General features: G+C 66.4%; 52 protein-coding genes and 2 pseudogenes (3 of these 54 cut by a window edge). 15 read left to right on the top strand and 39 right to left on the bottom strand.

Features of this window, described 5'->3' with window-relative positions; all coding sequences use genetic code 11:
* Positions 1 to 39: the start of a DUF222 domain-containing protein gene (locus E3O65_RS17060; RefSeq protein ID WP_241985825.1), read on the bottom strand. The gene continues 378 nt to the left of window position 1, outside the view; the window shows 39 of its 417 coding nt (coding positions 1-39); its start codon is at positions 37 to 39; its stop codon lies off the left edge, out of view.
* On the bottom strand, positions 1 to 1,012 hold the 5' portion of the coding sequence (locus E3O65_RS02205) for an aggregation-promoting factor C-terminal-like domain-containing protein (protein ID WP_241985826.1). It extends 14 nt beyond the left edge of the window; the window shows 1,012 of its 1,026 coding nt (coding positions 1-1,012); its start codon is at positions 1,010 to 1,012; its stop codon lies beyond the left edge, outside the window. Before E3O65_RS02205 ends, E3O65_RS17060 begins: the two co-directional genes overlap by 53 nt.
* A 234-nt stretch (positions 1,013 to 1,246) precedes the next feature.
* Between E3O65_RS02205 and E3O65_RS16950 the strand changes: the two genes are divergently transcribed.
* Positions 1,247 to 2,110, top strand: a complete 864-nt coding sequence (locus tag E3O65_RS16950) for an alpha/beta fold hydrolase (RefSeq protein ID WP_134362122.1) — start codon at positions 1,247 to 1,249, stop codon at positions 2,108 to 2,110.
* Positions 2,111 to 2,122: 12 nt separating this feature from the next.
* Here the strand turns inward: E3O65_RS16950 and ctlX are convergent.
* The 4 genes and pseudogenes from ctlX to E3O65_RS02180 form a co-directional block, all read right to left on the bottom strand.
* Positions 2,123 to 3,013 (bottom strand): annotated as a pseudogene (gene ctlX, locus E3O65_RS02195) (citrulline utilization hydrolase CtlX); the annotation flags it as partial.
* A gap of 5 nt (positions 3,014 to 3,018) precedes the next feature.
* On the bottom strand, positions 3,019 to 4,050 hold the full coding sequence (locus E3O65_RS02190; RefSeq protein WP_134362120.1) for an ornithine cyclodeaminase: 1,032 nt from the start codon (positions 4,048 to 4,050) through the stop codon (positions 3,019 to 3,021).
* A gap of 260 nt (positions 4,051 to 4,310) precedes the next feature.
* Entirely contained in the window at positions 4,311 to 4,637 is a 327-nt protein-coding gene (locus E3O65_RS02185; protein ID WP_134362119.1) for an antibiotic biosynthesis monooxygenase family protein, read from the bottom strand.
* A gap of 223 nt (positions 4,638 to 4,860) precedes the next feature.
* Positions 4,861 to 5,211: an MmcQ/YjbR family DNA-binding protein gene (locus tag E3O65_RS02180; RefSeq protein WP_134362118.1), complete on the bottom strand. Its 351-nt coding sequence runs from the start codon at positions 5,209 to 5,211 to the stop codon at positions 4,861 to 4,863.
* A 155-nt stretch (positions 5,212 to 5,366) separates the two neighbouring features.
* Here E3O65_RS02180 and E3O65_RS02175 point away from each other — a divergent pair, with 155 nt between their 5' ends.
* Positions 5,367 to 6,863: a cellulose binding domain-containing protein gene (locus E3O65_RS02175; protein WP_166785621.1), complete on the top strand. Its 1,497-nt coding sequence runs from the start codon at positions 5,367 to 5,369 to the stop codon at positions 6,861 to 6,863.
* A gap of 138 nt (positions 6,864 to 7,001) precedes the next feature.
* Here the strand turns inward: E3O65_RS02175 and E3O65_RS02170 are convergent, their stop codons facing one another.
* From E3O65_RS02170 to heR, 4 genes are all read right to left on the bottom strand, one after another.
* Positions 7,002 to 7,352, bottom strand: coding sequence for a hypothetical protein (locus E3O65_RS02170; protein ID WP_134362116.1), 351 nt, complete (start codon positions 7,350 to 7,352; stop codon positions 7,002 to 7,004).
* The gene (locus E3O65_RS02165; protein WP_134362115.1) at positions 7,349 to 7,726 is read right to left on the bottom strand and encodes a hypothetical protein; all 378 of its coding nucleotides are present in this window, start codon (positions 7,724 to 7,726) and stop codon (positions 7,349 to 7,351) included. The genes E3O65_RS02170 and E3O65_RS02165 overlap by 4 nt, the downstream gene beginning before the upstream one ends.
* 39 nt (positions 7,727 to 7,765) lie before the next feature.
* Positions 7,766 to 8,611 (bottom strand): NAD-dependent epimerase/dehydratase family protein, encoded by an 846-nt coding sequence (locus E3O65_RS02160; RefSeq protein WP_134362114.1) that lies wholly within the window; start codon positions 8,609 to 8,611, stop codon positions 7,766 to 7,768.
* A 563-nt stretch (positions 8,612 to 9,174) separates the two neighbouring features.
* Complete coding sequence (gene heR, locus E3O65_RS02155; protein WP_134362113.1) at positions 9,175 to 9,963, bottom strand: heliorhodopsin HeR; 789 nt, start codon at positions 9,961 to 9,963, stop codon at positions 9,175 to 9,177.
* A 56-nt stretch (positions 9,964 to 10,019) separates the two neighbouring features.
* Here heR and E3O65_RS02150 point away from each other — a divergent pair, with 56 nt between their 5' ends.
* Positions 10,020 to 10,517 (top strand): DNA alkylation repair protein, encoded by a 498-nt coding sequence (locus E3O65_RS02150; RefSeq protein WP_134362112.1) that lies wholly within the window; start codon positions 10,020 to 10,022, stop codon positions 10,515 to 10,517.
* Positions 10,518 to 10,557: 40 nt separating this feature from the next.
* On the opposite strand, the gene E3O65_RS02145 is transcribed toward E3O65_RS02150, so the two are convergent.
* Positions 10,558 to 12,246 (bottom strand): long-chain-fatty-acid--CoA ligase, encoded by a 1,689-nt coding sequence (locus E3O65_RS02145; protein WP_134362111.1) that lies wholly within the window; start codon positions 12,244 to 12,246, stop codon positions 10,558 to 10,560.
* A gap of 142 nt (positions 12,247 to 12,388) precedes the next feature.
* Between E3O65_RS02145 and E3O65_RS02140 the strand changes: the two genes are divergently transcribed.
* Both E3O65_RS02140 and E3O65_RS02135 read left to right on the top strand, forming a co-directional pair.
* On the top strand, positions 12,389 to 14,197 hold the full coding sequence (locus E3O65_RS02140; protein WP_134362110.1) for a DEAD/DEAH box helicase: 1,809 nt from the start codon (positions 12,389 to 12,391) through the stop codon (positions 14,195 to 14,197).
* A 118-nt stretch (positions 14,198 to 14,315) separates the two neighbouring features.
* A complete protein-coding gene (locus E3O65_RS02135) occupies positions 14,316 to 14,717 on the top strand; it encodes a VOC family protein (protein ID WP_134362109.1) in 402 nt (133 codons plus the stop codon).
* A gap of 87 nt (positions 14,718 to 14,804) precedes the next feature.
* On the opposite strand, the gene E3O65_RS02130 is transcribed toward E3O65_RS02135, so the two are convergent.
* The 4 genes from E3O65_RS02130 to E3O65_RS02120 all read right to left on the bottom strand — a co-directional run bounded on the left by E3O65_RS02130 (position 14,805) and on the right by E3O65_RS02120 (position 17,824).
* Positions 14,805 to 15,293, bottom strand: coding sequence for a hypothetical protein (locus tag E3O65_RS02130; protein ID WP_134362108.1), 489 nt, complete (start codon positions 15,291 to 15,293; stop codon positions 14,805 to 14,807).
* A gap of 95 nt (positions 15,294 to 15,388) precedes the next feature.
* Positions 15,389 to 16,162 carry a sulfite exporter TauE/SafE family protein gene (locus E3O65_RS02125; RefSeq protein WP_134362107.1) on the bottom strand — a complete coding sequence of 258 codons (774 nt, stop codon included), beginning with the start codon at positions 16,160 to 16,162 and terminating at the stop codon, positions 15,389 to 15,391.
* Complete coding sequence (locus E3O65_RS16555; protein WP_166785620.1) at positions 16,159 to 16,323, bottom strand: hypothetical protein; 165 nt, start codon at positions 16,321 to 16,323, stop codon at positions 16,159 to 16,161. The genes E3O65_RS02125 and E3O65_RS16555 overlap by 4 nt, the downstream gene beginning before the upstream one ends.
* A gap of 139 nt (positions 16,324 to 16,462) precedes the next feature.
* Positions 16,463 to 17,824, bottom strand: coding sequence for an MBL fold metallo-hydrolase (locus E3O65_RS02120; RefSeq protein ID WP_134362106.1), 1,362 nt, complete (start codon positions 17,822 to 17,824; stop codon positions 16,463 to 16,465).
* Positions 17,825 to 17,948: 124 nt separating this feature from the next.
* Here E3O65_RS02120 and trxA point away from each other — a divergent pair, with 124 nt between their 5' ends.
* Positions 17,949 to 18,329 (top strand): thioredoxin, encoded by a 381-nt coding sequence (gene trxA, locus E3O65_RS02115; protein ID WP_134362105.1) that lies wholly within the window; start codon positions 17,949 to 17,951, stop codon positions 18,327 to 18,329.
* Between the two features lie 30 nt (positions 18,330 to 18,359).
* Here trxA and E3O65_RS02110 read toward each other — a convergent pair whose 3' ends face one another.
* From E3O65_RS02110 to E3O65_RS02095, 4 genes are all read right to left on the bottom strand, one after another.
* Positions 18,360 to 18,968 (bottom strand): sensor histidine kinase, encoded by a 609-nt coding sequence (locus E3O65_RS02110; RefSeq protein ID WP_166785619.1) that lies wholly within the window; start codon positions 18,966 to 18,968, stop codon positions 18,360 to 18,362.
* Positions 18,935 to 19,204, bottom strand: a complete 270-nt coding sequence (locus E3O65_RS17540) for a HAMP domain-containing protein (protein ID WP_134362103.1) — start codon at positions 19,202 to 19,204, stop codon at positions 18,935 to 18,937. Before E3O65_RS17540 ends, E3O65_RS02110 begins: the two co-directional genes overlap by 34 nt.
* Positions 19,205 to 19,276: 72 nt before the next feature.
* Positions 19,277 to 19,654, bottom strand: a complete 378-nt coding sequence (locus tag E3O65_RS02100) for a rhodanese-like domain-containing protein (protein ID WP_134362102.1) — start codon at positions 19,652 to 19,654, stop codon at positions 19,277 to 19,279.
* Positions 19,655 to 19,987: 333 nt separating this feature from the next.
* The gene (locus E3O65_RS02095) at positions 19,988 to 20,698 is read right to left on the bottom strand and encodes a haloacid dehalogenase type II (protein ID WP_134362101.1); all 711 of its coding nucleotides are present in this window, start codon (positions 20,696 to 20,698) and stop codon (positions 19,988 to 19,990) included.
* 537 nt (positions 20,699 to 21,235) lie between these two features.
* Between E3O65_RS02095 and E3O65_RS02090 the strand changes: the two genes are divergently transcribed.
* Both E3O65_RS02090 and E3O65_RS02085 read left to right on the top strand, forming a co-directional pair.
* A complete protein-coding gene (locus tag E3O65_RS02090) occupies positions 21,236 to 22,849 on the top strand; it encodes an isocitrate lyase (RefSeq protein WP_134362100.1) in 1,614 nt (537 codons plus the stop codon).
* A 563-nt stretch (positions 22,850 to 23,412) separates the two neighbouring features.
* The gene (locus E3O65_RS02085) at positions 23,413 to 24,942 is read left to right on the top strand and encodes a SulP family inorganic anion transporter (RefSeq protein ID WP_134362099.1); all 1,530 of its coding nucleotides are present in this window, start codon (positions 23,413 to 23,415) and stop codon (positions 24,940 to 24,942) included.
* A 78-nt stretch (positions 24,943 to 25,020) separates the two neighbouring features.
* Here the strand turns inward: E3O65_RS02085 and E3O65_RS16550 are convergent, their stop codons facing one another.
* The 6 genes from E3O65_RS16550 to E3O65_RS02060 all read right to left on the bottom strand — a co-directional run bounded on the left by E3O65_RS16550 (position 25,021) and on the right by E3O65_RS02060 (position 29,734).
* Positions 25,021 to 25,179, bottom strand: coding sequence for a hypothetical protein (locus E3O65_RS16550; RefSeq protein ID WP_166785618.1), 159 nt, complete (start codon positions 25,177 to 25,179; stop codon positions 25,021 to 25,023).
* A 194-nt stretch (positions 25,180 to 25,373) separates the two neighbouring features.
* Positions 25,374 to 25,547, bottom strand: coding sequence for a CsbD family protein (locus tag E3O65_RS02080; protein WP_134362098.1), 174 nt, complete (start codon positions 25,545 to 25,547; stop codon positions 25,374 to 25,376).
* A gap of 236 nt (positions 25,548 to 25,783) precedes the next feature.
* A complete protein-coding gene (locus tag E3O65_RS02075; RefSeq protein WP_134362097.1) occupies positions 25,784 to 26,281 on the bottom strand; it encodes an SRPBCC family protein in 498 nt (165 codons plus the stop codon).
* Positions 26,278 to 26,640, bottom strand: a complete 363-nt coding sequence (locus E3O65_RS02070; protein WP_134362096.1) for an ArsR/SmtB family transcription factor — start codon at positions 26,638 to 26,640, stop codon at positions 26,278 to 26,280. Before E3O65_RS02070 ends, E3O65_RS02075 begins: the two co-directional genes overlap by 4 nt.
* Before the next feature lie 328 nt (positions 26,641 to 26,968).
* Complete coding sequence (locus E3O65_RS02065; protein ID WP_134362095.1) at positions 26,969 to 27,994, bottom strand: aldo/keto reductase; 1,026 nt, start codon at positions 27,992 to 27,994, stop codon at positions 26,969 to 26,971.
* A gap of 366 nt (positions 27,995 to 28,360) precedes the next feature.
* Positions 28,361 to 29,734: an NAD-dependent succinate-semialdehyde dehydrogenase gene (locus E3O65_RS02060; protein WP_134362094.1), complete on the bottom strand. Its 1,374-nt coding sequence runs from the start codon at positions 29,732 to 29,734 to the stop codon at positions 28,361 to 28,363.
* A 221-nt stretch (positions 29,735 to 29,955) separates the two neighbouring features.
* Here E3O65_RS02060 and E3O65_RS02055 point away from each other — a divergent pair, with 221 nt between their 5' ends.
* Complete coding sequence (locus E3O65_RS02055; protein ID WP_134362093.1) at positions 29,956 to 32,343, top strand: ATP-binding cassette domain-containing protein; 2,388 nt, start codon at positions 29,956 to 29,958, stop codon at positions 32,341 to 32,343.
* A 20-nt stretch (positions 32,344 to 32,363) separates the two neighbouring features.
* Here the strand turns inward: E3O65_RS02055 and E3O65_RS02050 are convergent, their stop codons facing one another.
* Positions 32,364 to 35,381, bottom strand: coding sequence for an aminotransferase (locus E3O65_RS02050; protein WP_134362092.1), 3,018 nt, complete (start codon positions 35,379 to 35,381; stop codon positions 32,364 to 32,366).
* Positions 35,382 to 35,590: 209 nt separating this feature from the next.
* Between E3O65_RS02050 and E3O65_RS02045 the strand changes: the two genes are divergently transcribed.
* Together E3O65_RS02045 and E3O65_RS02040 are read left to right on the top strand one after the other, a co-directional pair.
* Positions 35,591 to 36,451, top strand: coding sequence for a Cof-type HAD-IIB family hydrolase (locus E3O65_RS02045; RefSeq protein ID WP_134362091.1), 861 nt, complete (start codon positions 35,591 to 35,593; stop codon positions 36,449 to 36,451).
* 345 nt (positions 36,452 to 36,796) lie between these two features.
* On the top strand, positions 36,797 to 38,680 hold the full coding sequence (locus E3O65_RS02040; RefSeq protein ID WP_134362090.1) for an FAD-binding monooxygenase: 1,884 nt from the start codon (positions 36,797 to 36,799) through the stop codon (positions 38,678 to 38,680).
* A gap of 34 nt (positions 38,681 to 38,714) precedes the next feature.
* On the opposite strand, the gene arfB is transcribed toward E3O65_RS02040, so the two are convergent.
* The 3 genes from arfB to E3O65_RS02025 form a co-directional block, all read right to left on the bottom strand.
* Entirely contained in the window at positions 38,715 to 39,137 is a 423-nt protein-coding gene (gene arfB, locus E3O65_RS02035; protein ID WP_134362089.1) for an alternative ribosome rescue aminoacyl-tRNA hydrolase ArfB, read from the bottom strand.
* 62 nt (positions 39,138 to 39,199) lie between these two features.
* The gene (locus E3O65_RS02030) at positions 39,200 to 40,702 is read right to left on the bottom strand and encodes an HNH endonuclease signature motif containing protein (protein WP_134362088.1); all 1,503 of its coding nucleotides are present in this window, start codon (positions 40,700 to 40,702) and stop codon (positions 39,200 to 39,202) included.
* Positions 40,703 to 40,938: 236 nt separating this feature from the next.
* Complete coding sequence (locus tag E3O65_RS02025) at positions 40,939 to 41,871, bottom strand: pseudouridine synthase (protein ID WP_134362087.1); 933 nt, start codon at positions 41,869 to 41,871, stop codon at positions 40,939 to 40,941.
* 197 nt (positions 41,872 to 42,068) lie between these two features.
* Between E3O65_RS02025 and nrdD the strand changes: the two genes are divergently transcribed.
* Positions 42,069 to 44,306 carry an anaerobic ribonucleoside-triphosphate reductase gene (nrdD, locus tag E3O65_RS02020; RefSeq protein ID WP_134362086.1) on the top strand — a complete coding sequence of 746 codons (2,238 nt, stop codon included), beginning with the start codon at positions 42,069 to 42,071 and terminating at the stop codon, positions 44,304 to 44,306.
* The gene (gene nrdG / locus E3O65_RS02015) at positions 44,299 to 44,901 is read left to right on the top strand and encodes an anaerobic ribonucleoside-triphosphate reductase activating protein (protein ID WP_134362085.1); all 603 of its coding nucleotides are present in this window, start codon (positions 44,299 to 44,301) and stop codon (positions 44,899 to 44,901) included. Before nrdD ends, nrdG begins: the two co-directional genes overlap by 8 nt.
* 3 nt (positions 44,902 to 44,904) lie before the next feature.
* On the opposite strand, the gene E3O65_RS02010 is transcribed toward nrdG, so the two are convergent.
* The 10 genes and pseudogenes from E3O65_RS02010 to E3O65_RS01965 form a co-directional block, all read right to left on the bottom strand.
* The gene (locus E3O65_RS02010; protein ID WP_134362084.1) at positions 44,905 to 45,702 is read right to left on the bottom strand and encodes an SCO1664 family protein; all 798 of its coding nucleotides are present in this window, start codon (positions 45,700 to 45,702) and stop codon (positions 44,905 to 44,907) included.
* Positions 45,702 to 46,274: a DUF3090 domain-containing protein gene (locus E3O65_RS02005; RefSeq protein ID WP_134362083.1), complete on the bottom strand. Its 573-nt coding sequence runs from the start codon at positions 46,272 to 46,274 to the stop codon at positions 45,702 to 45,704. Before E3O65_RS02005 ends, E3O65_RS02010 begins: the two co-directional genes overlap by 1 nt.
* Positions 46,275 to 46,283: 9 nt before the next feature.
* Entirely contained in the window at positions 46,284 to 46,988 is a 705-nt protein-coding gene (locus tag E3O65_RS02000; protein ID WP_134362082.1) for a histidine phosphatase family protein, read from the bottom strand.
* 176 nt (positions 46,989 to 47,164) lie between these two features.
* Positions 47,165 to 48,190, bottom strand: a complete 1,026-nt coding sequence (locus E3O65_RS01995; protein WP_134362081.1) for a glycine betaine ABC transporter substrate-binding protein — start codon at positions 48,188 to 48,190, stop codon at positions 47,165 to 47,167.
* Entirely contained in the window at positions 48,191 to 48,967 is a 777-nt protein-coding gene (locus E3O65_RS01990; RefSeq protein WP_134362160.1) for an ABC transporter permease, read from the bottom strand. It lies immediately after the preceding gene.
* 56 nt (positions 48,968 to 49,023) lie between these two features.
* Complete coding sequence (locus E3O65_RS01985) at positions 49,024 to 50,361, bottom strand: ATP-binding cassette domain-containing protein (protein WP_241985827.1); 1,338 nt, start codon at positions 50,359 to 50,361, stop codon at positions 49,024 to 49,026.
* Complete coding sequence (locus tag E3O65_RS01980; RefSeq protein WP_134362080.1) at positions 50,354 to 50,995, bottom strand: ABC transporter permease; 642 nt, start codon at positions 50,993 to 50,995, stop codon at positions 50,354 to 50,356. The genes E3O65_RS01985 and E3O65_RS01980 overlap by 8 nt, the downstream gene beginning before the upstream one ends.
* Positions 50,996 to 51,566: 571 nt before the next feature.
* Positions 51,567 to 51,911 carry a low affinity iron permease family protein gene (locus tag E3O65_RS01975; RefSeq protein WP_166785617.1) on the bottom strand — a complete coding sequence of 115 codons (345 nt, stop codon included), beginning with the start codon at positions 51,909 to 51,911 and terminating at the stop codon, positions 51,567 to 51,569.
* 926 nt (positions 51,912 to 52,837) lie between these two features.
* A pseudogene (locus E3O65_RS01970) lies at positions 52,838 to 54,525 on the bottom strand (ABC1 kinase family protein).
* Positions 54,526 to 54,562: 37 nt separating this feature from the next.
* Positions 54,563 to 55,129, bottom strand: coding sequence for a PadR family transcriptional regulator (locus tag E3O65_RS01965; protein WP_134362078.1), 567 nt, complete (start codon positions 55,127 to 55,129; stop codon positions 54,563 to 54,565).
* A gap of 197 nt (positions 55,130 to 55,326) precedes the next feature.
* Between E3O65_RS01965 and E3O65_RS01960 the strand changes: the two genes are divergently transcribed.
* Positions 55,327 to 56,220 carry a DUF808 domain-containing protein gene (locus tag E3O65_RS01960; RefSeq protein WP_134362077.1) on the top strand — a complete coding sequence of 298 codons (894 nt, stop codon included), beginning with the start codon at positions 55,327 to 55,329 and terminating at the stop codon, positions 56,218 to 56,220.
* Between the two features lie 51 nt (positions 56,221 to 56,271).
* Positions 56,272 to 56,319: the 5' portion of a LysE family transporter gene (locus E3O65_RS01955; protein ID WP_134362076.1), read on the top strand. 576 nt of this gene lie beyond the right edge of the window; 48 of the gene's 624 nt are visible here — the first part of the coding sequence; the start codon lies at positions 56,272 to 56,274; the stop codon falls past the right edge of the window.

The raw sequence follows: 56,319 nt of genomic DNA, 5'->3' as shown, positions 1-56,319 counted from the left end.
CGGAGACGGAGTGGTCCCAGGCTCCGCAGGGGGTTCCATAGCGACCGGCGATGTAGCCCAGACCCCAGGTGATTTGAGTCGCCGGGTTGGTGGCCCAGTCGGCGCCGGCCGACGCCATCTTGCTGCCGGGGAGGGCCTGCGGGATTCCCGTGGCACCACTTGAGGCGTTGTAGGCATTCACATTCCAGCCTGACTCCTTGTTCCAGAGGCTCACCAGGCATCCGAACTGGTCACCTCCCCACCCGTACTGGGCCGCCATGATGTCCCGGGCGATCGCCTGGGCCCCACTCGGGCTGGCCGGGGCGGCCGGGCGCGCGGGAGCTGCAGGGGCCGGTGCCTCGGCCGAGGGAACGGCTGCTCTGGCTTTCGCCGCAGCGGCGGCCTGAGCCTCGGCGGCAGCGGCGGCCTCGGCAGCGGCCTTGGCAGCGGCGGCAGCCTGCTCCGCGGCCACGCGGTCAGCCTCGGTCGTTGAAGCCTGCACGACTGCGCTTTCGGCCTTGACCTGGTCGACCAGGTCGAAGACCCGTTCAGGGGCAAGGAGCGTGTACTCGCTGAGGGAAGCGACAGAGCTCGAGAGCGCTGACGCATCCGCCTTGCCCTGGGCCGCCGCGATCACGCTGGTGGCGCCCGCCAGGGTAGTGCGCGCACTCGCGGACGCATGGGCCGGGACGACCCCGTCGAGACTGCCTGCCTGCTCGGGGTGAGGGCCGGTGGCTGTGGCCATCACAGCGGTATCGGCGATGCGCTCCTTTTCGTCTGCTGCGGCGGCCTGTGCCGCGGATTGGGCAGAGAATCCGCTCACCACGACGGCGCTGACGGCAATGAGGGAACCGACCATCAGAAGACGGCTGCGCAACCGCCTGCTGCGCGCTTCCCGGTGGCGGGAGAACCCGATATCGGCGCCCAAAGTGGCGGTCGCGTCGGTGAAGGTGGTGCCGGAATCAAGGTTTGAACTGGGGATCAGGTCGTTGAGAGGGTCGGGCTTACGAGAAGACGAATATGAGTTGGGCATGACTTTCACAGGGCGAATCGCTCGTGCGGCTGCGCTCACGGTTCTTGTTCGACGTTCCACGGACGGGGTCCCGACCGGGCGAAGCTGCAAGACTGCACGGGATTACTGGATAAATCCTCAGTTAAAGCTGGCAAAGTGCCGATAGGAGAGGTGGAGGGCTTGCCCTTTCACCAAATCGGTGGACAAAAAAAGGATGGGCACGTGGGGTCCGGCTTCGTGGTCTGATAGTGGGTGATGTCAACACGCACCGCTCCTCCGCACCGCTTCGTCTACTCGACCGACGGCGTCAATCTTGCCACCTACGAATTCGGTGATCCGAGCACCCCCACCGTGCTCGCCGTACACGGCTTCGCCTCCAGCGCGCTCACCAATTGGCACGTGACCGGCTGGACCCGGGATCTCGTCCGCGCCGGCTTCCACGTGATCGCGATCGACCAGCGCGGGCACGGACTGAGTGACAAGCCCCGCTCCCCCGCCGAATACACGATGGAGGCGCTGGTCGATGATGTGCTCCAGGTTCTCGACGCCTACCTGCTCGACGAGGTCTGCTACGCGGGATACTCTCTCGGCGCCCGGGTGGGCTGGCAGGCCGCCCGCGAATTGGAAGGCCGCATCACGATGGCCGTACTCGGCGGTATCCCCGATGGTGACCCCCTCAAACGCTTCAAGGTAACGGATGCCCGCGCTCACATCGAGCACGGCACCGAGGTCGACGACCGCCTCACCGGCGCCTACCTGACCATGGCCCGCGCACTACCCGGAAACGACCTCAAGGCCCTCGTGGCCCTGGTCGAGGGCATGCGCGGCGGCCCCCAGCCCGGGCCCGAGAATTCGCCGGCCCAGCCCGTGCTCTTCGCCACCGGGAGCAAGGACAGCATCCTCCCGGCTTCCAAAGCGCTGGCCGCGGCCACGCCGAACGGCGAGTTCTTCGAAATCCCCGGGCGCAACCACTTCAACGCCCCGACGTCACGCGCTTTTCGGGAGACGGCGATCAAGTTCTTCCGCCAGAACGGCAGCGTCAGCACCGACATCAGCAGCACGGGCACCAGTACCGACGTCAGCACCGACATCAGCAGCACGGGCACCGCGCCGGTCTAGGTGGATCCCGGCGAGCATGCACCGCACTGAGCCACCGGCAAGCTCGATCGTGGGCACGTCGAGAGGCAGAATCATGCAGCTCCGCTCGATCACCCGCCGCTGCTCTGCGGACAGGCTGGCGAGGGCGCGGCGTGAGAGCGCCAGCATCCGTCCGTTCCGACCGTGGAGTTCGATGGCGTTGCCAGCGTAGTTGCGGATCTGATTCCGGTCGAGAGCGAGCACGTGCCGGTCCTGCGCGGCCAGTCGCTCGACGACATGGCTGCGCCGGGCGGGCGATTCGATCAGATCGAGCCCGACCAGGGCGAAGTCCGTGGCGATGCACATCATCACATTGGTGTGATAGATCGGCGTTCCGTTCTCATCGGACGCATCGAAGGCAATGGGCTCGTAGCCGAAATTGGTGCAGAACCGCTCGAGTGCGATCGGGTCGGCCCGCCGCGACCGGGAAACGTAGGCGATTCGCGCCGCATGGTCGAGCACCATCGCCCCGGTCCCCTCGAGGAAGACATCGTCGGGTTCGAGCCCCGAGTAGTCGACGACGTCCTGCACGCGGTAGCGCTGCTTGAGCATCTCGACGATGTCGCCCCGGCGTTCCGTGCGCCGGCTCGGCGCGTGCATCGGGTAGAGAGCCACGTGTCCCCCGGCGTGAGTCGAGATCCAGTTGTTGGGGAACACGCTGTCGGGGCGACCAGGGCCGTCGTCGTCGAACAGATGCACCGCGACACCGTGGGCCTCCAGCGTCTCGGCCACCACGGTCACCTCGGCGAAGGCAGCCTCGGCGATCAGCGCCGCATCGTGCCCGGCGTCCCTCGACTGGAAGGTGTTGTCGTGCGCCGTCTCCGGGTTCGGCGTGAAGAAGTGTGGCCTGATCAAGAGAACGGCCGAGGGAGCCTGAACGGACACCAGGGTCAGACGAGAACGGGCGCGCCGGCGGTGACCAGACCGAAGAGGTCTTTCGGGTCATCGGGGTCGGCGACGAGGTCGATGTCGATGTAGAACGGGGTCTGGTCGACGGCGTCCTGCAGGAAGCGGAGCGCCGAGAAGTCCTCAATGGCGAAGCCGACGGAGTCGAAGACCGTGATCTGCCGGGCCGAGGTGCGCCCGGTCGCCTCGCCGAGGAGCACCTGCCAGATCTCGGTGACCGGGAAGTCGGGCTGCATCTGCTGGATCTCGCCTTCGATGCGGGTTTGCGCGGTGAATTCCACGAAGACATCGGCGCGGTGCAGGATGCCCGGGTCGAGCTCGGTCTTGCCGGGGCAGTCGCCCCCGATGGCATTGATGTGCACGCCGGGGGCGACCATGGCGTCGGTGAGCACTGTGGCGTTGGCCTTGTCCGCGGTGCAGGTGGTGATGATATCGGCGCCGGTGACGGCATCCGTCGCCCCCGTGGCCACGACGATCTCGAAACCGAGCGGGGCCAGGTTGCGCACGAATTTGGCGATGGCCTCGGGGTCGGTGTCCCAGACCCGCAACCGATTGATGCCAAGGAGCCCGCGGAAGGCGAGCGCCTGGAACTCCGACTGGGTGCCTGTGCCGATCATTGCCATGGTGTGCGCGTCGGGGCGGGCCAACGCCCGGGCGACCATGGCCGACGTCGCGGCGGTGCGGAAGGCCGTGAGCACGGTCATCTCAGACCAGAAGGTGGGGTAGCCGCTCTGCACATCGGCGAGCACGCCGAATGCGGTCACGGTCTGCAGGCCCCGCGACGGGTTCGACGGATGTCCGTTGACGTACTTGAAGCCGTACGTGACGCCGTCGCTCGTGGGCATGAGTTCGATCACGCCGAGCGGAGAGTGGCTGGCTACGCGCGGAACCTTGTCGAATGAGGGCCAGCGCCGGAAGTCACGCTCCAAGTATTCGACCATATCGGTGAGGATGCGTTCCACACCGGTCTTGGCGGCCCAGCGGTTGATGTTTCCTACGTCTACAAAGCGCACCACGTGCCACTCCCCTCGGTCAGAAATCAACCCTATGCATGGGCGATGTGCGTCGGCAATTTCATTTTTGCAACAATCTGTGCAGAAGATCACGCACTCTGCATAGACCCTATGTGCACAACGAGCAATATATTCCTTCGACGATCTCGACCGACGCCTGCTGTCCGCCCTCCGGGTGAACGACCCGGCACGTCGCCTCCCCACCCGCTTCACATTCATGCCGGCGTTCTGCCGGCCCGGCGGCGACCGGTTATGGGTGCGGGTCAGGCCTGCGACCCACCCGCGATCTCATAGGACCACAGTTCGCTGCTGATGCCCACGGGTCGGGCCGGTGCCTCGCCTTCCTTCAAGCTGTTGCCGTGGTGGCCCTGGGTGAAGGACGGCGAGGTCAGCCAGTTCTGGAAGGACTCCTCGTCGGCCCACCGGGTGACGACCAACCAGGTGGTGCGGTCATCCGTGGGCTTGAGGAGTTCGAAACCCTCGAATCCCGGTCGGCCGTCGACGGCGCCGGCACGGGCGGCGAACCGGCGGGCCAGCTCGTCGCCGTTGTCACCGGGCACGGTGATGGCGTTGATTTTGATGATCGTCATGGGGGGTGTCCCTCTCGTGGATGCGGTGCCTATTCCCCCATGCTGTCACTTTCGGCGGTCGCTCTGGCCCACCAACTCGTTCATCTCCTCGCGGTGCTGCACCCAGAGGGCGACCGGCTGAGCGCGGAACGTTCGTGGTTGAGGGCGAGGCGGGCGGCTGGACCCTCGGGTCCTGGGTCAGCCTCAGCGCAGGCTCGCCGAACGGACAGCAACTTGTGGCGGGTCAGTACTCTGGAGCCCGCGGCACCTTGGGACGGACCAGAGAATGGCTGTCCCGAAGCAGTTGGCGCACCAGCTCGTCGTCGACCGGCCCGCCCGGCACGACCGTGATCCAGTGCTTCTTGTTGAGGTGGTAGCCCGGAGTGATCCGATCCGGAAACTCCTCACGGAGTGCCCGGCCCTCCTCAGGGTCGCATTTGAGCGAGACAGTGAGAGGTTCCGCGGCGAGGGCACTGAGGGCGAAGATCTTGCCGTTGCCGCTGGTCTTGAACACGCTCGTCTCCTCGCCGAACGGGAACGTCTCAATCGCCAGCGGGAGGCTCAGACAGTAGTCGGCGAGTTCATCCGTGGTCATGCCAACGACACTACTTCGACGGAGTCGAATTTCCGGCCGGAACTCTAACGTGAGAACTCTTCCGGACGATAGTCATCACTGGAGTTCAGCTCCCGCTGATGTCTGACGGCCCCGGCCGCTCCACCGCATTCAGGACAAGGATACGAGGACACCGAGTGAAAGATTCCACTTCCCGGCGGCTGCGACCACTGGCGATCGCGATCAGCTCTTCCGTTCTGCTCATACTCGGTCTCGGCGCCACCGGGCTGCCGGCGGCGGCGGCCACGTCCGGCGTGGAGGTGACGTGGAAGAACACGAACGTGTGGACGACCGGGTTCCAGTCGGAGGCAGGGGTTCACAACGCGTCGACGACCACGCTGCAGCCGTGGCAGATCTCCTTCACCTACGGCAACAAGGTGAACACCCTGTGGAACGGGACGCTTCAGACCGCGACCGGCGGATTCGCCGTGAAGGCGCCGACCTGGGCATCGAAGCTCGCGCCCGGCTCGACCGCGTCATTCGGCCTCACGTCGTACAAGGTGGGAACCGCTCCGCTGTACCCCACCGCCTGCACGGTGATCGGCCTTCCGGCCGGTGCCGCGTCGATCCCGTGCTCCGTGAACGGCTCCGGCTCGACAGTTCCGACTCCGGTTCCGACGGCCACCCCGACTCCGACCCCGACTCCGACTCCGACTCCGACTCCGACGGCCACCCCGACTCCGACCCCGGTTCCGACGGCCACCCCAACTCCGGCGGGCAGCCTTCTCGTCGCCCCCTACGTGGACATGGGCCTCTGGCCGAGCGCTGACCTCTCCGCATTCGCTGCGGCGACCGGGGTCAAGGCCGTCACCGGGGCGTTCATCGTCGCCGACCGCTCCAGCAACTGCAGCCCGACCTGGGCCGGCTACACCGACTACACCGTGGGCGGAACCCAGGACTTCGTGGGAGCGATTTCCAAGTTCCAGACCGGCGGCGGGCAGTTCGTGGTGTCGTTCGGCGGGGCCGTGAACAACGAGCTCGCCCGGGTCTGCACCGACCCGGCCGCTCTGCTCGCCGCGTACACAAAGGTGGTCAACCGGTTCAACGTGGACCGGATCGACTTCGACATCGAGGGTTCCGACGTCTCCGACCCTTCCGCCAACGCACGCCGCGTGGTCGCGATCGTCGCTCTCCAGAAGCAGCAGTCCGCAGCAGGCCGGCCCTTGCAGGTATCCCTGACCCTCCCGGTGATGCCCTACGGCCTCGTCGCAAGCGGTCAACGCACACTCAAGGAATTCGCCGCCGGAGGAGTGAAACTCTCCGCCGTCAACATCATGGCCATGGACTACGGCGACGGCACGGTCGACATGGGCACGGCCGCCATCAGCGCGGCGAACTCCACAGCGAAGCAGCTGGCCGCGTTCCCTGCGTACGCTGGCCTGACCGACGCCCAGCGCCTGTCCATGATCGGCATCACGCCGATGATCGGTTTGAACGACACAGGTGAGATTTTCACCCTCGCCGACACGAATAAGGTCAGCGCCTTCGCCAAGGCGAACGCGCTGAACTACGTCGGCTGGTGGGAAATGACCAGGGACCAGCCCTGCACGGGCGGCATTCCCGCCTACATGTGCTCCGGGGTGAGCAGCCCGCAGTGGTCGTACTCCACGGCGTTCGTGGCAGCGACCTCCTAGCCCGGTCACCACAGAACGAAGACAACGGATGCACCCGCCCGACTGGGCGGGTGCATCCGTTGTTTCGGGTGCTGAGCGACGGCTCAACGCCGTGTCACTCCTCCGGGGCCAAGGCGTCGATCAGCTTGCCCTCGTCGCTCAGCCGTGCGGCGTTGTCGACGGCGATCGCAGTGGCATCGAACAGGGTCTCGAGAGGACTGACGAACCAGTCACCGTCTTCCTCAACGGCCACAATGCTCGGCTCGCGGCCTCGGTGAGCTGGGCCGTCAGCCGGGGGCGAATCAGGTCGACGTAGAGCCCAGCCATGGTCTCGGAGAGCAGCTGCTTCACGGCGGCCTCCGGCCTCACGGCGCCGCCCAATTCGGAGAAGAGGGCCCCGAAGACCCAGATGCCGGCACCGCCGACGAGGACCGCCTCAAGGGCGATCGAGCCGCCGGCGATCAGGTCCCGCTGACGACGCACGGTGACGGCCGCCGGGATGTCGCTCACGATGTGCGCTCTTCTCGAAGAGTCGTGGTGCTCGGTTTCAGGCAGGTCATGATGATCACGACCCGATGATCAGAGAGGCGGCGAAAGCCGCCAGGGCAGGATCCGCTGCTGGTGGCCCGGATCGCAGCCCCTGGCGCGAGCGAGGAATACCTCGAGGGCCGGCTCCCGACCAGAAGAGAGGCGAACGTGGCGCCGAACGAGCAGACCTCGGCACGGTGCTGCCGAACGTCTGCTCGTTCGGCGACCTCGGGGCGCTCCACGGCACCGACATGGCCCAGCACCTCGGGTGCGGATGCCCGCACGCTGTGGTGGGTCTGGGCTATCGATCCGCGGTCGTGCCGGCGGAGCGCCGTGCACCCCACGGTGAGGCACATCCGGTCGGGCTCCTTCGGGCAGTTCGAGGAGCGTGGCTGCTACGCCACGTGGTCGCGCCAGCTGTGCTCGGGGGCGTAGCCCAGCATCCGTCGGGCCTTGTCGATGGAGAGCAGCGTGTCGTTCTCGCCGACCGGCCGTAGTTCGACGCCGGGGAAGACCTCGGCCGCCAAAGCGGCGTTGGGCCGACTCATCACCGTATCGGCGGCGGCGATGATGAATGCCTCGAAGCCCGGCTTCGCATTCTCCAGGGCACGCAGCACGGCCTGGGCGCCGTCGCGGCCGTCGATGTAGCCCCACAGGTTCCACTTGCGCAGGGTGGCGTCGGCGTTGAAGGCGGGGAAGGCCGCGTAGTCCTCCGGGTCCTTGACGTTGGAGAAGCGCAGGGCCGTGATGCTGAGTTCGGGATCCCACCGGGTGAGTTGGATCGCCATCTGCTCCTCGAGGTGCTTCACCAGCGAGTAGGTACTTTCGGGACGGGCCGGGTACTCCTCGTCCACGGGAAGGTAGGGCGGGTCGATGTCGAACGGCAGGCCGAGCACGGTCTCACTGGAGGCGTAGACCAGTTTCGTGATGCCCGCACGCCGGGCCGCCTGGAACACGTTGTAGGTGGAGAGGATGTTGTTGTGGAAAGTGGCCACGTCGGGAACCAGGCCGGGAGCCGGGATCGCGCCCAGGTGAACGATTGCGTCGAAGCCCGAGTGCCGGTCATCGACACCGAGGATCGCGTCGATGACCTGGCCGTAGTCCGTGAGGTCCACGACCACCAGATCGTGGCTGCGGGCACCGTCACGGTCGAGGTTCAACACCTCGTGGCCCTCGGCCACTAGGTACTTCACGACGGTCCGGCCGAGCTTTCCGCTTCCACCTGTGACGACGATCTTCATGCGGGACTCCTCTGGGTGGGTGGTGTGTGTGACAACAGGACAAGCGTACGACTGGTGCGCCCGTGCATCCGTGCATCCGTTGCAGCCGCCGCCACCGCCGCCGCTTCGTGAGGAGATTTTCGCAACACGCCGCCCAGGCGGCCACGAACTCCGGCGTTTCGCGAAAATCTCCTCCGTAGCGTGACGACGGATGCCTGTGGCGGACCGGGAAACGAATTCGCCATGCCCGGCAAAGCTCCGCGCAACTGCCCGACAGCACACCGAGATGAACCTCCCCGATCGGGCGCACGCGCGTCAGCGAGCCGACCACGATCATCCGTTGGCCGGGAACAACGCCGCTCGGAGAAACGAACGCTGAGAAATCCACGGCGAAGGAGATGGCGCTGCAGGACTCGGAGCAGCCAGCACCCCCTCTGAGCCGCACCGCCAGGCTCACCCACCGAGGCGGCAGTTAACAGGTGACAGGCAGCCGGCGACCGGCGACCGGCGACTTGCAACAGTGGCAATGGCAATGGCAATGGCAGTGGCAGTGGCAGTGGCAGTGGCAGTGGCAGGCGAGAGTACTAGAGCAGCACCCCCGTCAGCACCTGTCCGGCCAGAAGCGTGGTTCCGAAGGTGACCAGGATGATCTGGGCCATCTCCACCCGATGCGGATGGGCCCAACCCCGACGGGCCTTCCGGCCGAGCCAGGCGTTGGTCCAGACCAGGGTGGCCACAGCGAGCAGCGACAGCGTGACGGTGCGTACGAAGAGTTCGGGGACGTCGCCGAGAGTTCCGGCACCAATTTGATAGAAGGCGATGATGCCCCACGGCACGATGCCGACCATGGTCCCGAAGACGAACGGCCGGAGCGACCCGGCCCCGCGCGGCTCGCTCTCCTGAAGGGCCAGGAAGAGCGTCGCACTCGCTGTGATCGCATAGAGCGCCACGAGCGTGCCGACTTCCGTGACGCCGTTGAGCTGGGCGATCAGGAACACCGTGATTGCGGAGACTTGCGAATACTCGACCCAGCGGGTCGTGTTGCGTGCCGCGTCCAGGCCGCTCCGGTACCGGCCGGCGACCGCCGGCAGGAGCTGCGCGAACCGCAGGACCGCGGAAAGGGTGAGCAGGATGACGACGGCCACTCCGAGGTTGACGTCGGCCAGGTGCGCGGTCTGCGGAATGACCGCGGAACCCACCGGTCCGCCGGGGAACCTGGCCGTGACCGGCAACAGTACGGGGGTTTTCTCGGCCAGGGCGGCTGCCGAGATCAGCACGGCCTGTGCGAAAAGGATGATTCCGGCGATGAGGTTCATGGCGCGCAGTCGGGTGAATTGCGCATCCGTCACGGTGTAGCCGGGCGCCGTCATCATGTTTTCAGCGTAACGGCCCAGATGTCGTCGACCTCCGGAACCGAGAGAATGGACAGGTGAGTGACGCCGGCAGCTTTGTGGACGCGACCCTGCAGGCCGAAGGGGACGATTACCGGGCCGCAGCGGAAAAAGAGCGGCTGGGCAGTGATCTGCGGTTCTACGGCGCCTCGGTCGGCGCGGTGCGCGGCACGATCCGAGACGCTGCCCGCCGATACCCCGGTCTGACGCACGACGACGTGACCGCGCTGAGCACGGAGCTCTGGGCGGTGCCGGTGTTCGAGCGCCGACTCGCGGCGGTGGTGCTGCTGCAGTCGAACGTGTGGCGGCTGGACAACTCCGACCTGACCCGGATTGAGGGTTTCCTGCGCAGTGCGGGGCTACGGGAACTGGTCGACCCGATCGCCGTCGACGTGGTGGGTCCGCTGCTGGAGCGCTTGGCTGCGCCGGACCGCGCCCGGGCATCGAGCGTGCTCGATCGCTGGGCCGGCGACAGCGACCGGTGGTTGCGCCGGGCAGCCTTGCTTGCGGCGGGGCGATCCGAGCCGCGCCCCTAACCCGATAACCCGACGTCTCGAACCCGCGCCCCTAACCCGCTCAGAGCAGCGGCAGAACCTGCTCCCGCACCTGTTTGCGCAGAATTTTGCCCAGCATTGAGCGGGGCATCTCCTCGACTTTAACGATTCGACGCGGGATCTTGTATGCCGCGAGCTGGTCGCGGCAGTGGAATCTCAGCGCTTCCTCATCAAGAGCCGCCCCTGGCTTGAGCTCGACCGCTGCGACGACCATCTCCCCACCCCGTTCGAGAGTCTTGCCGAAGACGGCCGCGTCGACGACATCCGCGTGCAGTCGCAGCACCGCCTCCACCTCCGAGGGAGAGACGTTGAAGCCGCCGCTGATCACGAGTTCCTTGGCCCGGTCCACGATCGTGGTGAAGCCGTCGGCGTCGACGGTCACGATGTCGCCGGTGCGCAGCCAGCCGCCGGGTAGGAGGGTCTTCGCGGTCTCCTCGGGGTTGTTCCAATAGCCCTGGAAGACCTGCGGCCCCTTCAGTAGCAGTTCGCCGGGCTCGCCCAGCGCCACGAGGGTGGTGGGGTCGTCCAGATCGACGACCTTCATCTGGGTGGAGGGGAACGGCACACCCACCGTGCCGGGCCGGCGAGTGGGGTGGAACGGGTTGCCGAGTGCCACCGGCGATGACTCCGTCATGCCGTAGCCCTCCACTAGGAGCCCTCCCGAGACCGATTCCCACAGTTCCACGACGTGGTCCGGCAGGTTCATGGCGCCCGAGATGCAGTACTTGCAGGAGCGCAGCGAGATTCCGCGCTCCTTTGCGACCACGGCCGTGCGCTCGTAGATCGGCGGCACCGCGCAGTAGACCGTGGCGGGCGACTTCTTCATGGCGTCGAGAATCAGGTTGGGGTCGAATTTGGGGAACAGAACGAGCAGGGCCTGTTTGCGGATGCCGTAGGTCAGGTAGAGGGTCATTCCGAACGCGTGGAACATGGGCAGGATCGCGTAGAAGATCTCCTTGCGGTACTCGGCCCCGTGCATCCACGCCTCGCCTTGCAGGGCGTTGGAGTAGAGGTTGAAGTGGGTGAGCATGGCACCCTTGGGCTGCCCCGTCGTGCCCGAGGTGTACTGCAGGGCCGCGAGGTCGTCAACCGCCGGGCGCGGATGCTCGGGGTCGATCGCGCCGTGGCTGAGCACGTCTTTCCAGGAGATGGTGCCCGGCGCGGACCCCGAGAGTGCGTCGCGGGACTCGCGCAGTTTCTTCACCGGCAGGTGCAGGGCAAGGCGCTTGATGGCCGGGAACGCGGCCAGCAGGTTGACGGAAACGATGTGGTCGATCTCGACGTCCTCGGGGAAGGCGCGCACGGAGGCCACGGACTTGTCCCAGGCGATCACGATGCGGGCCTGGTGGTCTTCGAATTGGTGGCGGAGTTCGCGGGAGGTGTAGAGCGGGTTGTGCTCCACAACCACACCGCCCAGGCGCAGCACGGCGTAGAAGGCGACGACGTGCTGGGGGCAGTTCGGCAGGATGAGGGCCACCCGGTCCCCCGCGCGAACGCCCAATTGACGCAAACCCTCCGCCGCCCGGTCTACCTGGTCGCCGAGCTCGGCGTAGCTCGTGCGGCGCCCGAAGAACTCCAGAGCCGGGTGGTCGCCGGCCTCGGCCACCGAGCGCTCCAGCATCGCGACGAGGGACTCCGTGGGCAGATCGATTTCGGCCGGGACACCCGGTTGGTAGTTCTTCACCCAGGGCTGCTGCTCAGTAGTCGACATGCTCATATCCTGCCGCGAAGTGCAGACCCGGGCGGACGACGAGCGGGGCCGCACCCGAAATCCGACCTGGATTCGGGCCGTGACAGGCCACGAATCGCCCCGCACGAACGGGGGGCACCCCCGGATGGATTACCGTTGTAGTATGCACACCCCTGACACCATCACGCAGACCGAGGCAGATACTGCCCGCGATACGAAAACCTTTGCCGACCTTGGGCTCAGCGACTCCATGCTCAAGGCCCTCAAGGACGTCGGGTACGAAACTCCTTCGGCCATCCAGGCCGCCACCATTCCTCCTCTTCTGGCCGGGCGGGACGTCGTCGGCCTCGCTCAGACCGGAACCGGCAAGACGGCCGCCTTCGCACTCCCGATCTTGTCGCGCCTCGACATGGCTCAGAAGACCCCGCAGGCACTCGTGCTCTCCCCGACCCGTGAGCTCGCCCTGCAGGTCTGCGAGGCATTCGAGAAGTATGCCGCCCACATGCGCGGCGTGCACGTACTCCCCGTCTACGGCGGGCAGGGATACGGCGTTCAGCTTTCCGCGCTGCGCCGCGGAGTGCACATCGTCGTCGGTACGCCCGGCCGCATCATGGACCACCTCGAAAAGGGCACGCTCGACCTGTCGGAGCTGAAGTACCTGGTGCTCGACGAGGCCGACGAGATGCTCAAGATGGGCTTCGCCGAAGACGTCGAGACGATTCTCGCCGACACCCCGGACGACAAGCAGGTCGCCCTGTTCTCGGCGACCATGCCGGCGCAGATCCGGCGGATCTCGAAAAAGTATCTGAACGACCCCGAAGAGATCACGATCAAGAACAAGACGACGACTTCCGCGAATACCACCCAGCGCTACCTGATGGTGTCGTACCCGCAGAAGGTCGACGCGCTCACCCGAATCCTCGAGGTCGAGAACTTCGAGGGCATGATCGTGTTCACGCGCACCAAGAACGAGACCGAGCTACTGGCCGAGAAGCTGCGCGCACGTGGCTACTCCGCAGCGGCCATCAACGGCGACGTTGCCCAAGTGCAGCGTGAGCGCACCGTCAACCAGCTCAAGTCCGGCAAGCTGGACATCCTGGTCGCAACGGATGTCGCCGCGCGCGGCCTCGACGTGGACCGCATCAGCCACGTCGTGAACTACGACATCCCGATCGACACTGAGTCCTATGTGCACCGCATCGGCCGCACCGGCCGCGCCGGCCGCAGCGGCGCCGCGATCAGCTTCGTCACGCCCCGTGAGCGCCACCTGCTCAACGCCATCGAGCGGGCGACCCGCCAGCCGCTGACGCAGATGCAGCTGCCGAGCTTCGAAGACGTCAACGTCACGCGCCTGGCGCGCTTCGACGACGCCATCTCCGAGGCCCTCGGCCAGTCCGAACGGATCAGCGCCTTCCGCGACATCATCGGTCACTACGTCTCGCACCACGACGTTCCCGAAGCGGATGTCGCGGCGGCCCTCGCGGTCGTCGCCCAGGGTGAGACCCCCCTGCTGCTCACCCAAGCGGATGCCCGCGCGCAGCGCGTCGAGCGTGCCGACCGCGGCGACCGTGCCGAGCGCGCCCGAGCCGACGCTGGTCGCGGCGACCGCCGTGACGATCATGGCGAACGCGGCGAACGCGTGGAGCGGGTGGAACGACGTCCCCGCGACAACAACCGGGCGATGGCCTCGTACCGCATCGAGGTCGGCAAGCGCCACAAGGTGGAGCCACGCCAGATCGTCGGCGCTCTCGCCAACGAGGGTGGCCTGAGCCGTGAAGACTTCGGTCACATCCAGATCAACCCGGAGTACTCGCTCGTGGAGCTGCCGGCCGATATGCCCGGCGACGTTCTTGGGCGCCTGGAAAACACCCGCATCAGCGGCAAGCTCATCGAGATCCGCGCCGACGGCGGCGGACCCGTGCGCCGCGAGAGCCGCACCGAGCGTCCTCCGCGCCAGCCGCGCAGCTACTAGGCATACGCACACGGCACACCGGGGCCATCCGCACTCGGTGTGCCGAGGGCTATCCGGCTCCGGTGTAGCGTGCAATCGTCGGAGGCCAACCGAATGGTTCCTGACAAGGGAGACTGCCATGTTCACCAGTTCCGAGGCCTTCAGTTCGTTCTCCGTGGACGACATCGACAAGGCGAGGCTCTTCTACGAGGAGACCCTCGGCCTCGATGTGCAGGAGGGCATGATGGGCAACCTCGAAATTCGGCTCGGCAACGGCGCGCAGCTGTTCATCTACGCCAAGCCCGATCACGTGCCGGCCACCTTCACCGTGCTCAACTTCGTGGCCGACGACGTCGAGAAGGCGGTCGACGAGCTCAACGCCCGCGGCGTGACCACGAAGATCTTCGGCGACGAGGATCTGGCCGACATGCCGCCCAACGACGAGAAGGGCATCATGCGCGATGAGGAGAACAGGGCAGCGATCGCCTGGTTCACGGACCCGGCCGCCAACGTGCTCGCCGTGGTTGCGGCGTCCATGTAACGACAGGGCTATGGCGGAAGATCGTCCTGCAATCCGCGGCAGGGGCCCACACCTCCCGCTGGCGGGTAGCGGGTTGTCGGGGAGCAGCTAGGCGCGATTGCGCGGCTCCGGAAACAACGGCTTGCACGTCGTGCAGACCTCACCGTCCCCACCGATCTCACTCCGGCCGGCGACGGCTCGGTGCTCTCTGCCCAGTCGCTCGAGCAGCGCCCACATCAGCAGCGCGAGCGCGGCGACGGCGACGACCGGGCGGACGGCGTCGGAGATGAGCGGCACGGCCTCCCGCAGTTCGGTGGTGAGGTAGACCGCGATCAGGCCGAGCACCGGCCAGCGCACGTCACACCTCGTGGCCTCTCCGCCGATCGGGGCATCGAAGTAGCTGCCGGCGACCAGGCCGATCAGCCCCACCCCCACGACCGTGACCGCAGAGGCCCACGCGGCTCCGGGGAACACCAGCGATCCGCCGGCCACGGCGACGGATCCCGTGGCGAGGGTCAGAACGACCAGCGCCGCCGCGGCGACACCGGCGGCGATCATCCATCGCCGGCCGTGCCAGGTGCGGAGTCCGGTCAGCATTCCCGAAATTCTCATGGCGTGACCGTTTCCTCGATTGCGATTGGGAGTTTATACCCCACGGGGTATTTTATGCAGAAGCTGTTCCTGGCGCTGCCCTAGCCGAACAACGCGATCACGGCCTGCACGGCCACGTAGCCTGCGACGATCAGAACGAGAACCGCGAATCCGCGTTTCAGCAACGTGTCCGACAGGCCACGGGCCAACCGGCCGGCGATCAGCGACGCCGCCATGGCCGTCGCGGCGAACGCGCCGGTCACGGCCCAGTCGATCTCCACACCACCGACGTGTGCCGTGAACCCGGCGATCGAATTGATCACGATGATGACGAGCGAGGTCCCCACGGTCACGCTCATGGGCAACCCGAGCGCCAGGGTGAGCGCGGGAACGATGAGAAAGCCGCCGCCAACGCCGAGCAGCCCGGTGAGAAAACCGACCACCGCACCCGTGGCGAGTGCCCGGGGCAGGCAGCCGCGCCAGTCGGTGCCGCCGCCGGGGAGGGAACACGGGCCGCCTCCGGCCCGGATGGGCACGAACATGCGGATGCCGGCGATCACCATGATCACGGCAAAGGCCAGGAGTAGGACGCCCTGGTCGAGCAGCCGGTTGACCATCGTGCCCAGCGCGGCGGTCCCCACTCCGGCGGAGCCGACGATCAGGGCCAGGCGCCAGTTGACACCGCGTCGCAGCCGGGGCAAGACGGCGACGGCGGAAGCCGCTCCGACCACGATCAGGGAGGTAGGTATCGCCTCCTCCAGCGGCAGTCCGACCCCATAGACGAGGGCCGGCACGGCGATGATCGCCCCGCCGCCTCCGACCAGACCCAACAGCGCCCCCACGACGAGCCCGAGAACGAGGGCCACGGCGATCATGGACGCTGAGGAAGGACAAGGGGCAGCCGCCCGGGAATGGTGCAGTGCGGAATGTTGCGGCGTCCGAAAGTCATGCCGACGATCCGTTCGGAGGCCTCCCCCACTTCGACGATCTGAGCCTCATCCAGTCGGGTGAAGACCTGCTGCGGGGGGCCCTTCATTGTGAGCACCTTTCCTGGGACAGGTAGGGGCGGAATCGTCCCCCCAGAATCAGAAGGAGTGCACCCAGTGCGACAACGCCGAACAGAGCGGTTCCCAGGCAGGTGAGGCGAGATCGCAATTCGCATTCCCGTCATGGGGTTAGACGGCCAGCTCGGCCAGGGTGAGTCCGGCGGCCGCGGCCTGGTCGAAGTTCGCGTCCACGTGCACGACCTCGCGTCCGGCGCGCTGCAGCAGGCTGGCGGCGACCCCGGCCCGGTAGCCGGAACCGCAGTGCACCCAGATCTTCCCGGCCGGGATCTCCCCCATCCGGGAGAGCATCTCGTGCAACGGAACGTTCACCGCACCCAGCAGGTGGGATGCGGCGAACTCGTCGGTGCGCCGCGTGTCCAGCAGAACGTCCGTCTCAGCCAGGTCCAGCAGTAGTCCATCCCAGCCCACGCGCGGGTAGGAGGCGACCGGTGCGTCCGGCGACAGGGTGTGCGGATCGGTGCCGATGGCGGCAAGTGGGGAGTCGATGCCGATACGCGACAGGTCACGGATGGCGTCCTCGACGTCTGCCCGGTCGCCCACCAGGGTGAGCTGCTCGTTCCAGGGCAGAACCCAGCCCAGATAGGTGGTGAAGTTGGAGCCGTTGCCGTATTCGAAGCTCACGGCACCCTGCAGGTGGTTGCTCGAGAAGGCGACGCGGTTGCGCAAGTCGACGACCCACTCCCCCTCGGCCAGGCGGCGGGTGAGCTCGGCGGCGTCGAGGGAGTCCGGCACCTGCAGGTTTGCGGCGCTGGGACCCTGCATGTTTGCGGGGGCCATGTGCGCGTAGTATGAGGGGTACGCGGTGAGGTTGGCGATCAGGTCGCGCACGAAGTGCTCCTCATCGGCGTCGGTCAGGGCATGGTTCGCCGTGAGCTGCTCGCCGATGGTGGACGCTCCCGCGCCGGTGGCTGGGCCGCTGGAGCAGAAGGAACCGAACCCGTGGGTTGGGAAGAGGGCGGCGTCATGCTCGGCTTCGTGCACGAGGCGACGCGCCGAGGCGTATTGGTCGTGGGTGAGTCCGACGGTGTCGCCCGCGGCCACCAGGTCGGTACGTCCGACCGAGCCGAACAGCAGGCTGCCGCCGGAGAAGACCGCCTCGGTGCTGCCGTCGCTGACGATGTACGACACGTGCGTGTGAGTGTGACCCGGCGTGGCCACGACGGCCACGGTCAGGCCGCCGACGGGGAGGATCTGGCCGTCGGTGACGGGCTCCCGCTCGAACGTGACGGCGTCGACGGCGTTGACCAGGTACTTCGCGCCGTGCGCCCGGGCGAGTTCAAATCCGCCGGTCACATAGTCGTTGTGCAGGTGGGTCTCGGCGACGTGGGTGATGATGACCCCGGCCTCGCGTGCCGCGTTCTCCACGCGGTCGGTGTCCCGCTGTGGGTCGATGACGAGCGCGACGGCGCCGTCATGCACCAGGTAGCTGCGGTCTCCCAGTTGCGGGGTTTCGATAACGATAACGTCCATGGTTCGAAGTCCTCCAGGTCATGCATGCGGATCGGATTGCACGATGGACACGATACCCCCCAGGGTATTTTTGCGCAACCGTGATCGCTTGACCTACATACCCCATGGGGTATATTGTGAGACGATGGCAACCATCGACACCACCGAGAAAACCTTCGACCAGACCATCACCGACAATCCCATCGTGCTGGTTGACTTCTGGGCCGCCTGGTGCGGCCCCTGCCGCATGTTCGCGCCCACCTTCACCGCTGCCTCCGAGAAGCACCCCGACATCGTATTCGCCAAGGTCGACACCGAGGCCGAGCAGAGCCTGGCCGCAGCTGCGGGCATCCGTTCGATCCCGACGCTGATGGCGTTCCGCGACACGGTGCTCGTGTTCTCCCAGCCCGGAGCCCTGAATGCCACCTCCTTGGACGAGGTCATCACGGCCGTGCGGAACCTCGACATGGACGAGGTGCACGCCAGCATCGCGGCCCGCCAGGCCTCAGACCAGGCCTCCGCCTAACCGGTCCCCGGCGCCACTGCCTTCCGGGCCCTACCCTTTGTGGGCTTCACGCGGCAGGCTGATCGTCATCACGGTGCCCTGGCCCGGAGCGGATGCCGCCTCGATCGTTCCACCCTGGCTGACGACGAATTTGCGCACGAACGCCAGGCCGATCCCCGACCCCGCGACCTGCTCGGCCGCCCGGCCTTGCCACAGCCGATCGAAGATGTGCGGCAGTTCGTCGGCCGAGAAGCCGGGTCCGTGGTCGGCGACCCGGAGCACAGCCTGACGCTCGTCCGCGGTGACGCTCAGGTTCACCGTTTCTCCCGGGCGGCAGTATCGGGCCGCGTTGGCCAGCAGGTTGCCGACGGCCTGGTGCAGACGGTCGGCATCAGCTCGCACGGGCACGGGCACGGGCACGGGCACGGGCACGGGCACGGGGCCGTGCCCGTCGAGCTCCAGGTTCACCTCCGCCGCCCGAAGCTCCGATTCCCGCACGGTCGACTCCTCCCGCACGATCTGGGCCAGGTCGACGGAGGCGAGGCGCAACGACGGCCCCGCTGTCTCGACCGCGGTCAGTTCGGCCAGGTCGGCCACCACTCGTCCCAGCCGGAGAGACTGGTCATTCAGGCCGGCGAGGCCCTCGCGTGTGAGCCGCACCAGTCCGTCGCGCAGTTCCTCCAGCCCGGCCTGCAGCGCGGCCAGCAGCGCGGCCAGCGGCGTGCGCAGTTCCGGGCCACGTCGGCCGTCATGGTGCGGCGATCCCGCTCCGACCGCACCACCGCGTCGGCCATGTCATCGAACGCGACCGCCAGGTCGCCCAGCTCCCCCGGTGCCCGGCCGGTGGTGCGCGAATGCCGGTCTCCGGCCGTGAACGACTGCGCGGCATCCGTCATCGCCCTGATCAGCGAAGGGCACCGATCGTGGGTGACGTTCGCTGGTTGCGGGCGGTACGGGTGCCACGGGTGCTACGGGGTGGTGACGATCGGGAGCCCGGTGGAGACGGCGGCGGCGGACATGGCGCCGGCATCCGTCACCGAGGTGAATCCGAGATCGGCCAGACGGGCCGTGGCGGCTGCCGAACGACTGCCCGACCGGCAGTACACCACGTAGTCGCCGTCGGTCGGCAATGCCGAGGCCTGGCTGTCGAAGTCGGATGCCTGCACGTCGATGTTCATCGCGCCCTTGAGGTGACCGGCAGCGTACTCCCCCGGAGTGCGCACATCGATCACGACGGCGTCGGCTGCGATGGTCGACGAGGCGGCCGGGGCCGCGGGGGTGGAGCAGGCGGTGAGGCCGAACAGGGCGGCACCGGCCAGGACGACTGCTGCGACGAGGTTTTTCATGCCTGGTTGCAGGTGCAACGCTGAGCAAGCGGAACATCGGCCATGACGCTGTCGACGTGCTCGCCACAGCCGGTCCAGGTGATCTTGCCGCAGCGGTTACAACGAATAGGACTGCACATGGGTAACTCCTTCTCGATTCAATGAGGGTTCCAATATACCCCCTAGGGTATCAAAGAACCACCACCGACCTCATCCTTGCCCTTGCCCGTGTCCTTGTCCGTGTCCGTGCCCGTGCCCGTGCCCGTGTCCTAACGAATTCGGCGGAAATTTTCCGATTTTCGGCCCGTTTTGGCCCACAACCGGGCTCCAGGGCCAAAATCTCCGTCGAATTCGTTAGGGGCGGGGGGCTGGACGGGACGCGGGGTGAGGGTCGGGCGCGAGCCGGAGGGCGAGCTCCGTGAGGGCGGTGATGGTGTGTTCCGGTGCCGTGAAGTAGCTGGGGTAAATCTCGTCGGTGCGGTTCAGCCACGCGGTACGGAGGCCTGCCTGAGCGGCCCCGTGGATGTCCCAAGGGTGCACGGCTACCAAGAGCAGATCGGACGGCTGGACGCCGCAGGCATCCGCGGCGTAGGAGTAGGCAGAGCGAACCGGTTTCCAGGCCGGGGCGTCTTCCACTGTGAGCACGGCCTCGAACTCGCCGCGGAGACCCGCCCGGGTCAGGAGAGACTCGGCCACCTGCGCGGATCCATTGGATAGGGTCACCAGGCGCAGCCCAGCCTGCTTCAGACCACGGATGCCGTCGGCGATGTCCGGGTGCAGGCTCAACGTTTCAAAGCCGTCCATCACGTGGCGAACGGCGTCGTCAAGACTGCGGGTCAGGGCGACGTCGCGGAGGACCCCGCGTAGGATCTCGGATCCGATCAAGGAGAATTTCGCCGTTCCGCCCGCGGCGGCGAGGGCGAAGCCGTCCCGCAGCAGTGTGGCGAACCAGACCCGCGCCAGGGAGGCAGGGGCGCCGATCTCCGCGAACCGGGCACTCAGCGGGGTCATGTCGGAGAGAGTCTCGTTGACGTCGAAAACGATCGCCGAGGGCGTGCTGGTCATAGCGGGTTCCTTTCGTTGGTGAGGGCGACGCGGATGGAGCGGATGTCCGCTCCGGTCGTGCCGAGCGCCTGGCGCCAGGTGGTGGCAGGCATCCGCTTCGCCCTCGGGCACCTTATCCGAATCGGTCGGCGGAACATCGTCGGCCGGCGGTCTGGTCTGCCGCCGTGCCCGGTCGGCGAGCAACACCCCGATCACGGTCAGACCCCCGAAATGCCGACCGCGAGCCAGCACTACCGGGATCCTCCCTGTGTCTCATCACCTGGTCCTCCTGCCCGATGAGCTGCCATCCGCGCGATTCCCCGGTCGCGCCCGGCGGGCGCTCCTACCCGGCCACGGCCCGGCTCACTCCGGAATTTCTTCTCAAACGAAGAAGAATCGCGAAAGTTCTGCTGGGAATCCCGAAGAAGACTGTTGGTTGTTGCAGCAGTCTTCATTTAGCAGCCGATATCGGGGCCGCCGGAACAGCCGTCCAAGCTCTGCACGATTCAAGCTCTGCACGACTCAAGCTCTGCACAATTCAACGTCGAAGGAATGCACATGACCCTCTATCAAGACGACACCCAGGCTGTCGAAGCCCTCAAGAACGCGGCCGGTAGCAGCTGGGACGCGATCAACCCTGAGTCGGTCGCCCGGATGCGGGCACAGAACCGCTTCAAAACCGGCCTCGAAATCGCCCAATACACCGCCGATATCATGCGCACGGACATGGCGGAGTACGACGCCGACTCCTCCGTTTACACGCAGTCCCTCGGGGTCTGGCACGGATTCATCGGCCAGCAGAAGATGATCTCGATCAAGAAGCACCTGAAGACCACGAACAAGCGTTACCTGTACCTGTCCGGCTGGATGGTCGCCGCACTGCGGAGCGACTTCGGCCCGCTGCCCGACCAGTCCATGCACGAGAAGACAGCCGTTCCCGCGCTGGTCGAGGAGCTCTACACCTTTCTCCGCCAGGCCGACGCCCGCGAGCTGGACCTGCTGTTCACCGCCCTGGACGGGGCCCGCACCGCCGGAAACGACGCCAAGGCCGCGGACATCCAGAACCAGATCGACAACTACGAGACTCACGTCGTGCCGATCATCGCGGACATCGACGCCGGTTTCGGCAACCCGGAGGCGACGTACCTCCTGGCCAAGAAGATGATCGAGGCAGGCGCCTGCGCCATCCAGATCGAGAACCAGGTCTCGGACGAGAAGCAGTGCGGCCACCAGGACGGCAAGGTCACCGTTCCTCACGAGGATTTCATCGCCAAGATCAACGCCGTGCGGTACGCGTTCCTCGAGCTTGGGATCGACAACGGCATCATCGTCTCCCGCACCGACTCGCTCGGTGCGGGCCTGACGCAGAAGCTCGCCGTGACCTACCAGCCCGGGGACCTGGGCGACCAGTACAACTCCTTCCTCGACGTCGACGAGATCACCGAGGCCGAGCTGGGCAACGGAGACGTTGTCATCAAGCGCGACGGCAGGCTGCTGCGCCCCAAGCGCCTGGCCAGCAACCTGTTCCAATTCCGTCAGGGAACCGGTGAGGCCCGCTGCGTGCTCGACAGCATCACCTCGCTGCAGAACGGCGCTGACCTGCTCTGGATCGAGACGGAGAAGCCGCACGTCGCCCAAATCGCAGGAATGATGAACGAGGTGCGCAAGGTCATCCCGAACGCCAAGCTGGTCTACAACAACAGCCCGTCGTTCAACTGGACGCTCAACTTCCGCCAGCAGGCGTACGACAACCTGCTCGCCGAGGGCAAGGATGTGTCGGCCTACGACCGCGCCAAGCTGATGAGCGTCTCCTACGACGAGACCGAGCTCGCTCGGATCGCCGACGAGAGCATCCGCACCTTCCAGCGCGATGGCTCGGCCGAGGCCGGTATCTTCCACCACCTCATCACCCTGCCGACCTACCACACGGCTGCTTTGTCCACCGATGACCTGGCCAAGGGCTACTTCGCCGACCAGGGCATGCTCGCCTACGTCAAGGGCGTGCAGCGTCGGGAGATCCGCGAGGGGATCGCCACGGTCAAGCACCAGAACATGTCCGGATCCGACATCGGTGACAACCACAAGGAGTACTTCGCCGGCGAGGCCGCGCTGAAGGCCGGGGGCAGCAACAACACGATGAACCAGTTCGAGGAACCGGCACTGAGCCACTAATCCGAGCAGCTGTCGCTACGAGTAAGCCCCGGTCGCAGGATCGGGGCTTATTCGTTTTCCGGTGCTCGGTTGCCGCCGACCGCCTGGGCTCGTTCATCGCCATCAACGCGAGAATCGCCCAGGTGCGGCTGCAACGTATGCGGAAGCTCGCCGACCTGCTTCACGCATCCGTCACACGGGCCTGCCACGCGCATCCGTCGTCACGTAACTGAGGAGATTTTCACGGAGCGCCGGTTTGGGCGCCTGGCTGCGCGGCGTGTTGCGAAATACTCCGCAGTTAGCGCGGGTGGCGTCAGCGGGTGGCGTCAGCGGATGCCGAGGCGGGAGCCTCCGCGGGTCGGTGCCGCGTACTATTGGGGGCCTGCTGCACAATGCGGACCAGCGCTTCGCTGACCCTTATCGCCTCCCGGCGCGTCGCAGCGTTCACTCGTGACCGCCGCCTCCGCCGCCTCCACCGACATCACCGACATCACCGACGTCACACACTCCACACACTCCACACACTCCACCGACTCCACAGACTCCACCGACTCCGCCTCGAGCGCCGCATCCCGGAAGGCCTCATGGCTACCCTCACCAAATCTCCCTCGCCCAGCCGCTACCGGACCGACCCGTCGGTGCTCGACGCGCTTCGTTCTCCGCGTCTGCTCACCCGCGAGGTGCTCGCCGGCCTCGTCGTGGCGATGGCGCTCATCCCGGAAGCGATCTCGTTCTCCATCATCGCGGGTGTCGATCCCCAGGTCGGCCTGTTCTCGTCGTTCGTCATGGCGGTGTCGATTGCTTTCCTCGGCGGACGCCCGGCGATGATCACCGCCGCGACCGGCGCCGTCGCCCTCGTGATCGCCCCCGTCGCCCGCGATTTCGGCATGGACTACTTCATCGCCACGGTCATCCTGGCTGGGATCTTCCAAGTGGTGCTCGGCGTGCTCGGCGTCGCTAAACTCATGAGGTTCATCCCTCGCAGCGTGATGGTCGGGTTCGTCAATTCCCTGGCGATCCTGATTTTCGTCGCCCAGCTCCCCCACCTGCTCGGTGTGCCGTTCATGGTCTACCCGCTCGTTGCGGTGGGGCTGCTGATCATGGTCGTGATGCCCCGCCTCACCAAGGTCGTTCCCGCTCCGCTCGTCGCTATCGTGCTGCTCACCGTGGCCGTCGTCGTCACGGCGATCAACGTGCCCACGGTCGGCGACCAGGGCGAACTGCCGAGGAGCCTGCCCGAGCTGTTCATCCCCAACGTGCCGCTCACCGGGGCCACCTTTGCGATCATCGCCCCGTACGCCATCGCGATGGCACTCGTGGGCCTGCTCGAGTCGCTGATGACCGCGAAATTGGTCGACGACATCACCGACACCCACTCACGCAAGACCCGCGAGGCCTGGGGACAGGGCATCTCGAACATGCTCTCCGGGCTCTTCGGCGGCATGGGCGGCATGGGCGGCTGCGCCATGATCGGTCAGACCATGATCAATGTGCAGGCCTCCGGCGCCCGCACTCGCATTTCCACGTTCCTCGCGGGCGTGTTCCTGTTGATTCTCGTCGTGGGCCTCGGCGACCTGGTCGCCATCATCCCGATGGCAGCCCTGGTCGCGGTGATGATCATGGTGTCGGTGCTGACCTTCGACTGGCACAGCATCCGTCTCTCCACCCTGAAACGGATGCCCAGAAGCGAGACGATCGTCATGCTCGCCACCGTCGTGGTCGTCGTGCTCACCCACAACCTGGCCATCGGCGTCATCGTGGGGGTGCTCGTTGCCATGGTCGCCTTCGCCCGCCGGGTCGCGCACTTCGTGAGCGTCGAACGAACCCTGCCCGAAGGCGAACCGGTCGCCACCGCGTACTACACGGTCACCGGCGAACTGTTCTTCGCCTCCAGCAACGACCTCACCACCCAGTTCGAGTACGCGGACGACCCCGACCGCATCGTGATCGACATGACCCGATCGCACATCTGGGACGCCTCGACCGTCGCCGCGCTGGACGCGATCAGCAATAAGTACGAACGTCACGGCAAACGGGTCGTGATCGAGGGTCTCAACGACGCCAGTTCAACAATGCACAGCCGCCTGGCGGGAAACCTCGGCGGCGGTCACTAGCATCCGGCCCCCTGCCTCCCGGTTCTCCGCGCACGTCAGACTGGCGCCTACGGGCCGCCTCCTCTGCAGGCAGATTTCTTACAGAGGGGCGGCGAGGCCCGCTGCGAGCGGCGGTGTGGGTTCGCCGTGAGGAGGGAGGCCGGCGGCGGCCCCACCGAGCAGACCGTCACGGGCGTCGGCGTCGAGCCCCGCGACGAAGCCCACCTGACCTGCGTCGAGTCCGCCTTCCGTCAGCATCTTCGCGTGCGCGCCGGACGAGAGGCTGCGGACGGTGACGTCACCGCGGATGCGTGCGCCGATGTCACCGTGCGTTCGTCGCAGTCCCGAGCGTGGTCGCCGGTGAGCTCGCGGGTCAGCTCGAACGCAAACGGATGGCGCGGACGCCCGCTGGGGCGCCGCGCCATCCGTTGCGGTGACCTTGAGGTACTGAATCAGCGCTTGAAAACGTCCTTGACGTTCTCGCCGGCCTTCTTCGCGCTGGCAGCCCTCTGATCGGCCTGGCCTTCGGCGACCTTGGAGTCGTCGTTGGTTGCCTTGCCCACTGCCTCAGTGGCCTTGCCCTTGAGGTCTTCAGCGGCGTTCTGGATCTTGTCGGATGCACTCATTGGACTCTCGTTTCGCGTCGGTGTTTCGTAGGCGGCAATCACACGCAAATTCGCGGGTCGCCGTGAGACGTACATCTGTGAGACGTATCCCAGATCGAATTCGTCACGCGTGCCCCCGAGATCGCGGCACCTCACCGCCTTCGCCGCGGTCGTCTCCGCGGTCGCCAGGCTCCCGGCGAACGGGGAATCCGTCATCGGACCCGCAACGGGCATCCATCGCCACGGCCGCGCGCCCCTCAGGCGCTGTCGTCTTCGGCGAGGAGGCGGTCGATCTGCCCCATGGCCTCACGCATGCCCTCTTCCATCCCCATCTCGGACATCTGCTGCATCTGTTCCACATTCGCGAACGTCGACACCGTGGTCATACGAGTGCGACCGTCGATCTCCTCGAGGGTCACGACCACCCGCACCGACCCCATCTCGACGACCGGGTCGCCGTTCTCGTCGGCGAAGCCGTCCTCGAATTCCAGCCGGTAGGGTCGCTGGATGACCGTGGTCACCCACCAGCCGGGACCGTTCTCGCCCTCGGGTCCGGTCATGACGTAGTTCGAACGCCCGCCGGGCACGAAGTCGTGCCGATCGAAGGTGGCCGGCCATGTGGGCGGACCCCACCAGCGCTCGAGCTGGCGCGGGTCCTCCCAGAGCTGCCACACCCGCTCTGCACTCGCGTCAAAATCGGCCACGAACGTGAGGGTGAGCGCCTCGGTGTCCTTGTTCGAACTGATCACGGTCATGATTTCTCTCCTTCTCGGTCTTCTTCTCGGTCTTCAGACAGGACCTTGCTGATGCTCTGGTCGCGAAGTCGCCACAGTTCCTCGTAGTGCTCGAGCAGGCGCGCCGCCTCGCGCACGGTGTCGGGGTTCGGGTGCACCACCTGTTCCCTCCCTCGTCTCTCCTTGACGACGAGGCGTGCCCGCTCGAGCACCGCCACATGCTTCTGCACCGCGGCGAAGCTCATCGCATAGCTCGCGGCGAGCGCCGACACGGAATGCTCGCGCTGGACGACGCGCATCACGATGTCGCGTCGCGTCGCATCAGCGAGTGCGTGGAAGATGCGGTCCACTTCGTCATCCGGCAGCCTAAGTACAACCATTTGGTTGCACTTTACTCCCGCCGACGTGGGAGCCGCAAGCAGTGATCTCGAACCCGGTCGATACTCCAATGGGTATAGGAGCAGTATCGGATCAACAGCATCGGTGCCGAGAGCCTAAAGTCTGAAACGGCAAAAGTCGTCGGCTTGGGAGCCGAGGTATTCGGCCATATCGCAACGCCGTCCCCGAAAGATTCGTGTGGGCAGGCACCCCGAGGTAGTCGTGGTCTCGCCCTGCACCCGGACGGCGACTCCGACATCCCCGCGGTACCGTCCACACTGTCTACGCCGGCCACTGGGTCAAGCGGACAACGTGCGCCCGCGCCGGGGCCTAGTAGCCGATCTCGCGGAAGCGTTGAGCGTCGGCGGCTTCCCCATACGGGTAGTCGGAGACCACTGGAGAACTCAACGCGCTCAGCTGTTCGAGGTGCTCAGCGCTCAACTGCACCTGCGCCGCCGAGAGGTTCTCACTGAGTTGCTCCACGCTCCGCGCCCCAAGGATGACCGAGGTCACCGCCGGTTGAACCTCGAGCCACGCGAGGGACACCTGGGCACTCGTGGCCCCGATTTCGGCCGCAATCCCGGCGACAGCGTCGATGATCCGCCAGGTACGCTCCTGCTTGTTGCGCGGTCCCCAGGCTTCCATTCCGCGCGCGGGGTCCTCGCCCAGGCGCGTGGCCCCGGTCGGATCCGTGTCGCGACGGTATTTGCCCGACAACCATCCTCCTCCGAGCGGTGACCACGGCAGGAGCCCCAGGCCCGCGTCGAGCGCCGCTGGCACGATCTCGGATTCGATTTCCCGCACGAGGAGGCTGTACTGCGGCTGCACGGTGACCGGCGGAGTGAAACCCAGCGCCCGCGCCACGTGCACGGCCTTCGTCAGCTGCCAGCCCAGGAAGTTGGAGAAGCCGTAATAGCCGATCTTTCCGCTTCGGACGGCGTCGTCGAGAAAACGCAGGGTCTCCTCCAGCGGCGTGACCGGGTCCCAGGCGTGCAGTTGATACAGGTCGACGTGATCCGTTCCCAGTCGGCGCAGCGAAGCGTCGAGCGCCCGGGTCAGGTGCCGGCGGCTGGTTCCCCGATCGTTGGGGCCGGTGCCCATGGGGAAGCGGCCCTTGGTCGCGAGAACGATCTGCTCTCGCTCGGTCGGGTGCGACGCCAGCCATGACCCGATCATTTCCTCTGAGACGCCGGCACTGTAGACATCCGCTGTGTCGACGAAGGTTCCTCCGGCTTCCAGGTACGTGTCCAGGAGGGTGTGCGCCATCTCCTGATCGGCCTCCGCGCCGAAGGTCATGGTGCCGAGGGCATAGGTCGATACGACCGCGCCGCTGTTGCCGAGTGTGCGATACCGCATATATGTGAGTCCTGTTCTGTGTCGAGGTGGGGCGCCCGAAACCTCACCACCCAGTCTCACACGCTCGACAACGTCGGGACCTGCCCATCCGTTGACCTGGGGATCACCCGACGTAACGCTGTTCTGCACGTGCATTCACCGTGATGCTGTGGCGGTGCTGCCCACCCCGACCGAGCGCGAGGCAGCCGGACATCCAGCGAGGAGCATCTCCCGGCGGCCGACGAATTCGACGGAGATTCTGGGTTGTCGCGCGTTTCTCGGCGGATTTGGGGCCGATTCAGGCACAACCACCGTCGAATTCGTAAGGGGCGAAGGTGCAGGCGGGTGGCGCGCCACCGCATGGACGGGTGAGCGCGCCACCGTGCGCTACTTGAGGATGCGGATGAGCTTCTTGTTGGCGAACTCCGCGATGCCGAAGCGTCCCAGCTCGCGGCCGAAGCCGGACCGCTTCACGCCGCCGAAGGGCAGCTCGGCGCCGTCGAGAAGTGAGCCGTTGATGAAGACCATCCCCGCCTCGATCTGGTCGGCGACCCGCAGGGCCTGCTCCGGATCCGTCGTGAAGAGGTAGGAACCCAGGCCATACGGGATGTCATTGGCCACCTCCACCGCCTCGGCCTCGTTCTGCACACGGTAGATGGCGGCCACCGGTCCGAAGAACTCCTCCCGGTAGGCGTCGCTCTGCGGGGACACCCCGGTGAGCACCGTCGGCGAGAAGAAGGCGCCATCGCGGCGCCCACGCAGGGTGACCGTCGCCCCTTGCGTCTCGGCGCGCTGGAGCTGCTCTTCGAGACCTTCGGCGGCGCCGACCGATGAGAGCGGCCCGAGGGTCGTCTCCGGAGACGTCGGGTCTGCCGGCACATTGCTGGCCATCTTCTCCGTGAAGAGTTCCACGAAGGCGTCGAACAGGCCGTCGATCACGATAAAGCGCTTGGCCGCGTTGCAGGACTGGCCGGAGTTGTCCAGGCGAGCGTCGACGGCCGCGTCCACGGCTTCTTCGAGGTTGTCGGTGCTCAGCACAATGAACGGGTCCGATCCGCCCAATTCGAGCACGACCTTCTTAAGGTTGCGGCCGGCGACCTCGGCGACAGCCGCGCCCGCGCCCTCCGAACCGGTCAGCGAAACGCCGCAGACCCGCGGGTCCGGAATGATGATCTCGGCGATCTGAGCACTGGACGCGTAGAGGTTGCGGTACGCGCCTTGGGGGAATCCGGCATCCGTGAAGATCTGCTCGATGGCGGCGGCGGATTCGGGGCATTGCGAGGCGTGCTTGAGCAGGATCGTGTTGCCGAGAACCAGGTTCGGGCCGGCGAACCGGGCGACCTGGTAGTACGGGAAGTTCCACGGCATGACCCCGAGCAGTACACCCAGGGAGGCGTTGCGGATGAACGCGGATCCCTCACCGCTGAGCAGCTCGATGGGTTCGTCGGCGAGGAACGCCTCACCATGGGTGGCGTAGTACCCGTAGATGTCCGCCGCGAAATCGACCTCGCCAAGGGCCTGCTCGAGGGGCTTGCCCATCTCGCGCACGATGACGGCGGCCAGGTGCTCACGCCGCTCGGAGTGAAGGTCCGCGACGCGCTGCATCAGGGCTGCCCGTTCGGCAACCGACGTTCCTCGGGCGAGCTCCTTGTGGGCCCGATCCGCAGCCCCGATGGCATCGGTGACCTCGGCATCCGTTGCCAGGGGGAAGCTGGATTCGCTGAGCCCGGTTGCGGGGTTCGTGACTGCGTACTTGTTCATGTTCTCTCCGTAGGTGTCGAAAAACGCCGATCGAAAAAGGGACGGGTCCTGCCGAGGCAGGACACACTCCTGGGTTACAGTCTTGCGCAGTCGCGAGTGGAATTCCTGACAGTGGGATGCAGATACGATCCTGGTGCTAGCGGCAGGTTGGCGCGAAGCTGGTTAGATCGAACCACCCGATGCAGTCCGCGCCGGAAGCCCGCTGAACCGAGGGAGACACGATGAGCACGCCCACGAGAACGGATGCCTCGCACGAGTCGCGCGTCGCCGACAGCCACGATCTGATCCGGGTGCAGGGCGCGCGCGTGAACAACCTCAAGGATGTGAGCGTCGATCTGCCGAAGCGTCGGCTGACGGTGTTCACGGGCGTCTCGGGCTCAGGCAAGAGTTCGCTGGTGTTCGGCACCATCGCGGCGGAGTCGCAGCGCATGATCAACGAGACTTACAGCGCCTTCGTGCAGGGCTTCATGCCCTCGCTGGCGCGGCCCGACGTGGATGTGCTCGACGGGCTCACAACGGCGATCATCGTGGATCAAGAACGGATGGGCGCCAATGTGCGCTCGACCGTGGGCACCGCCACGGATGCCAACGCGTTGCTGCGCATCCTCTTCAGCCGGCTCGGGCAGCCGCACATCGGCTCGCCCCAGGCGTTCTCCTTCAACGTGGCCTCGATCAGCGGAGCCGGAGCGGTCACGCGGGGGCGCGCCGGGAAGACCGTGAAGGAGCGGCGCAGCTTCAGCATCACCGGCGGCATGTGCCCGCGCTGCGAGGGCATGGGCACGGTGAACGACGTCGACCGCTCGGCACTGTACGACGAGTCCAAGTCGCTCAACGAGGGCGCGCTCAGCATCCCTGGTTACACCATGGACGGCTGGTACGGCCGCATCTTCCGCGGCTGCGGATGGTTCGACCCGGACAAGCCCATCGGCCGGTACACGTCGAAGGAACTGGACGACCTGCTCTATAAGGAGTCGACCAAGATCAAGATCGACGGGATCAACCTGACCTATCTGGGCCTGATCCCGCAGATGCAGAAGTCGTTCCTTGCCAAGGACGTCGACGCGCTGCAGCCGCATATCCGCGCCTTCGTGCAGCGTGCGGTCACCTTCGCGCCCTGCCCCGAGTGCGGCGGCACCCGCCTGAGCGAGGCTGCTCGATCGTCGAAGATCTCGGGGATCAGCATCGCCGACGCCTGTTCGCAGCAGATCAACGATCTGGCCGCCTGGGTTCGTGGCATCGACGAACCGTCGGTGGCCCCGCTGACGCAGGCGCTTCGGGAGATCCTGGACTCGTTCGTGGAGATCGGGCTGGGCTACCTCTCGCTCGACAGGCCGGCCGGCACGCTCTCGGGCGGCGAGGCCCAACGCACCAAGATGATCCGGCACCTGGGCTCCTCGCTCACCGACGTCACCTACGTCTTCGACGAGCCCACCATCGGCCTGCACCCCCATGACATCGAGCGCATGAACACACTGCTGCTGCAGCTGCGGGACAAGGGCAACACGGTGCTCGTCGTAGAGCACAAGCCGGAGGCGATCGTGATCGCCGACCACGTGGTGGACCTCGGGCCCGGTGCCGGAACGGCGGGCGGAATGGTCTGCTTCGAAGGAACCGTGGAAGGGTTGCGCACCAGCGGCACCCTCACCGGGCGCCATTTCGACTACCGGGCCGCGCTCAAGCCCGCCGTTCGCACCCCTACGGGCACGTTGGAGATTCGCGGCGCCACGAAGAACAATCTGCGGAACGTCGACGTGGACATTCCGCTCGGCGTGTTGGTCGTGATGACGGGCGTCGCCGGCTCCGGCAAGAGCTCGCTCGTGCACGGCTCGATTCCCGCCGGGGCGGGCGTGGTCTCCATCGACCAGGGCGGCATCCGTGGGTCCCGGCGCAGCAACCCGGCCACCTACACGGGAATGCTCGACCCGATCCGCAAGGCGTTCGCGAAGGCCAACGGTGTGAAGCCGGCACTGTTCAGCTCCAACTCTGAAGGGGCCTGCCCCAACTGCAACGGCGCAGGCGTGATCTTCACCGACCTCGCGATGATGGCGGGCGTCGCGACCGTCTGCGAGGTCTGCGAGGGCAAGCGGTTCGAGGCATCCGTGCTGGACTACCATCTCGGCGGCCGGGACATCAGTGAGGTGCTCGCCATGTCGGTGAACGAGGCCAGGGTCTTCTTCGGCACCGGCGAGGCGCGCACGGCCGCCGCGCACACCATCCTGGGCGGTCTCGTCGACGTGGGGCTCGGCTATCTCAGCCTCGGCCAGCCGCTCACGACGCTCTCCGGCGGCGAGCGCCAGCGTCTCAAGCTGGCCACGCACCTGTCGGAGAAGGGCGGCGTCTATGTTCTCGACGAGCCGACCACCGGACTCCACCTCGCCGACGTCGAGCAGTTGCTCGGCCTGCTCGATCGGCTGGTCGACTCCGGCAAGTCGGTCATCGTCGTGGAACACCATCAGGCCGTCATGGCCCACGCGGACTGGATCGTCGACCTCGGCCCCGGGGCCGGCCACGCCGGCGGCCGGATCGTCTTCGAGGGCACGCCCGCCGACCTCGTCGCCGCGGGCTCCACCCTGACCGGGCAGTACCTCGCGACCTACGTCGGGCATTGAGAGGCTGGCGGTTCCGCGCGCTACCAGCCGCCCTGCAGCACCTCGTCGAGGGCGTCGACGAAGAAGTCGGCACTCTCCCGGCTCAGGCACAGCGGCGGCTTGATCTTCAGCACGTTCTGCCGCTCCGAGGCAGGCTGCACGATCACGCCGAGTTCCAGCATCCGTTCGCAGATCGCGGCGGTCTCGTTGGTGGCCGGTTCCCGGGTTTTCCGGTCGCGCACGAGTTCCACCCCCATGTACAGGCCCAAGCCGTGCACCATTCCGATCAGCGGATGCCGCTCGGCGAGCTCCGCGAGCCGGTGCGCCAGATGCCGGCCCACGGCTTCCGCGTTCTGCTGCAACGATTCGTCCCGAATGACGTCGAGCACGGCCAGCCCCGCGACACAGCTGACCGGGCTGCCGCCGGCGGAGGAGAAGAAGTTGCCCTCCCTGGCCAGGGACTCGGCGATATCGCGGCGGGTGAGCACCGCGCCGAGTGGGTACCCGTTGCCCATGGCCTTGGCCACCGTGATCATGTCGGGCACGACGCCCTGCTGCGACACAGCCCAGAAGTGGCTGCCCAGACGCCCGTAGCCCACCTGCACCTCGTCAGCGATGCACAGCCCTCCCTGGGCACGGATCTGCTCGTAGACGAGCGCGAGGTAGCCCTCCGGCGGCACGACTCCGCCGGCGTTGCCCAGCACGGGTTCAGAGATGAACGCGGCCAGGCTCTCCCCCGGGCCGCCAGGGGCGCCCAGCAGCCGGGCCAGGTCGGCCGCGTATTCCACTGCGGCCCCGGTGCCGCGGTGTGTGCCGCGGTAGGCGTTGGGGGCATCGATGATGTGCACCCAGTCGGGCCGGAAGGCCGCCGTGTGTGGGTTGTCGAAGGCCGAGGTAGACACCGCATCGGAGGCCGACGTCCACCCGTGGTACCCCTCGCGCAGAGCGACGACGTCGCGGCGGCCGGTGTGGATCCGGGCCAGGCGCAGAGCCAGGTCCACGGCCTCGCTGCCGCTGTTGACCAGCAGCACGGTGTCGAGGGACGGGTGCGGCGATTTCTCCACGATACGTTCGCAGAGGTCGGCCAGCGCCGAGTAGAGAAACCGGGAGTTCGTGTTGAGCAGCGCCAGCTGGTCGCTCACGGCCCGCGTGAACCGGGGGTGGCTGTGCCCGATCACGGCCACGTTGTTGACCATGTCCACGTAGGAGCGCCCGTGGGTGTCGACGAGCAGCTCCTGCCAACCGCGCTCGATCTGCGGCGGCCGTTCGTAATACTTCTCCTGCGCCGCGGCCATCACACCGCCGCGTCGGGCCAGTTCGGCCGCAGGGTCGACGACGGATGCCCGCGGCGCCAACCCGAGCAACCGCGCCGGGTCCGGTGCGAGGGTTGCCCACGCGGCGGCGCGGGATCCGGGCACGAACCGCGGCACGGCACTCGGGTCGGCCAGCCCCGGGTAGGCCAGTTGCTGCACGGTCACCCGGCCGACCGGGCTGGCCACACCGATCTGCTCCCCCGCGGCAACCACTGCCCCATGCGGCAGGCTCGCCCTGATCCCGCCGAGGCGCAGGGCGAAACCGGCCAGTGTCAGAATCAGGTCGTCGTCACCGGCTTCGGCGACCACCGCTGCAGCGGGCGCCACGATCTTCGACCCGGCCGGCAGGAAAACCTCGGTGAACAGGGCGAACGTGGCTGGCTCCCGACGCGCGAGCGGCGGCGTACGGGTGAGCCGGTACTGGCCATAGGGGGCGACGGCCACGCTGCGCCGGGTGAGTGCAGCCCGAGCAAGCTGAGCCTCGGCATCCTCTGCCTGCCAGAGACCGTCCGCCAGCGCCGGGCTGGTCACGGAGAAGTCGAGCATCTCGTAGTCACCGCCGGTCAGGGCGGGAATCATCGGGAGGAAAGTTTCGGGCTCGGCGCCCGCCGGGCGCGGCTCGGCACCCGCCGGGTGCCGGCCGAGTGCCTGTCGGATGGCCACTTCCGCCTCCTCCCAGCCGACCGCGCTGGCCGCGGCGAACACGCGCCACTCGGCGTCCATCCGGTGCCGGGCGTAGTCATTCTCCGCGTCGATCTGCACCTGCTGCTCACCGCTGGCGACCAGCACCGCCCCGCGCAGCACGATCAGCGGCCAGAGTGCCACGATCTCGGCATCGGTCAGGGGAACAACCGCGTCGAAGGCGACGATAGGGTCGAGGGCCGCCAGCGGATTGTTTGGGACGTGATGCAGAACGGATGCCGCGGTGACCGCCAGCTCCGCCACCAGCCATCCGGTGCCCAGGTCGCCGAAGTCGATAACCCCCTTGGGCAGGTGGTGACCGTTCGGCTGCACAGTGCAGATCACGTTGTCATCGGTGATGTCTCCGTGGATCGTCTGTAACCGGAGGGAGGATTCCACGGTCGCCAGGCGCACGGCGGCGCTCTCGGCGATGGCGGTCAGCTGCGCCCGGGTCTCTGCGGCCGGAACCCAGCGCACCAGGAGGTCGATCACGGCTTTCGCGTTGCGCAGGTCCCACTGCAGCGTGCGGTTGAGTCCCTCCGCCGCGAAGTCACGCAGGTGCAGCGCCGTGGTGCCCGAGAGCCGGCCGAGCGCCCGGATCACCGCCGGGGCCAGATGGCCCTGCGCCTCGAGCGACGGGCCCTCGAGGAAGGTGAGCAGGCGCACCGGGAGGGGCGCGGCATCCGCTACCGGCCAGTGCTGGCGACTCCTGCCATTTCGCCCCGTCACCGGCTGCGGCACGCGCATGCCGCGCGCAGCCAGGAACACCATCACGGCGTCCTGGGCGGCCAGCTCGGTGGCGGAGAAGGCTGGGTTGTCGACCTTGAGCACGTAACGCTGGGCGCCGCCGCTCGCGTCGCTGCCTGGAGCACTGCCTGGAGCACTGCCTGGAGCACTGCCTGGAGCATCTTCAGTACTGATCAGGAAGTTGCGATCCTGCTGGCTGCCGAGTTCACGGGCCGTGCCCGTCACGCCGAAGAGGGATGCCGCCATGGATTCGGCGTCTGCCGCCGTGATGAACGGCCGCACGAGCCCTTCGCCACTGAAGAAGTCAAAACCAGGCACGTCAACGCTCCTCGCAGTTAATACAGTGAACCCTGCCAGTTTGGCATCAGGGCGTTGGTTCCGTGTGCCCAGCGCTGAGTCCGCGCGGAGCGCCGGGCCGGGCCGGCAGAGATGACATCATCAAGAGAGACAGCGTCGTCGCCAGAGCCCGAGGAAGGTGTGCAGCCACTCACCCTTGCGGGAGCAAGAAACGACCGAAAGCCGCCGCAATGAATAGTCCAGCAGAGCCCACCGACATCCGCCTCATCGTTTCGGACATGGATGGCACCCTTCTCGACGACGCCGGCCAGGTGCCCGAGTCGTTCTGGCCGCTCCTCAGCGACCTGCACCGGGCCGGAATCGTGTTCGTGCCGGCCAGCGGTCGCCAGTACCAGACCCTGCACCGCACGTTCGGCGAGCATGAAGGCCTGATCTATATCGCCGAAAACGGTACCAACGTGGTGCAAGGGGGCGTCAGCATCGACGTCGAACCCGTCGAGCCCGCGATAATCGCGCCCATCGTGGACTGGGTGCGCACTGTCGCCGCCACGGGAGCCGACCTCGGTGTTGTCGTCTGTGGCGCCCGGAGCGCCTACATCGAACGCAGCGATGAGCGGTTTGTGAACCAGATCGGCCGGTACTATGCGGCGGTCGAGGTCGTTGCCGATGTTCAGGCGGCCGCCCTCGACGACGTCATCTTGAAGCTGGCCGTCTACGACCCGGCTTTCGCCGAGACACGGAGCGGACCGGTGCTGCGCGGGCTCGATCTGCCGGGGGACGTCGTGGTCTCCGGCAAGGACTGGGTTGACGTGATGCGTCGAGGCACGAATAAGGGCAGGGCGCTGGAGCGGCTCCAGCGGCGGCTCGGCATTGGCCGGGACCAGACGATGGCCTTCGGCGACTATCTCAACGACGCTGAGATGCTCGACGCCGCCGGGCACTCCTACGCCATGGCCAACGCACACCCGAGCATCCGTGCCCGGGCCGTGAATCTGGCGCCGTCGAGCTCCGAGGAAGGCGTGATCAGCAGCATCCGCGCCGCCCTGCCGCACCTGATCGCACCCCAGAGCGCACCCCAGAGCGCACGCTAGCCCGCCGCACCGCAGGACGGTCCGGCCGGGCCCGCCCGAGTGGCTAACTCAGGACATCCGTCTACCGCATTCACCGGCAGCCACGGACCAATGCGCAACTGGATCGATACCTCGGACCCGGCGGGACGGATTCCCTGAGTTAGCCACGAGACGGGCTGGCTGACCGTCGCGTGCGTGCGAAACGGGAATCCATTACTGGCACGGCCGGCAGCAGGCACCAGACTGATCTGGTCGCCTCTGGTCCTGAACCGCCGGATAATATATGATTCAACAAGCGATAATAGAACTGTGCGTTCGATTATCGAACAAACCCTTCAGCGCAACCCACAAAGAAGTGAGGAAGCCGTGCAGTTTCACCACCACGGATACGTGTCCACCGATCCCCGCATCCACGACGCCGCTGGAGTGGGTATCGACCGCCCCGTCGAACTGCCCGAGAACGTCGACGTACTTATCGTCGGAACGGGCCCGGCCGGCATGATCACCGCAGCCCAGCTCTCCCAGTTCCCCGGGATCACGACCCGCATCGTGGAACGCCGCGGTGAGCGCCTCGCGATCGGGCAGGCTGACGGCATCCAGGCCCGGAGCGTCGAGACCTTCCAGGCGTTCGGTTTCGCGGAGCGCATCATTGCCGAGGCCTACCGCATCACCGAGATGGCCTTCTGGACGCCGGATCCCGCAGACCCGACCCGAATCATTCGTTCAGCTCGGGCCGTGGACGACCCCACCGGCATCAGCGAGTTCCCGCACCTGATCGTGAACCAGGCGCGCGTACTCGACTACTTCGCCGAGGTGATGGCACATTCCCCCACGAGGATGGAACCTGATTTCGGCTACGACTTTCGCAGCCTGAAGAACACCGGCGAGGGCGAGTATCCGGTCACGGTGACGCTGGTGAACACGACCGGAGAGAAACAGGGCCGGGAACGCATCGTGCACGCCAAATACGTGGTGGGCGCCGACGGTGCCCGTAGCGCCGTGCGCGAGTCGATCGGGTGCACTCTCGCCGGCGACCAGGCCCGGCACGCCTGGGGCGTGATGGACGTGCTCGCAGTCACCGATTTCCCGGACATCCGACTGAAGTGCGCCATCCAGTCCGAGTCAGGTGGCAACATCCTGCTCATTCCGCGTGAGGGCGGAGCCCTGTTCCGCATGTATGTCGACCTGGGCGAGGTGGCCGCCGATGACAATGGCGCCGTGCGCAAGACCACGATCGACGAGATCATCGCGAAGGCGAATGACATCATCCACCCCTACTCGCTCGACGTGAAGAACGTTGCCTGGAACAGCGTCTACGAGGTGGGCCACCGCCTCACCGACCGTTTCGACGATGTACTTCCCCACGAGATCGGCACACGGATGCCGCGGATCTTCATCACCGGGGACGCCTGCCACACTCACAGCGCCAAAGCAGGCCAGGGCATGAACGTGTCGATGCAGGATGGCTTCAACCTGGCCTGGAAACTCGCCTATGTTCTCGAGGGCCGTAGCCCCGAATCCCTGCTCGGCACCTACTCGGCCGAGCGGCAGGTGATCGCCAAGAACCTGATCGACTTCGACAGGACCTGGTCGACCCTGATGGCGACGAAGTCGGAGGACCTCGAGGTGCCGCTGGAGGAGTTCTACACGCAGACCGCCGAGTTCCCGTCCGGTTTCATGACGCAGTACCCACCGTCGATGCTGATCAGCGAGGCCACCCACCAGAGCCTGGCGACCGGGTTCCCGCTCGGCAAGCGCTTCAAATCCGCCCCGGTGGTGCGCGTCGCCGACGCCAATCCCGTGCAGCTCGGCCACCACCACCGGGCCGACGGACGTTGGCGTGTCTACGCGTTCGCGGATGCCGCGGCATCCGGTGAAGCCTCGGCACTTTCCGATTGGGCCGAATGGATCCGGACGTCGCCCGAGTCTCCGCTGCTCACGCATACCCCCGGCGGGACCGACATCGACAGCGTCTTCGATGTCAAGGTGGTTTATCAGCAGGAGCACACCGGCGTGGACATCGGCCAGGTGCCGCGGGCATTCCTCCCCACGACCGGCCCCTTCAAGCTGATCGACTACGAGAAGCTGTACGCGACCGATCCGGAGAGCGACGTGTTCGAGCTGAGCGGCGTCGATCGCGGTGGCGCCGTCGTGGTGGTGCGCCCGGACATGTACGTGGCGGCGGTTCTGCCTCTGACCGCGACAGCGGAGCTGGCCGCCTTCTTCCGCCAGATGTTACTCGTGCGGTAGCGCGCTGCCGGGCGCCCTCTGCCGGGCGCCCGCCCTACTCGGCGGACGGTCGCTGGCGCTGCTTCTTGGTAGCCGAACGCTGTTGTTTCGCGGCGAGGTGTCGCCGGCCCGAACCCCGGGTGGGTTTGGTCGGCCGGCGGGCAGGAGCGTCGGGAGCCAGGCCCGCGGCAACGAGATCGGCGAGCTTCGCGAGGGCGAGCTCACGGTTGCGCAGCTGGGAGCGCCGCTCGGAGGCGGTCACGGTGATAACTCCACCGACGAGACGCGTGGCGAGTCGGGTGAGCAGGCGCATCCGCTGGTCGTCGGAGAGCGACGCCGACTCGGCGACGTTCCAGAAGAGTTCGACGCGGCTGTCGGAGGTGTTGACGTGCTGGCCGCCCGGCCCGGAGGACCGTGAGAACCGCCAGCCGAGTTCGCGCTCGGGGATGGTGAGCGCGGGCGACACCTCCAGATCCATGTGTCCAGAGTGCCACGTTCCGGCGGCAATGCAGGCCTGGACGAGCAACCCGGTGGCCGAGCCTATCGAGACCCTGACCGAGACCGGACCCCGGCCCGGTGCCCGCCGGCGGCCCGCCAGGTTCGGCTGGGGTCGTAGCAGAAGGGTGCCCTGACCTCAGGCTTGCCGCGAACCATGCGAATGTCCCATCCGGACGTGTCGATGCTGTGGTGGTGGTACCAGCAGAGCAGGACGCCGTTGCCTATTCTCGTCATGCCGCCCTTGTACCAGGGGATCACGTGGTGCACTTCGCACCAGGCTGCGGGCACGGTGCAGCCGGTGATGGCGCAGCCGCCGTCGCGGGCGGCGATGGCTCGGCGCTGGGCCCGGTTGAAGAAGCGGTTCTCGGTGCTCAGGGAGAGGACTTCGCCGTTCTCACCGAGGAGGAGCTCCTGGAGGCCGCCGGCGCAGAGAGCCTGCATCACGGATTTCATGGAGATGGGGGCTTCGACCCCGTCGATCCAGCCCACACCGCGCCCGGCGACGAGGTCGGCCTTGTTCACGTGGATCATGACCGTGGGGGCAGCACCGCCCATGGTGGGGGTTTTCGGGTCGCGGGTGGCGGCTTCGAGGATCCCGCGGAGGATGTCGGCGCGTTTCTCGCCGCCGTTGCGGTCGTCGCTGAGCGCGGCGGCTTCAGTGCCCGGAATGAGCTGGCCCGAATTCATCAGCGCCTTCTCCTCCGCCGTCGGGAACGCGGGGGCGGCGTGAGCCGAAAGGTAGGTGTCGAAGAGGCCGTTCAGGGCGCCGCGGAACTCCGCCGTGACGCCGCCGCGGAGCGGGTAGAGGCCGTCGCGGAAGAGCCCGAAGCCGACGGTGCTGCGGGCCTCGGCGACTGGCTCGTTCGGGGCGGTGCCATCGGGGTCGAGATGGGCCTGCCACTGCGTGGCCAGACCCCGCACAAGGTCCGCTGGGAAGGCGAACCCCTCTCCGGGAAGCCCGCGGGTTTCATCGGTGATCGCACCGGTCGCATTGGCAACCAGGGTGCGTTCGGCCGCACCGAGATCGTCGGGCGCGACCCGGGCGGCGACCTGGTCGAGGGCCGTGACGATGTTCTCCGCCGCATCGACACCGAGATCACCGGCAGTGAGGGCATCCGCCACGGCCGGGTAGTACGGCGGCAGCATGCTCGTGCCGGCCAGGCGCCGCGTCACATTCCCGCCGAGCCGCACCCGTCGGTTCGCCTCTCGGGAGGAAATGCGGGTCAACCGGGTGATCAAGTCGGTGCCGCTGCTGGCCCCGTTCTTGTAGGCGAGTGAGTCATGGCCCAGGATGCGGCGCGACCGCACGGAGATGTCGGCGGCAGAGACGACCCTGGCAGCATCCACCCGGCGACCGAGGTCTTCGACCGTGCAGAGCACCGCCATCGCATCCGCCTCATTCAAGAGGGAGAACGCCACCGAGTCGAGCACGGTCGCGGCCAGGTCACGCACCTGCTGCAGCTGCTGCAGGACAGAACACTGTGCATCGGAAGTTACCACCTGGGTGGAGGTGGTGGGGTGGTGCGGAGTGGTGGCTCCTGCCATACCTCAATAGTAAAAGACTTCTAATCTGGAGTCAAGGCTTTTGATGTAGTTACGAAAGTAATTATCCCAGCTGTCGGCGTTGTCACGTTAGTACGGAGATTTTCGGAACACGCCGGGCGCCTCGGCCCCATGCGCGGCGTGTTGCGAAAATCTCCGCAGTTGGCGTGGGCACGGATGCTGGTGGCCGCGTTCAAAGGATGGCTCGCGGGGTGTCGACCGGCTCCACCACCGACGGCTCAACCGGCCGCCGCCACCTCGCTGCACAGCGGCAACCTGCGCACGCTCTCGAACCGACGCGCTGCCCCGTCGATGGGATCGGTGAAGCTCACGCCGCTCGCCAGAAGCTGCAGCGGCCGGGTGAAATCGTCGATCGCGACGGGCTGCACGATGGGGTAGATCGGGTCGTCGATGATCGGGATCCCGAGACCAGACATGTGCATCCGCAGCTGGTGGGTGCGTCCGGTGCGCGGCGTCAGCCGATAGACGCCCGCACCCTGCAGAACGGTCTCCAACTCGATCAGCGACTCGGCATTGGCCGGTGCGTCAGTCACCTCGGCCTGCCACTGTCCACGCCGCATGGCGAGGTGGTTGCGCACGGTGACGGGAAAATCCAGCTCCGGCCGCAGCGGGGCCAGTGCCCGATAGGTCTTGCCGATCTCACCGCGCTGGAACATCGATTGATACGCCCCACGCCAGCGTCGCTCGGTGGCCAGGATCAGCAGGCCCGACGTCACCCGGTCCAGGCGGTGCAGCGGTGACAGCTCGGGGAGTCCCAGTTCGGCGCGCAGGCGCACCACCACACTCTGCACGATGTGTCGTCCGCGCGGGATGCTCGAGAGGAAGGCGGGCTTGTCGATCACGACGAGCCGGGCATCCCGATGCACCACGTGGATGGTCCCGGGCACGACTGGCTCGGCAGCGAGATCACGGTGAAACCAGACGAAGGTGTGCGGACAGTAGGGGTCGGTGCCGTCAACCGGCGCGCCCGACTGGTACACGAAGCGCTCCCCAGCGAGAAACCCGACGACGTCGACGAATTCGGCGAGACGTTCGACGAGCCAGGCGCCCATGGTCGGCCACGGATGCGGCCGCTCGCGATCCCGATCCGGCGTGCACACCCACGCGGCTTCGAGCCCGTGGCGCTGCGGTAGCGGAGACGGTGGTGGCATGCACTGATCGTATGTCGCCGGGCAGCCGCCCCACCAACTTGGAGATGCCGGCGGCGAGCCGTAGCAAATCACGGCGAACCCCCACAGGTAGTATGTAGATCACACCCCAACCACTAGATATGGTTCTCTCGCCCGGTTCAACCTCCCGCCCGATTGTCGTGGGTGCTGACCCAAGGAGATGGCACAGAGTGTTGAAAATGGAAAACCCCGGCGCAGGAACCCTCACGACGGGGAACACTCTGAGCACGCTCATGGTGGCCAAACGGGATGGACGCCGGCTCGCCTTCGATGACGCCCGAATCTACGCGGCACTCGCAAAGAGCTTCACGGAAGTGAATGGTGAGCTGACCCCGCTCACGCACCGCGCCATCCGTGATCTGGTCGCACGCGTCAATCGCGAGATAGCGTCCCGTTTCACGGTGGATGTAAAGATCTACGAAGTGCAGAACATCGTGGAACACGCCCTACTGGACAGCAAGGAATACGACGCCGCCGAGGCATACATCAATTACCGCATCCAGCGGGACTTCGCGCGCAGCAAGGCCACCGACATCAACCACTCGATCGTCAAGCTGATCAGCAAAGACCAATCGGTCGTCAACGAGAACGCCAACAAGGACAGCGATGTCTTCAACACCCAGCGCGACCTGACCGCCGGCGCCGTGGGCAAGGCCATCGGCCTGAAAATGCTGCCCCCACATGTGGCCAATGCCCATCAGAAGGGCGACCTGCACTACCACGACCTCGATTACCACCCCTATGCGCCGATGACGAACTGCTGCCTCATCGACTTCAAGACCATGCTGAGCCAGGGCTTCCGGATCGGCAACGCGGATGTCGACCCGCCCCGGTCGGTTCAGACGGCGACGGCCCAGATCTCGCAGATCATCGCGAACGTGTCGTCGACCCAGTACGGCGGATGCTCAGGCAACCGAATCGACGAGGTCCTCGCCCCCTATGCCGAGAGAAACCTCGACAAGCACTTGGCCGACGCCCGCAAGTGGATCGCCGACGAGACCCTGCACCAGTCCTACGCCGAGGAGAAGACTCTCAAGGACATCTACGACGCGATGCAGAGCCTCGAATACGAGATCAACACCCTGTTCACCTCGAACGGGCAGACACCCTTCACCTCGCTCGGCTTCGGCCTCGGCACCACCTGGTTCGAGCGCGAGATCCAGAAGGCGATCCTGCAGATCCGGATCGAGGGGCTGGGCAGCGAGAAGCGCACGGCGATCTTCCCGAAGCTGATCTTCACCGTCAAGCGTGGTCTCAACCTCGAACCGACCGACCCGAACTACGACATCAAGCAGCTCGCGCTGGAATGCTCCACCAAGCGGATGTACCCGGACATCCTCAACTACGACAAGATCGTCGAACTCACCGGAAGCTTCAAGGTGCCGATGGGCTGCCGCTCCTTTCTGCAGGGCTGGACCGACGAGAACGGCAACGACGTCTCCGAAGGCCGGATGAACCTCGGAGTCGTGACTCTCAACCTGCCCCGGATCGCCCTGGAGGCTGCCGGCGACAAGGACAGGTTCTGGAGCATTCTCACCGAACGGGTGAGCACGGCGCGGGACGCCCTGCTCTTTCGGATCGAGCGGTGCAAGGAAGCAACCCCGCAGAACGCCCCGATCCTCTACGTCTATGGTGCCTTCGGCCAGCATCTCCATGCCGGCCAGCCCGTCGACACCCTGTTCAAGAACAAGCGCGCAACCGTGTCCCTCGGCTACATCGGCCTCTACGAGGTAGCCGCGGCTTTCTACGGCGGCGATTGGGAATCGAGCTCCGAGGCTCGGGACTTCACCATCGACATCCTGCGCACGCTGCATGAGCGCACCACGGCGTGGAGCGACGAGTACGGCTACCAGTTCAGCGTGTACTCGACGCCGAGCGAGAGCCTGACCGACCGGTTCTGCCGCCTCGACACCGAGAAGTTCGGCTCCGTGCCGAACATCACCGACAAGGACTACTACACCAACAGCTTCCACTACGACGTGCGCAAGAACCCGACGCCGTTTGAGAAGCTGGACTTCGAGAAGGTCTACCCGACGTTCTCCTCGGGTGGGTTCATCCACTACTGCGAGTACCCGATCCTGCAGCAGAACCCCAAGGCCCTCGAAGCCGTCTGGGATTACTCCTACGATCGCGTCGGCTACCTCGGCACCAACACTCCGATCGACCGCTGCTACGCCTGTGGTTTCTCGGGCGACTTCGACGCCACCGAGCGCGGGTTCGAGTGTCCCGAATGCCACAACTCCGACCCGATGACGTGCGACGTCGTCAAGCGCACCTGCGGCTACCTCGGCAACCCGCAGGCCCGCCCCATGGTGCATGGCCGGCACACGGAGATCACCTCCCGGGTGAAGCACATGGCCGGGGCGACAGGCATCCGTGGGGCGGATGCCGCCGCATCCGTTGCCGAGGATGCGTGACCCGCAGCCCGGCGAGTGGCTCTCGGAGAAGCTGAGTCAGCGGTACGTCGGGGACTACAAGCCCTTCGTCTTCGTCGACGGCGAGGGGGTGCGGTGCAGCCTGTACCTGTCCGGGTGCCTCTTCGCCTGTGAGGGGTGCTTCAACGAGGCCACCTGGAGTTTTCGCTATGGGCAGCCGTACACCCCAGAGCTCGAGGACCAGATCCTGGCCGACCTCGGCCAGGAGTATGTGCAGGGCATCACCCTTCTCGGTGGGGAGCCGTTCCTCAATACCGGGGTCTGCCTGGCGCTGCTCGATCGGGTGCACCGGGAACTCGGCACGTCGAAGGACGTGTGGTGCTGGACCGGTTACACGTTCGACGAACTACTGCTGGATAGCGAGGACAAGCTCGCTCTGCTCGGCTCCGTCGACGTCCTGGTCGATGGTCGGTTCGAACTGGCCAAGCGCGATCCTGGCCTGCAGTTTCGGGGCAGCAGCAACCAGCGGATCATCGACGTCAAGGCGTCCCTGCGGTCGGGACAGGTGACACTGTGGGGCAGCCTGAAGGATGCGACCAGCAGCTACGAGCAGATCGAGAAGCGCAATCTGATCTAGGGTTCAGAACAGCGGCCAGGGCACGGCGGGCATGTCGCCGCGCGGGGCCGGGAACCGCCCGTCAGCGCGGAGTCGGTCGCAGCGCGTGGCCAGTGCTGCTATTTCGACCTCGGTGAGCAACGCGCCCAGAGCGGCGCCGAGCTCACCCGCCAACTGCGCGCTGACCCGGTCGATCCCGTCGAGCTCGTCAGCGGTGAGCTCCTCCCCCAGCCAGCCCCAGAGCACGGTGCGCAGCTTGTGCTCGGCGTGGAAGGTGAGCCCGTGGTCGACGCCGTGCCGGTGTCCATCCGGCATCGCGAGGATGTGGTCGCCCTTGCGATCGGCGTTGTTCACCACGATGTCGAACACGGCCATCCGGCGAAGCGCGACCGAGTCCTCGTGGATGAGCGTGACGGCGCGATTGTGCTCGTCCCGGCCGTCGAAGACCCGGCGCCAGCCCTCCATCGGCGCGGCCTCCCACGGGACCAGGTCCACGGCATCCTGTTCGGGGTCCGAATCCTGCCAGAGCTGCACCATCCCCGGCCCCATCGGACCGCCCCTCAGCCAGGTGAGCGGCACGACATTCCAGCCGAAGGCCTCCGAGACCAGGTAGGCCGCGGCCTCCCGGCTGGCGAGGTCACCATCGGGAAAATCCCAGAGCGGGTGCTCGCCGGCGATGGGCTTGTAGACCACCGTGGCGTCGCCGATGCTGCCCAGGAAGGTCGCGTTCGATGCCGTGGTGATGCGTCCCGTCAGTTCAAGGTCGCCGTCGAGGTCAAGGTCGCCGAGGTCCCCGTCGCCGAGGGGCGCATCGGGCTGCATCAGAGGCTGCCGGGAAGGGTGCAGACGTGCCCCTCGACGTCGATGGGGTCGCCGCAGAACGGGCAGAGGGGGCGGCCGGCCCCTACTATCTCGCGGGTGCGCTTCGCGAAGGCCCGGGCGGTGCCGACGGGCATCCGGACCAGGAGCATCTCCTCCGGCTCCACCATGATCGCATCGAGCAGATCCTCGTCGAGTGCGTCCTCAATGCCTGGGTCGACCTCAACAAGTGGATACGCCTCGATCACGACCTGCACGGTCGAGGGGTCCCAGCCGAGGCTCATCCCGCCGGTGCGGAATTCCTCTACGACCGGCTGGTCCAGCGGGTCGTTGTCGACCAGCTCGACGGGCGTGTTGGTCGGGATGCTGAACGGGTTGCCCTCGTGGCTCATCAGCTGGTCGAGCATCTCGTCGATCTTCTCGGCGAGCAGAGCGGACTGTTGTTTCTCCAGGGCGATGCTCACGATCTGAGCTCCCGTGCGCACCTGCAGGTAGAACGTGCGTGACCCGGGCAGACCGACGGTGCCGACGACGACCCGATCCGGCCAGGCAAACTCATGGACGATTGTGGGCATGTGGGTATTTTAGGTGACCGTTGTGTGCGGCGCCTGACCGGCCCCGCCGCCGACCGCCGCGTCGGCCGAAGGGGTGCCGGTGCCGAGCCAGGCGAGGTCGCCGGCATCCGTGTTCACGGCGTGCACGATCGGCCGGCTGGCGCCGTAGCGCACGATCGAAACGGATGCCGGGCCCACGTCAAGGCGCTGGAAGAGGTCAAGGTGCATGCCGAGCGCATCGGCCAGAACAGACTTGATGATGTCGCCGTGACTGACCGCCACCCACACCGCGCCGGGTCCGTGCTCGGCCTCGAAGGCGGCATCGTGACGACGGATGGCGGCGACCGATCTGGCCTGCATGGTCGCCATCGACTCACCGCCGGGGAATGTGACGGCCGACGGCTGGGTCTGGACTGTCGACCAGAGCTTCTCCTTGGCGAGGTCGCCGAGGGCGCGGCCTTGCCACTCGCCGTAGTCGCACTCGGTGATGCCCTCCTCCACCGGTGTCACGAGCGAGTCGGCCTGATGATCGAGGATGAACTGCGAAGTCTGCCGGCAGCGTTCCAGAGGGCTCGAGACCACACCGACCAGCGGCACCGCCGCCAAGCGCCGGCCCATGAGGGCCGCCTGGTCCTGTCCGATCTGATCGAGCCGCACCCCGGGCGTGCGCCCGGCCAGCATTCCGGTGGCGTTCGCGGTGGTGCGGCCGTGCCGCACGAGAATGACAGTGGCCATGGGTACAGCCTAGACAGACGGTTGGGGAGCGCTCGCCGCCGAAGCAATTCGACGGAGATTTTGGGTCAAACGCCCGATTATGAGCCCAGATGAGCTGTTTCAGGCAAAATCTCCGTCGAATTCGTTCTGGGCGAGCGGATGCCGAGCGCCGGCCTCGACAGACCGGCGGCCTGCGACTAATCGGCCGGGTCGGTGATGAACCCCTCGTCGATCATCCAGTCATAGGCCACGTCGGCAGGGTCGGCACCGTCGACATCCACCTGACGGTTCATGCCTCGCAGAACTTCGTCGGTGAGCCTGGGTGAGATGTCGGCAAAGATCTGCTCCAGGCCGGGGGTGGTCTCGAGCTTCTCGGTGAAGAAGACGGGAGCAACGTTGTACGCAGGGAAGAACGCTCGGTCGTCGATCAGAACCGTGAGATCGAGCGCGTCGAGGCGACCGTCGGTCGTGAAGACCTCACCGAAGTTGCAGGCCCCATCATCGGTCGCGCTGTAGATCGCACCGGTGTCGTAGATTCCGATGTTGTCGTCGGGCACGCCGTCGGCGGCGCCACGTTCCAGGTCGTAGTGGGCGAGCATGGGGTTCATACCGTCCGGCCGAGAGTTGAATTCGGCCTCGACGCAAAAAGTCCGATCTTCGACCGGTAGCAAGGCGAGTTCGGACAGGGTCGTGATCCCGCCGAGCTCGGCGATCGCCTCAGTGCGCACAGCCAGGGCGTAGGTGTTGTTCATCGGTGCCGGAGTGCCCCAGGTGAGACCGTTGTCGATGTCGATGTCGTACACGGCCTGCCACATCTCGTTCTGGTCAGCGATCGCCTCCTCCTGACCGAGGTAGGTCAGCCACGCGGTTCCCGTGTACTCCCAGAGCACGTCGGCCTGGCCGGAGAGCAGGAGTTCGCGGGTCGGCTGGCTGCCGGGCAGATTGCTGAGGTCGGTCACGTCGAAGCCCGCGGCGGTCCCGGCGAGCACCGCGATCTTGCCGAGCAGCAGCTGCTCGGTGAAGTTCTTGGACGTGACCGTGAGGCTCACACCCTCTGCACCGTCAAGGGGGGTGATCGACCCGGGTCCGACCGCGGGAACGTACGAGGTCGCCGGTTTCAGGCCGCACCCGGTGAGGGCGAGGGCGCACACGGTGAGAACACCGGTTGCCACACCCCAGCGCCCCAGGGACGTGCGACGGATGCGAGATGGGGAGCGATACATCTAGAGTCCCTTCGGGCGGGCAACGTGTTCGACAACGCGGCCTACCCAGTCAATGAGGAGGGCGAGAAGAGCCACCAGCAGGGCCCCGGTGACGAGCACGGGAGTGAGGCTGAGATTGACGCCCGTGGTGATCAGGATGCCGAGTCCCCCGCCGTTGACGAACGTGGCCAGTGCTGCGGTGCCCACCAACAGAACGAGAGCGGTGCGCACGCCCGAGAGCATGACCGGCACGGCGAGCGGCAGCTCCACGCGGAACAACACGGCCGCTGAGCTCATGCCCATTCCTCGTCCAGCCTCGATGAGGCGGTCGTCAACCTGTTGCAGTCCGACCATGGTGTTGCGCAGCACCGGGAGCACCGCGTAGAGCACGAGGCTCAGCGTCGCCGCCCAGAAGCCGAAGCCGACCCAGAACGCGAGCAGTACGACGACGCCGATGGCGGGGGCGGCCTGCCCGACGTTGGCGATCGCGAGCACCGGAGCGGTCAGAAACCGCAGGGGCTTGCGGGTCAGGGCGATCCCCAGCGGAATCGCGATGACCAGCACGATCACCGCAGCGAGCAGGGTGAGTTGGACGTGCTCCACGGTGTAGACCCAGAGCGCTGCCGGGGCGAGGGTGGTGAGCTCGATCGGCGAGAGATTCGCCGTCAGCAGCCAGATCACGAGCCCGAGGAACGTGAGCAGGATGCCGGCCAACTGGTATACCAGTCCCCGCCAGGACAGCCACACCAGGCGGGCCCGGGTGACCGGCACGGCCGACGCGGCCGGGTCGCCCGGCATTTCGACGGCGCTGTCGCCGCCGGCGATGCCAGCTTCCGCCTTCAGGATGCGGGTGCTCACTGAGCGGCCCGCGCGTCGGCGGTGCTGCTCGCGGACTCGCCCGGCGCAGCCTCGCCCGGAGCGGACTCGCCCGGAGCAGCCTCGGCGGCAGCCGCCTGGGCCTGGAACAGGCCGGTGTTCAGCCCGACGGGCGCCTGGTCTGACTCGAGCACGGCAGCGGACTGTGACCGGGTGATGGCGTCCATAACTGTCTTCACATCGATGACGCCTTTGAACATGTCGCGACGGCCGGTGACGAGCGCCGCCCCGGCGCTCGAGACGAGCATCGTGTCGAGCGCGTCATTGAGCGTGGACCGAATGCCGACCACCGGGAGTTTCGGGTCGGGAACCTGACTGACGACCTCGAGACGACCGAGCTTGCGCCGGGAGAGCCACTGGATGGGTCGGTGACGCTCGTCGACGATGACCGCGTGGCCGTGGCCGGCCTCCACGATGCGAGCGAGGACATCCGCTGCCCGTTCTCCGGGCCTGCCCGTGATGGCGTCGCTGAGGGCGACATCCGCTACCCGAGTCAGTGTGAGCTGTTTGAGACCGGCGCCGGAGCCGATGAAGTTCTCGACGAACTCGTTGGCCGGGTCGCCAAGGATGCGTTCCGGGGTGTCGTACTGCTCGAGCTGGGCACCCTCGTTGAAGATGGCGATCCAGTCGCCGAGCTTCACGGCCTCGTCGAAGTCGTGGGTGACGCAGACGATGGTTTTCTGCAGCTCTTCCTGGATATTGATCAATTCGTCCTGCAGGCGCAAGCGGGTGATCGGGTCGACGGCCCCGAAGGGCTCGTCCATGAGCAAGATGGGCGGGTCAGCCGCGAGTGCGCGGGCCACGCCGACGCGTTGCTGCTGGCCGCCGGAGAGCTCCTTCGGGTAACGGTCGCGGTAGAGCGCCGGGTCGAGGGAGACGAGCTCGAGAAGTTCGTCGACGCGGGCCGCGATGCGGGCTTTGTCCCAGCCCAGCATCTTCGGCACTATGCCGATGTTGGTGGCGACCGTCATGTGCGGGAACAGTCCCCCAGCCTGGATGACATAGCCGATGCCCCGGCGCAGGGCGTCGCCGTTCATCTCGGTCACGTCCTCCCCATCGACGACGATGCGGCCCTCAGTCGGTTCAATGAGCCGGTTGATCATCTTGAGGGTCGTGGTCTTGCCGCAGCCCGAGGGGCCGACGAACATGACGATCTTGCCGGCCGGGATCTCCATGGTGAGACCATCGACGGCGGGCCTCGCCTGGCCGGGGAACCGCTTGGTGACGTGGTCCAGCAGGATGCTCGCACCGGTGATACCGGTGGAGCCGTCGGTGGCGGTGGATTCAGCGGGGTTGGATGCGATGAGTTCAGACACGGATACCTCGAGGTGTGGTCAGGCGGCCGAGGCCGACGAGAAGGAGATCAAGAATGAGGGCGAGCACGACGACGCCGATGACGCCGGTCAGCACCGACTCAAGTGAGTTGGCGCCGCCGAGGCGGGAGAGGCCGGAGAAGATGAACCCGCCCAGGCCTGGGCCGAGGGAATACGCTGCGACCGCGGCGATTCCCATCACCATCTGGGCGGAGACCCGGATGCCGGTGAGGATGATCGGCCACGCCATCGGCAGTTCAACCTGGAGCAACGTGCGAAACCGGCTCATGCCGATGCCGCGCGCCGATTCAACGATGGACGGCGCGATACCTGACAGGCCCACGACCGCGTTCCGCAGAATGGGCAGCGTGGCGAAGAACGCCACGACGATGACGGCTGGAACGACGCCGAAGCCGAGCGGCGCGATGAGCAGTCCGATGAAGGCGAACGACGGAATGGTCAGGCCGATGGCTGACACCGAGTTGGCGATCCCCGTGAACGCGGAATTGCGGTAGACGAGTGCGGCCAGAACGACGGCAATCACTGTGGCCAGGATCAGGCATTGCACGACGAGGCTGAAATGCTGCCAACTGCTGAATAGGATCTGCTCATACTGATCCCCTAGAAAATCCCACACATCAAAACCTCTTCGAGTCGATAACACTCCGATTCACCGCCACCGGCACGGGCGCAACTGGAGGCGCGAATGCCGAACTGGATGGGGACGCAGGCTGAAAGCCTTTGGTGAGGGTTGCTAACCATCCTTGCATGGCTACCCCCGGCTGGGCGGTGCGAGGTGTTTCGGGCGGGTCGATCGCCTGCCTGGCCGTCGGGACGCCCTGTTGAAGGGTGAACACCGTCTACACGACGGAGCAGCCATGGATTTTTACCTCGCCGACGCATCCGAATTGCGGAAGACAAAACGGGATCGACGTGAACACCTATATTCCAGGACGGCTGAGGGCGAATCCGGCCAGGCCGCACGGGCATCGGTCACCAGGCCCCATCGGAGTGCGGCCCGGTCTCACCGCCCAACTAGACCTGTCCCCGAGGAAGGGGCACCCGCACAACGAGCTCGCTGGCGACGGTGCTTCCGACCCGTTGGCGCGCGCGTCCGAGTTGGCGCGCGCGTCCGAGCGCGCGTCCGAGTTGGCGCGCGCGTCCAAGCGTGGCCGGTCCCTCCGCGAGGTTTCGGTGTCCCGCCCTATTTATTGGGGGGTTTCGGATTCTGCTTGCTTGCGGTGATCGAGGTTGGTGTCCGCCAAGTTCTCCAGCTCTCCGTCGGAAGCCGCCTCCTCAACGGCAATGAGCCGATTGTTCGCGGTGGGAAGGGCACGCACCACCTCGTCGAGTTTGCGCTGTGTCGCGGCCTGCTGCCGGGCTTGGGTGTGCTGGATGACGAACACCATGACGAGGGTGATCGACGACGTCACACTGTAGAGCACGTTGTTCCACCAGGCAGGAAAGCCAACCAGGAATCCCACCGCCAGCCACAGTGCCGTGAGGGAGGCGACGGCCAGCCCCACCGTGGCGAGTGAGGTGGCATCGCCCACCTGGTGGAGAAGCCGGCTGCTCCACAGGTGTTCCCGCCGCTCAGAGTTGCTGCCGCGACCGGTCTGCGCTCTTCGTGCGCCGCCGCGGTGAGGTAGGCGACCGGGCGCCTGCCGTGACTCTGAGGCCGACGGCCACCCCGGATCCTGTTTCTCGTTCTGTCCAGACATATGCAACACAGTAGCCCCTCGGTCACCTGCTGCCAGAGAAGAGTCGTGTGCTGCCAGAGAAGTGGTATCACACCGTCTTCAAAGGCCGGGCATGCCGCTGGTTCCAGTCATCCGAATGGACATCATTACTGGGCCGAAGCATCACGAGCAGCCTGCTGCAATCGTGACCGATCGCTTTCGAGCCTGGTCAGCAGCTGAGCATCCGTCCCGTAGTCCAGCTCAGCGACGGCGACGAAGACATGTGCGCCATTTTCAACGCGTGTCGTTGACCATCGGTCAACGGGGCGGTCCCACGCAAGCATGCTACCGAGGTCGCCGTCGTCGGGTACAGCGTCGTGTGAAAGAAGTGGCGGGGCAGTTTGCTCGGTCTCGAACGCTGTTCCGATCACGGATGTCATCGAGGCCAGAACCTCGACAGGTGTCCGTTCCAGCGCTGTTCGCACGTCTGCGGGCGTGATGCTCGACGCAGCCCTGCTGGATCGGGCTCTCCTCCAAATCGAAAGCGGCAAACGCTTCAGCCGGTCAACGGCGAGATGAGTGAGCCCTGCAGTGACCCTTGAGTCTGAGGCCCTGCCGCAGCTCGCACTAACGAATTCGACGGAGATTTTGCCCAAAACAGCCCCGAAACCGTGAAAACTTGAGCTTCTCGGCAAAATCTCCGTCGAATTGGTTCACCGCGGGCACGGTTCACCGCGGGCGCCGGCCAGCGTTAAGGCGGTAGCCACCGTCGACCACGCAAGCGATTCCGACGCACTCGCCTAGGGCAGCGGGCCGCGGCGCGCCAGCACCTGGGCGAACAGGGCATGCAACAACGGAAGCGCGGAACCGACCACGAGCACCGTTCCGATGACGGCATCGTCGTCACGGAGCAGGATGCCCCCAATCAGGAGAGCGGCGAAGAGGATGGCCGAGATGATCTGCCGCCCTGTCCGCTCCAGGCCCACCATTCGACGCTCGAGCCGCGGGGTCTGCACTGAGATGGCGCCCTCTTCGAACCGAGTAGTGAGGTTGTCGAGCCGCTGGGGCAGCCGCGCTATCACGCCCGCAACCGACAGGGCCTGCCTGGCGACCGCCTGCACCACGTTCCCGCCCTCGGTGCGGATCAGCTTGGCCGAATACGGCTCGACGGAGTTCCAGATGTTGAAGGCTGGGTCCAGCGAACTGCACATCCCCGAGGTCAGCGACATCGCGCGCACGATGAGGAGAAAGTTCTCCGGCAGCTGAAAGGGCAGCGAGCGCACCACGTCACCGAACTCGATGGCGAAGGCGCGGAACTCGCGCGGGTCGACATCCTGCAACTCGGCGAAGCCCATCCCACCAAACCGGGCGAACAGTTTCGTCATCGCCCGCTCGAGTTCCGCGGTGTCAGCGGAAGGCAGGAGCACGCCCACGGCCCGGATGCCGTCCACCATCCCCTTGCCGTCTCGTGCCGCAGCCGCGATGAGCAACTTGACCAACCCTTGCCGCAGGGCATCGGGCACATCACCCATCATGCCGAAGTCGATGAAGGTGAACTTCCACTGTCGACCGTCGCCGACGAGCGGCGTGACGAAGATGTTGCCGGGGTGCGGGTCGGCGTGGAAGTAGCCGTTCACGAAGAGCTGGTCGANATGACGGATGCGAATTCACCGGCAACCTCGGACGGGTCGATTCCGACAGCCCTGAGCCCGTCGGCGTCGTTGATCTTGATGGCGGTCACGTCCTGCAGGGTCAGCACGCGCCGGGTGGTGCGCTCCCAGACCAGTTCTGGAACGCTGACCCGGGCGTCGTCGGCGAAGTCCTGGGCGAACCGCTCGGCACTTGCCGCCTCGTGCAAGTAGTCGATTTCCTCGAGACTCGTGAACGCGAACTCCTCGACCAGGGCGGGCATGTCGACGCGATCGGAGACCAGGCTCACGTGGCTGAGCCAGCGGGCGACCCGGCGCAGGGCACTGAGGTCGACGTCGACGATCGCGCCGATTCCCGGCCGCTGAATCTTCACGACCACCTCCAGCAGACCGGTCTCGGCCGCATCCGTTGCCGACAGCCGAGCGCGGTGCACCTGACCGAGGGATGCCGCCGCCAGCGGATTCGGATCGACGAATGAGAACGCCCGCTCGAGCGTCACCCCCAGCTCGGCCTCGGCCAGGGCGCGGATCGCCGGGAACGGCACCGGCGGCACCTCGTCCTGCAGACCTTCGAGCTCCTTCGTGATCTCCGGTGGCAGCACGTCGAGGCGCGACGACATGAACTGGCCAACCTTGATCATGAGGCCGCCGAGGTCGACCGCGAGCACGTGAAAGCGCTTCGCGATGTGTTGCAGGCGCGCCGACCGACTGCGTGCCGCGAGCCGAGCGAGCCCGACCCGCGGCAGGAACACTTCGTACCACCACGACTGCACCAGATAGTGGGCGGCAAACCGCAGGATTCTGCGGGAGCGGGCACGCATGTTCCTGACGTCGGTCATCTGTTCTCCTTGATGCCGACGTGCTGCGGGCACTCGGTCAGTCCTGGGCGAGGATGGAATAGAGCTTACGACGCGCCTCATCCAGGATGGCGACGGCCTGCTTCACCTGCTCCGGGTTGCCGGAGCGACCGACCTGCGCGGCGGCCTGGGCTAGATCGATGCCGGCCTTGGGCAGCGCGGTCGCGCGACCCGATTCCCGCGTGCTCTGGGTCTCCCACGGGGCCGCCTGGTCTGTCGCGGCATCCGCTACCACGCGGCCCTCGTCGGTCAGCGAGTAGGTCTTGCGTCCGTTGGATTCCTCGGCGTTGATCAGTCCCTCGTCGGCGAGCAGCTGCAGCGTGGGATACACCGATCCGGGGCTCGGCTTCCACGCGCCATTGCTGCGTTCCTCGATCTCGTGAATGATCTGGTAGCCGTGCATCGGCTGCTCGGCAAGCAGGGCCAGCACCGCCGCACGCACGTCTCCGCGGGCCATCCGCGTGCCGACCTTGCGGTCGAATTGTCCGCGCAGCTGCTCCATCGCATCCCACATGCCGGTGGGCCAGCCATCGCCCGCGCCGCCCCGGCGTGCCCCGAACCCGTCGCCCATAAATGAACTACCCATGATGTCCTCCTCAACGCTCGAGCCACCGCGGCTCGACGATACTTAACGATATATCGCTCAGGACCCGATGGCGAAACAATTCCCATCTTCATTCCACCGACTGAGAAGCGCCTGTACCTACCCTGCGGCCCGGTAATGTGGACCCCATTGCCGTCGTCCTGCACTAGGGCGACGCACCCGAATCTGAGGAGAACCAGATGTCCGTCGGCCTGCTCGCCGTTGTCGATGACATACTTACCGCCGCTCTCAAAGCGAGCGCCAAGACCGCAGGCGTCGTGATCGACGACGCGGCCGTCACGCCCCAGTATGTTCAGGGGCTGTCGCCGGCGCGCGAGCTTCCCATCGTGTGGCGGATCGCACTCGGCAGCCTGTTCAACAAGTTCGTGATCATCATCCCGCTTGCACTCCTCCTCTCCGCCTTTGCGCCGGGGGTTCTGCCGTGGCTGCTGATCATCGGCGGCACCTATCTGTGCTTCGAGGGTGCGGAGAAAGTCACCGAGTGGTTCGGCGTGCACCACACCACCGGCGAGACCGAAACACGGGATGAGCGCAAACTCGTCTTCGGCGCCATTCGCACCGACCTCATCCTCAGCACGGAGATCATGCTCATCGCGCTGGCGGGTCTCGATCCCGATTTCGGGATCGGGATGACGCTGGGCGCCCTGGTCGTGATCGGCTTGGGGATGACAGTGCTGGTCTACGGAACCGTGGCCCTGCTGGTCAAGATCGACGACATCGGGCTGGCGCTGATGAAAAACCCGGTACGCCGGGTCAGACGCGCCGGCGCGCGCATCGTGCGCTCGATGCCGGCCGTGTTCCGGGTTATCAGCGTCGTCGGCACGGTCGCAATGTTGTGGGTGGGCGGCCACCTTGTGATCGCCAACCTGCACGAAACCGTCTGGAACGCCCCCTATGACGTTGTGCACGCTGTGACGCTGCTGGTCGAACCGGCCGGACCCATCATCGTCTGGGTCACCGACACTGCACTGTCGCTCGTTTTCGGGCTCATTCTCGGGCTGATCATTGTCGCGGCCCTGACCGCAGTCTCGCGCCTACGCAAACAAAAGCAGCCGCACAGCGTCAAAGCCTGACCCAGTCGCCGGCTGAACAAGCCATAATCGCCCCGACCAGAGGATGTCCCCGTGCAGCTTTCCCTATGGCTGGCCCTGGTCGGCGCGGGCTCCCTGATC

Origin of the sequence: Cryobacterium breve (genome assembly GCF_004402375.1) — a bacterium.
Lineage (GTDB): Bacteria > Actinomycetota > Actinomycetes > Actinomycetales > Microbacteriaceae > Cryobacterium > Cryobacterium breve.
This window is presented reverse-complemented; position numbering and strand designations above follow the sequence as displayed.

Coding starts and splice junctions, on each gene's coding strand:
- E3O65_RS01960 (WP_134362077.1), top strand. CDS start 55,327: ATGTCCGTCGGCCTGCTCGCCGTTGTCGATGACATACTTACCGCCGCT.
- E3O65_RS02060 (WP_134362094.1), bottom strand. CDS start 29,734: ATGAACAAGTACGCAGTCACGAACCCCGCAACCGGGCTCAGCGAATCC.
- E3O65_RS16950 (WP_134362122.1), top strand. CDS start 1,247: ATGTCAACACGCACCGCTCCTCCGCACCGCTTCGTCTACTCGACCGAC.
- E3O65_RS02085 (WP_134362099.1), top strand. CDS start 23,413: ATGGCTACCCTCACCAAATCTCCCTCGCCCAGCCGCTACCGGACCGAC.
- E3O65_RS01995 (WP_134362081.1), bottom strand. CDS start 48,190: ATGTATCGCTCCCCATCTCGCATCCGTCGCACGTCCCTGGGGCGCTGG.
- E3O65_RS16550 (WP_166785618.1), bottom strand. CDS start 25,179: ATGCTGACGGAAGGCGGACTCGACGCAGGTCAGGTGGGCTTCGTCGCG.
- arfB (WP_134362089.1), bottom strand. CDS start 39,137: ATGGATCTGGAGGTGTCGCCCGCGCTCACCATCCCCGAGCGCGAACTC.
- nrdD (WP_134362086.1), top strand. CDS start 42,069: ATGGAAAACCCCGGCGCAGGAACCCTCACGACGGGGAACACTCTGAGC.
- E3O65_RS02030 (WP_134362088.1), bottom strand. CDS start 40,702: ATGGCAGGAGCCACCACTCCGCACCACCCCACCACCTCCACCCAGGTG.
- E3O65_RS02095 (WP_134362101.1), bottom strand. CDS start 20,698: ATGACCAGCACGCCCTCGGCGATCGTTTTCGACGTCAACGAGACTCTC.
- E3O65_RS02185 (WP_134362119.1), bottom strand. CDS start 4,637: ATGACGATCATCAAAATCAACGCCATCACCGTGCCCGGTGACAACGGC.
- E3O65_RS02100 (WP_134362102.1), bottom strand. CDS start 19,654: ATGAAAAACCTCGTCGCAGCAGTCGTCCTGGCCGGTGCCGCCCTGTTC.
- E3O65_RS02180 (WP_134362118.1), bottom strand. CDS start 5,211: ATGACCACGGATGAACTCGCCGACTACTGTCTGAGCCTCCCGCTGGCG.
- E3O65_RS02025 (WP_134362087.1), bottom strand. CDS start 41,871: ATGCCACCACCGTCTCCGCTACCGCAGCGCCACGGGCTCGAAGCCGCG.
- E3O65_RS02000 (WP_134362082.1), bottom strand. CDS start 46,988: ATGGCCACTGTCATTCTCGTGCGGCACGGCCGCACCACCGCGAACGCC.
- E3O65_RS02070 (WP_134362096.1), bottom strand. CDS start 26,640: ATGGTTGTACTTAGGCTGCCGGATGACGAAGTGGACCGCATCTTCCAC.
- E3O65_RS02160 (WP_134362114.1), bottom strand. CDS start 8,611: ATGAAGATCGTCGTCACAGGTGGAAGCGGAAAGCTCGGCCGGACCGTC.
- E3O65_RS02080 (WP_134362098.1), bottom strand. CDS start 25,547: ATGAGTGCATCCGACAAGATCCAGAACGCCGCTGAAGACCTCAAGGGC.
- E3O65_RS02005 (WP_134362083.1), bottom strand. CDS start 46,274: ATGCCCACAATCGTCCATGAGTTTGCCTGGCCGGATCGGGTCGTCGTC.
- E3O65_RS02135 (WP_134362109.1), top strand. CDS start 14,316: ATGTTCACCAGTTCCGAGGCCTTCAGTTCGTTCTCCGTGGACGACATC.
- E3O65_RS01965 (WP_134362078.1), bottom strand. CDS start 55,129: ATGGGTAGTTCATTTATGGGCGACGGGTTCGGGGCACGCCGGGGCGGC.
- E3O65_RS02140 (WP_134362110.1), top strand. CDS start 12,389: ATGCACACCCCTGACACCATCACGCAGACCGAGGCAGATACTGCCCGC.
- E3O65_RS02075 (WP_134362097.1), bottom strand. CDS start 26,281: ATGACCGTGATCAGTTCGAACAAGGACACCGAGGCGCTCACCCTCACG.
- E3O65_RS02010 (WP_134362084.1), bottom strand. CDS start 45,702: ATGCAGCCCGATGCGCCCCTCGGCGACGGGGACCTCGGCGACCTTGAC.
- E3O65_RS02120 (WP_134362106.1), bottom strand. CDS start 17,824: ATGGACGTTATCGTTATCGAAACCCCGCAACTGGGAGACCGCAGCTAC.
- E3O65_RS17540 (WP_134362103.1), bottom strand. CDS start 19,204: ATGACGGATGCCGCGCAGTCGTTCACGGCCGGAGACCGGCATTCGCGC.
- E3O65_RS02125 (WP_134362107.1), bottom strand. CDS start 16,162: ATGATCGCCGTGGCCCTCGTTCTCGGGCTCGTCGTGGGGGCGCTGTTG.
- E3O65_RS01990 (WP_134362160.1), bottom strand. CDS start 48,967: ATGCCGGGCGACCCGGCCGCGTCGGCCGTGCCGGTCACCCGGGCCCGC.
- E3O65_RS02055 (WP_134362093.1), top strand. CDS start 29,956: ATGAGCACGCCCACGAGAACGGATGCCTCGCACGAGTCGCGCGTCGCC.
- E3O65_RS02065 (WP_134362095.1), bottom strand. CDS start 27,994: ATGCGGTATCGCACACTCGGCAACAGCGGCGCGGTCGTATCGACCTAT.
- trxA (WP_134362105.1), top strand. CDS start 17,949: ATGGCAACCATCGACACCACCGAGAAAACCTTCGACCAGACCATCACC.
- nrdG (WP_134362085.1), top strand. CDS start 44,299: ATGCGTGACCCGCAGCCCGGCGAGTGGCTCTCGGAGAAGCTGAGTCAG.
- E3O65_RS02145 (WP_134362111.1), bottom strand. CDS start 12,246: ATGTCGACTACTGAGCAGCAGCCCTGGGTGAAGAACTACCAACCGGGT.
- E3O65_RS02045 (WP_134362091.1), top strand. CDS start 35,591: ATGAATAGTCCAGCAGAGCCCACCGACATCCGCCTCATCGTTTCGGAC.
- heR (WP_134362113.1), bottom strand. CDS start 9,963: ATGATGACGGCGCCCGGCTACACCGTGACGGATGCGCAATTCACCCGA.
- E3O65_RS02130 (WP_134362108.1), bottom strand. CDS start 15,293: ATGCTGACCGGACTCCGCACCTGGCACGGCCGGCGATGGATGATCGCC.
- E3O65_RS02165 (WP_134362115.1), bottom strand. CDS start 7,726: ATGTGCCTCACCGTGGGGTGCACGGCGCTCCGCCGGCACGACCGCGGA.
- E3O65_RS02090 (WP_134362100.1), top strand. CDS start 21,236: ATGACCCTCTATCAAGACGACACCCAGGCTGTCGAAGCCCTCAAGAAC.
- E3O65_RS16555 (WP_166785620.1), bottom strand. CDS start 16,323: ATGAAGGGCCCCCCGCAGCAGGTCTTCACCCGACTGGATGAGGCTCAG.